Origin of the sequence: Alteromonas sp. ASW11-130, from assembly GCF_026183735.1 — a bacterium.
Classification (GTDB): Bacteria; Pseudomonadota; Gammaproteobacteria; order Enterobacterales; family Alteromonadaceae; genus Alteromonas.
The window spans coordinates 375,256-432,926 of the sequence record NZ_JAPFRE010000015.1 but is presented as its reverse complement, the minus strand read 5'-3'; the positions used below and the strand labels follow the sequence as shown (position 1 = coordinate 432,926).

General features: G+C 43.9%; 45 protein-coding genes and 1 tRNA gene (2 of these 46 only partly in view). 26 read left to right on the top strand and 20 right to left on the bottom strand.

Annotated elements, in window-relative coordinates:
• On the top strand, nucleotides 1-1,823 hold the 3' portion of the coding sequence (gene rep, locus OPS28_RS04985; RefSeq protein ID WP_265608340.1) for a DNA helicase Rep. The gene continues 193 nt to the left of window position 1, outside the view; only the last 1,823 of its 2,016 coding nucleotides appear in the window; its start codon lies off the left edge, out of view; the stop codon is at nucleotides 1,821-1,823.
• Nucleotides 1,824-1,827: 4 nt separating this feature from the next.
• Here rep and OPS28_RS04980 read toward each other — a convergent pair whose 3' ends face one another.
• Nucleotides 1,828-4,425 carry an EAL domain-containing protein gene (locus OPS28_RS04980; protein ID WP_265608339.1) on the bottom strand — a complete coding sequence of 866 codons (2,598 nt, stop codon included), beginning with the start codon at nucleotides 4,423-4,425 and terminating at the stop codon, nucleotides 1,828-1,830.
• 104 nt (nucleotides 4,426-4,529) lie between these two features.
• A complete protein-coding gene (locus OPS28_RS04975) occupies nucleotides 4,530-4,937 on the bottom strand; it encodes a c-type cytochrome (protein ID WP_265608338.1) in 408 nt (135 codons plus the stop codon).
• Nucleotides 4,938-5,327: 390 nt separating this feature from the next.
• Between OPS28_RS04975 and OPS28_RS04970 the strand changes: the two genes are divergently transcribed.
• Nucleotides 5,328-5,404 (top strand) — tRNA-Arg (locus tag OPS28_RS04970).
• A 244-nt stretch (nucleotides 5,405-5,648) separates the two neighbouring features.
• Here the strand turns inward: OPS28_RS04970 and OPS28_RS04965 are convergent.
• The 5 genes from OPS28_RS04965 to OPS28_RS04945 all read right to left on the bottom strand — a co-directional run bounded on the left by OPS28_RS04965 (nucleotide 5,649) and on the right by OPS28_RS04945 (nucleotide 11,913).
• The gene (locus tag OPS28_RS04965) at nucleotides 5,649-6,230 is read right to left on the bottom strand and encodes a hypothetical protein (RefSeq protein WP_265608337.1); all 582 of its coding nucleotides are present in this window, start codon (nucleotides 6,228-6,230) and stop codon (nucleotides 5,649-5,651) included.
• A 5-nt stretch (nucleotides 6,231-6,235) separates the two neighbouring features.
• Nucleotides 6,236-6,697 carry a hypothetical protein gene (locus OPS28_RS04960; RefSeq protein ID WP_265608336.1) on the bottom strand — a complete coding sequence of 154 codons (462 nt, stop codon included), beginning with the start codon at nucleotides 6,695-6,697 and terminating at the stop codon, nucleotides 6,236-6,238.
• A gap of 132 nt (nucleotides 6,698-6,829) precedes the next feature.
• Nucleotides 6,830-7,642, bottom strand: a complete 813-nt coding sequence (locus OPS28_RS17060; RefSeq protein ID WP_265608335.1) for an alpha/beta fold hydrolase — start codon at nucleotides 7,640-7,642, stop codon at nucleotides 6,830-6,832.
• Between the two features lie 18 nt (nucleotides 7,643-7,660).
• Entirely contained in the window at nucleotides 7,661-10,321 is a 2,661-nt protein-coding gene (locus tag OPS28_RS04950) for a caspase family protein (protein ID WP_265608334.1), read from the bottom strand.
• Between the two features lie 92 nt (nucleotides 10,322-10,413).
• Complete coding sequence (locus tag OPS28_RS04945; RefSeq protein ID WP_265608333.1) at nucleotides 10,414-11,913, bottom strand: serine/threonine-protein kinase; 1,500 nt, start codon at nucleotides 11,911-11,913, stop codon at nucleotides 10,414-10,416.
• A 190-nt stretch (nucleotides 11,914-12,103) separates the two neighbouring features.
• Between OPS28_RS04945 and OPS28_RS04940 the strand changes: the two genes are divergently transcribed.
• On the top strand, nucleotides 12,104-13,516 hold the full coding sequence (locus OPS28_RS04940) for an autotransporter outer membrane beta-barrel domain-containing protein (RefSeq protein WP_265608332.1): 1,413 nt from the start codon (nucleotides 12,104-12,106) through the stop codon (nucleotides 13,514-13,516).
• 595 nt (nucleotides 13,517-14,111) lie between these two features.
• Here the strand turns inward: OPS28_RS04940 and OPS28_RS04935 are convergent.
• The 3 genes from OPS28_RS04935 to OPS28_RS04925 form a co-directional block, all read right to left on the bottom strand.
• Nucleotides 14,112-15,392 (bottom strand): AMP-binding protein, encoded by a 1,281-nt coding sequence (locus tag OPS28_RS04935; RefSeq protein ID WP_265608331.1) that lies wholly within the window; start codon nucleotides 15,390-15,392, stop codon nucleotides 14,112-14,114.
• Nucleotides 15,393-15,901: 509 nt separating this feature from the next.
• Nucleotides 15,902-16,081, bottom strand: a complete 180-nt coding sequence (locus tag OPS28_RS04930) for a hypothetical protein (protein WP_265608330.1) — start codon at nucleotides 16,079-16,081, stop codon at nucleotides 15,902-15,904.
• A 130-nt stretch (nucleotides 16,082-16,211) separates the two neighbouring features.
• On the bottom strand, nucleotides 16,212-18,407 hold the full coding sequence (locus OPS28_RS04925) for a winged helix-turn-helix domain-containing protein (RefSeq protein ID WP_265608329.1): 2,196 nt from the start codon (nucleotides 18,405-18,407) through the stop codon (nucleotides 16,212-16,214).
• 750 nt (nucleotides 18,408-19,157) lie between these two features.
• Here OPS28_RS04925 and OPS28_RS04920 point away from each other — a divergent pair.
• The gene (locus tag OPS28_RS04920; protein WP_265608328.1) at nucleotides 19,158-20,150 is read left to right on the top strand and encodes a THxN family PEP-CTERM protein; all 993 of its coding nucleotides are present in this window, start codon (nucleotides 19,158-19,160) and stop codon (nucleotides 20,148-20,150) included.
• Between the two features lie 420 nt (nucleotides 20,151-20,570).
• Nucleotides 20,571-21,548: a THxN family PEP-CTERM protein gene (locus OPS28_RS04915; protein WP_265608327.1), complete on the top strand. Its 978-nt coding sequence runs from the start codon at nucleotides 20,571-20,573 to the stop codon at nucleotides 21,546-21,548.
• A 577-nt stretch (nucleotides 21,549-22,125) separates the two neighbouring features.
• Here OPS28_RS04915 and OPS28_RS04910 read toward each other — a convergent pair.
• A complete protein-coding gene (locus tag OPS28_RS04910) occupies nucleotides 22,126-22,266 on the bottom strand; it encodes a hypothetical protein (protein WP_265608326.1) in 141 nt (46 codons plus the stop codon).
• A 292-nt stretch (nucleotides 22,267-22,558) separates the two neighbouring features.
• On the opposite strand from OPS28_RS04910, the gene OPS28_RS04905 reads away from it, so the two are divergent.
• Nucleotides 22,559-23,029: a host attachment protein gene (locus tag OPS28_RS04905; protein ID WP_265608325.1), complete on the top strand. Its 471-nt coding sequence runs from the start codon at nucleotides 22,559-22,561 to the stop codon at nucleotides 23,027-23,029.
• 397 nt (nucleotides 23,030-23,426) lie between these two features.
• On the opposite strand, the gene hisG is transcribed toward OPS28_RS04905, so the two are convergent.
• Genes hisG through OPS28_RS04880 form a run of 5 tightly spaced genes read right to left on the bottom strand, consistent with a single transcriptional unit; the run spans nucleotide 23,427 to nucleotide 27,464 of the window.
• Nucleotides 23,427-24,143, bottom strand: a complete 717-nt coding sequence (gene hisG, locus OPS28_RS04900) for an ATP phosphoribosyltransferase (RefSeq protein WP_265608324.1) — start codon at nucleotides 24,141-24,143, stop codon at nucleotides 23,427-23,429.
• Nucleotide 24,144: 1 nt separating this feature from the next.
• Complete coding sequence (locus tag OPS28_RS04895) at nucleotides 24,145-24,729, bottom strand: hypothetical protein (RefSeq protein WP_265608323.1); 585 nt, start codon at nucleotides 24,727-24,729, stop codon at nucleotides 24,145-24,147.
• A gap of 26 nt (nucleotides 24,730-24,755) precedes the next feature.
• The gene (locus tag OPS28_RS04890) at nucleotides 24,756-25,076 is read right to left on the bottom strand and encodes a hypothetical protein (protein ID WP_265608322.1); all 321 of its coding nucleotides are present in this window, start codon (nucleotides 25,074-25,076) and stop codon (nucleotides 24,756-24,758) included.
• Between the two features lie 7 nt (nucleotides 25,077-25,083).
• On the bottom strand, nucleotides 25,084-26,118 hold the full coding sequence (locus OPS28_RS04885; RefSeq protein WP_265608321.1) for a phosphoribosylaminoimidazolesuccinocarboxamide synthase: 1,035 nt from the start codon (nucleotides 26,116-26,118) through the stop codon (nucleotides 25,084-25,086).
• A complete protein-coding gene (locus OPS28_RS04880) occupies nucleotides 26,115-27,464 on the bottom strand; it encodes a hypothetical protein (protein ID WP_265608320.1) in 1,350 nt (449 codons plus the stop codon). The genes OPS28_RS04885 and OPS28_RS04880 overlap by 4 nt, the downstream gene beginning before the upstream one ends.
• A 224-nt stretch (nucleotides 27,465-27,688) precedes the next feature.
• On the opposite strand from OPS28_RS04880, the gene OPS28_RS04875 reads away from it, so the two are divergent.
• Nucleotides 27,689-28,027, top strand: a complete 339-nt coding sequence (locus OPS28_RS04875; RefSeq protein WP_265608319.1) for a hypothetical protein — start codon at nucleotides 27,689-27,691, stop codon at nucleotides 28,025-28,027.
• 117 nt (nucleotides 28,028-28,144) lie between these two features.
• Here the strand turns inward: OPS28_RS04875 and OPS28_RS04870 are convergent, their stop codons facing one another.
• Nucleotides 28,145-28,954, bottom strand: a complete 810-nt coding sequence (locus tag OPS28_RS04870; RefSeq protein WP_265608318.1) for a ferredoxin--NADP reductase — start codon at nucleotides 28,952-28,954, stop codon at nucleotides 28,145-28,147.
• 534 nt (nucleotides 28,955-29,488) lie between these two features.
• On the opposite strand from OPS28_RS04870, the gene OPS28_RS04865 reads away from it, so the two are divergent.
• From OPS28_RS04865 to OPS28_RS04775, 19 genes are all read left to right on the top strand, one after another.
• The gene (locus OPS28_RS04865) at nucleotides 29,489-31,627 is read left to right on the top strand and encodes a TonB-dependent siderophore receptor (protein ID WP_265608317.1); all 2,139 of its coding nucleotides are present in this window, start codon (nucleotides 29,489-29,491) and stop codon (nucleotides 31,625-31,627) included.
• A gap of 247 nt (nucleotides 31,628-31,874) precedes the next feature.
• Nucleotides 31,875-32,258: a CopL family metal-binding regulatory protein gene (locus OPS28_RS04860; protein ID WP_265608316.1), complete on the top strand. Its 384-nt coding sequence runs from the start codon at nucleotides 31,875-31,877 to the stop codon at nucleotides 32,256-32,258.
• A gap of 101 nt (nucleotides 32,259-32,359) precedes the next feature.
• Nucleotides 32,360-33,694: a TolC family protein gene (locus tag OPS28_RS04855; RefSeq protein ID WP_265608315.1), complete on the top strand. Its 1,335-nt coding sequence runs from the start codon at nucleotides 32,360-32,362 to the stop codon at nucleotides 33,692-33,694.
• Nucleotides 33,687-35,438, top strand: a complete 1,752-nt coding sequence (locus OPS28_RS04850) for an efflux RND transporter periplasmic adaptor subunit (protein WP_265608314.1) — start codon at nucleotides 33,687-33,689, stop codon at nucleotides 35,436-35,438. The genes OPS28_RS04855 and OPS28_RS04850 overlap by 8 nt, the downstream gene beginning before the upstream one ends.
• Complete coding sequence (locus tag OPS28_RS04845) at nucleotides 35,435-38,563, top strand: efflux RND transporter permease subunit (RefSeq protein WP_265608313.1); 3,129 nt, start codon at nucleotides 35,435-35,437, stop codon at nucleotides 38,561-38,563. The genes OPS28_RS04850 and OPS28_RS04845 overlap by 4 nt, the downstream gene beginning before the upstream one ends.
• Complete coding sequence (locus OPS28_RS04840) at nucleotides 38,535-38,993, top strand: hypothetical protein (protein WP_265608312.1); 459 nt, start codon at nucleotides 38,535-38,537, stop codon at nucleotides 38,991-38,993. Before OPS28_RS04845 ends, OPS28_RS04840 begins: the two co-directional genes overlap by 29 nt.
• A 299-nt stretch (nucleotides 38,994-39,292) precedes the next feature.
• Nucleotides 39,293-40,045, top strand: coding sequence for an MBL fold metallo-hydrolase (locus OPS28_RS04835; RefSeq protein WP_265608311.1), 753 nt, complete (start codon nucleotides 39,293-39,295; stop codon nucleotides 40,043-40,045).
• Between the two features lie 458 nt (nucleotides 40,046-40,503).
• Complete coding sequence (locus tag OPS28_RS04830; RefSeq protein WP_265608310.1) at nucleotides 40,504-40,857, top strand: hypothetical protein; 354 nt, start codon at nucleotides 40,504-40,506, stop codon at nucleotides 40,855-40,857.
• Nucleotides 40,858-40,886: 29 nt separating this feature from the next.
• A complete protein-coding gene (locus tag OPS28_RS04825) occupies nucleotides 40,887-48,011 on the top strand; it encodes an FG-GAP-like repeat-containing protein (protein ID WP_265608309.1) in 7,125 nt (2,374 codons plus the stop codon).
• Between the two features lie 82 nt (nucleotides 48,012-48,093).
• The gene (locus tag OPS28_RS04820) at nucleotides 48,094-48,345 is read left to right on the top strand and encodes a hypothetical protein (protein ID WP_265608308.1); all 252 of its coding nucleotides are present in this window, start codon (nucleotides 48,094-48,096) and stop codon (nucleotides 48,343-48,345) included.
• Nucleotides 48,346-48,580: 235 nt separating this feature from the next.
• Nucleotides 48,581-49,366 (top strand): ankyrin repeat domain-containing protein, encoded by a 786-nt coding sequence (locus OPS28_RS04815; protein ID WP_265608307.1) that lies wholly within the window; start codon nucleotides 48,581-48,583, stop codon nucleotides 49,364-49,366.
• A 327-nt stretch (nucleotides 49,367-49,693) separates the two neighbouring features.
• Entirely contained in the window at nucleotides 49,694-50,029 is a 336-nt protein-coding gene (locus tag OPS28_RS04810; RefSeq protein ID WP_265608306.1) for a hypothetical protein, read from the top strand.
• A gap of 52 nt (nucleotides 50,030-50,081) precedes the next feature.
• Nucleotides 50,082-50,411: a hypothetical protein gene (locus OPS28_RS04805; protein WP_265608305.1), complete on the top strand. Its 330-nt coding sequence runs from the start codon at nucleotides 50,082-50,084 to the stop codon at nucleotides 50,409-50,411.
• A gap of 11 nt (nucleotides 50,412-50,422) precedes the next feature.
• The gene (locus OPS28_RS04800) at nucleotides 50,423-50,755 is read left to right on the top strand and encodes a hypothetical protein (RefSeq protein WP_265608304.1); all 333 of its coding nucleotides are present in this window, start codon (nucleotides 50,423-50,425) and stop codon (nucleotides 50,753-50,755) included.
• Between the two features lie 358 nt (nucleotides 50,756-51,113).
• Nucleotides 51,114-51,311, top strand: coding sequence for a bacteriocin (locus tag OPS28_RS04795; RefSeq protein ID WP_265608303.1), 198 nt, complete (start codon nucleotides 51,114-51,116; stop codon nucleotides 51,309-51,311).
• A 30-nt stretch (nucleotides 51,312-51,341) separates the two neighbouring features.
• A complete protein-coding gene (locus tag OPS28_RS04790; RefSeq protein WP_265608302.1) occupies nucleotides 51,342-52,133 on the top strand; it encodes a hypothetical protein in 792 nt (263 codons plus the stop codon).
• Between the two features lie 798 nt (nucleotides 52,134-52,931).
• The gene (locus tag OPS28_RS04785) at nucleotides 52,932-53,189 is read left to right on the top strand and encodes a hypothetical protein (protein ID WP_265608301.1); all 258 of its coding nucleotides are present in this window, start codon (nucleotides 52,932-52,934) and stop codon (nucleotides 53,187-53,189) included.
• A gap of 173 nt (nucleotides 53,190-53,362) precedes the next feature.
• On the top strand, nucleotides 53,363-53,785 hold the full coding sequence (locus tag OPS28_RS04780; protein WP_265608300.1) for a hypothetical protein: 423 nt from the start codon (nucleotides 53,363-53,365) through the stop codon (nucleotides 53,783-53,785).
• 134 nt (nucleotides 53,786-53,919) lie between these two features.
• The gene (locus OPS28_RS04775; RefSeq protein ID WP_265608299.1) at nucleotides 53,920-55,134 is read left to right on the top strand and encodes a cation:proton antiporter domain-containing protein; all 1,215 of its coding nucleotides are present in this window, start codon (nucleotides 53,920-53,922) and stop codon (nucleotides 55,132-55,134) included.
• Nucleotides 55,135-55,595: 461 nt separating this feature from the next.
• On the opposite strand, the gene thiH is transcribed toward OPS28_RS04775, so the two are convergent.
• The 3 genes in view from thiH to thiS are tightly spaced (each overlapping or abutting the next) and all read right to left on the bottom strand, a layout consistent with a single transcriptional unit that may run on beyond the window.
• The gene (gene thiH / locus OPS28_RS04770) at nucleotides 55,596-56,711 is read right to left on the bottom strand and encodes a 2-iminoacetate synthase ThiH (protein WP_265608298.1); all 1,116 of its coding nucleotides are present in this window, start codon (nucleotides 56,709-56,711) and stop codon (nucleotides 55,596-55,598) included.
• Nucleotides 56,702-57,478, bottom strand: coding sequence for a thiazole synthase (locus tag OPS28_RS04765; protein WP_265608297.1), 777 nt, complete (start codon nucleotides 57,476-57,478; stop codon nucleotides 56,702-56,704). Before OPS28_RS04765 ends, thiH begins: the two co-directional genes overlap by 10 nt.
• On the bottom strand, nucleotides 57,479-57,671 hold the 3' portion of the coding sequence (gene thiS, locus OPS28_RS04760; RefSeq protein WP_265608296.1) for a sulfur carrier protein ThiS. The gene runs 8 nt beyond the window's last position; 193 of the gene's 201 nt are visible here — the last part of the coding sequence; its start codon lies beyond the right edge, outside the window; it ends in the stop codon at nucleotides 57,479-57,481.

Sequence of the window (57,671 nt, the reverse complement as noted above, 5' to 3'; positions counted from 1 at the left end):
AACGGGTCGCGGGAACCTTAGGCAAACCAGAAGCGCGTGGGCTAAAGGTGTCTACTTTTCACACTATGGGGCTTAATATCATCAAAGCACACGTAAAAGAGCTGGGCTTAAAGCCAGGCTTTTCGTTATTTGATGATAAAGATTCAATCGCCCTATTAAATGATTTAACCGCTGATACGATAGATGGCGACAAAGACCAACTCAGTTTATTGCAAAGTTGTATTTCTAACTGGAAAAACGATTTGCTTTTACCTGAGGCTCTGAATGCAACGGCGGCCAGCAGCGGTGAGAAACTTTTTGCGCATGCATATCAACAATACCAGAATCATTTAAAAGCGTACAACGCATTGGATTTTGATGATTTAATTTTATTGCCCACGTTACTGTTACGCCAAAACCTAAGTGTGCGAGAAAAGTGGCAGCAAAAAATTCGTTATTTGCTGGTGGACGAATATCAGGACACCAATACCAGTCAGTACGAACTGGTAAAACTATTAGTGGGGGAACGAGCCCGCTTTACAGTGGTTGGGGATGATGACCAGTCTATCTATTCATGGCGCGGCGCTAAGCCACAAAATTTGAATTTGTTGCAGCAAGATTTTCCCCGTTTAAATGTAATAAAGCTCCAGCAAAACTACCGTTCTTCGGGGCGCATACTCCATTCTGCCAATATCCTTATTCAAAACAATCCTCATTTGTTTGATAAAACCTTATTCTCTGAGCTCGATTACGGCGCGCCTTTACGGGTCATTACAGCGAAGAATGAAGAGCATGAAGCCGAGCGTGTGGTGGCAGAGTTACTGGCCCATAAGTTCATGCAGCGTACTCGGTTTAAAGACTATGCAATCTTATATAGAGGAAACCACCAAAGCCGGTTGTTTGAAAAGTTATTAATGAGTAACCGTATTCCCTACAAAATCAGTGGGGGAATGTCTTTTTTTGGACGCGCGGAAGTGAAGGATATTATGGCGTACCTGCGTCTGCTGGTTAATCAAGATGATGACAATGCATTATTGCGTATTATCAATACACCTAATCGCGGTATCGGCCGTGCGACCTTGGAAAAATTAGGTAATTTTGCGAATAGCCTTGGGGTATCTATATTCGCTGCTGCCACCCACAGTGGTCTAAGCGGGGTGCTGACTGGCAAAGCCTATCAATCAGTGGCGGGGTTTGCGCGGTGGCTGGTGGAACTGTCCGATAACGCAGCGCGCGGCGATACGAAAGAAGCCTTACGGGTAATGATAAAGTCCATGGGGTATGAAGAATGGCTATACGAACACAGCGCCAGTCCTAAAGCTGCGGAAATGGGCATGGCCAATATCAGTACACTCTTCGGCTGGATAACGGGCATGTTAGATGGGAACGATCTTGAGCAGCCAATGACCTTGCCAGAAGTCGTTAACCGGTTAATTTTGCGCGATATGATGGAGCGTGGTGAAGACGAAGGTGACGCCGATCAAGTGCAGCTGATGACCTTACATGCGTCTAAAGGACTGGAATTTCCCATTGTCTTTTTGGTGGGTATGGAAGAGGGCTTGTTACCCCACCAAAGCAGTATTGATGAGGATAATGTCGAAGAAGAGCGCCGGCTGGCTTATGTGGGTATTACCCGGGCGCAACGGGAATTAATTTTTTCTCTTGCCAAGGAACGCCGACAATTCGGCGAAGTTATTTTCCCGGAGCCTAGCCGATTCCTGTACGAGTTGCCACCAGATGATTTGGAATGGGAAAATCAGAAGAAAAAAGTCAGCGCTCAGGAACGCCAGCAAAAAGGGGCAACCAGTATCGCCAATTTACGCGATATGCTGGCTAAAAAATAAATGCTTAGCCGGCCAGTTTCTTAATTGGCAAAGGCTTTGCCTCACTTAACACTCTGCCCTGTCCGTAATGACACTCAATATCGGCCAATGCTCTAAGTTGTGATGAAGAGTCCACACCTTCTGCAATCACTTTAAATTTCAGGTGTTCCGATATGAGCATAACAGATTGAATCAATTTCAGATTGCGTTGAGAGCGTGGTAACGACTTAACGAAACGATGATCAATTTTGATGTAATCGAAAGGATAAGCAAATAAGTAGCTCAATGATGCCAAGCCACTTCCAAAATTATCTAATACCAGAGTGATTCCTGCCCGCTTAAGTTTCTTAATTGAGGGCAAAATAAATTGTGAGCGACGGTTTAAATCGTTTTCATTAAATTCAAACACCAGTTCGCTAGGCGACACGCCAGTATTTTCTACCATGTTAATAATTTTATTTACAAGCGTAGACTGGAGTAAGTGATTGATGGACACATTTACTGCAATACGCTTGGGGCTGTCAGTATCGCCACGCCAGGCATTTAGCAACTCACAGGCTTTAGTTAACTGAAACATATCCAAATCCATAGTTAGCCCACTTTGTTCAGCAACCTGACGGAACTGATCGCGACTCACTGAGCCATGCTCTGGATGTTTCCAACGCACATACATCTCGTGATAAATAGGCTGGTCGTCACGGGTGTCAATAACCGGCTGCATAAAGCATTCAAGCGCGCCATCTCGTAACGCTTTGCGAAATTCGTTTTCCAGCTCTAACTCTTCAAGTAAACGCTCGCGCATACTCTTATCAAACATCACAAAGCGGCCACGGCCAAGGGATTTGGCTTGATACATAGCCGCATCGGCATCCCGTAACACTTCGTCAGCACTACGGTAATATTGCTCAAGGTGAGCAATGCCGATGCTGGCGCCGGAATACATTTCTTTGCCTTCTAAGGTGAAAGGCTCTGATACCGCTTCTATTATTCTGGACGCCACTTCTTCGACGTCGGAAATTTCATCAAAATTATCCAGCAGAATGACAAATTCATCGCCGCCTAATCGAGCAAGCAGGTCGTGCCCGCGAATGCATAACGAGATACGCCGCGCCACTTCAACAAGGAACTCATCGCCAGCGTGATGCCCAAGCGTATCGTTAATTACTTTAAAGCGGTCCAAATCAATAAACAACACAGCAAATAGATTTTCGGAATAACGCTGTTTGTTGGCAATGGCCAGCTCGAGGCGACTGGTGAACATGGCGCGGTTAGGCAGGTCGGTAAGGGCGTCATGGTGGGCATCGTGAATAAGCTTAAGCTCAATTTCCTTTCGCTCTTCAATTTGCTGCTTCAACACCTGATTTGCCTGGTCCAGTTCAACGGTGCGCGCCTGAACCCTGTCTTCCAGTAATTGGTTGTAACGCTGAATCGCTTCGGTACTGCGCTTACGCTCCATGGCCACCGCAATATGATGCGATACAAAACGTAATAGTTCTAAATCTTTGGCGGTGTATTTAGCATGTTTACCATAAGTTTGGACGGCAATCACACCGGAGATTTCCCCCTCCACAACCAAGGGCGAACCCAACCATGAGTTTGCACTTTGCAGCATGGATTGCGCCACCGATACGTCAATTTCACCTGATTCGGCCAGCTCTAACACCCGTGGCGGGTTAATAAGCTCAGCTTGCCCTGTACGTAAGACGAATTCAGTTAACCCTTTACCTAACGGCCGACGGTCTGCGCTTTCGCTAACAATGTCACTAAAATACGGGAAATCCAGGAAGCTGTTAGTTTCATCTAAAATGGCGATAAAACAGTTTGGCGCACTGATCAGACGAGCAAGTATTTCATGTAGGCTGGCATAAAAAACATCCATATCACCCTCAAGGGTGGCAGCTAACTCAGATATTTCAAAAAGTGCCTGCTGAAGCGACTCTACTTTTTGGCGCTCCAGTATCTCTTCTTGTAGATCATCATTAATTTTGCGTAACTGGCGGGTACGCTCGCGAATAGTACGCTCGGTTAATTCACGGCTTTTAACGCGATCAACGGTGGTAACAATATGTTGCGAAACGAATAACAGTACTTCCAAGTCTTCGTCATTGTAAGTGACTGACTTGTCATAAGTCTGTACCACCATAGCACCGATGACCTGCGTACCCCGCTTGAGCGGTACGCCTAGAAATTGGTGGGGCAGGGCGCCTACAAGCCGAACGTTGGTATCTCGTTCAAATTCATCTGTATTCTTATCGTCGAGAAATACATGTCTACCGCTACGAAGAATGTAGCCGGTGATACCATCCATTAACTGGTCGGCCGGTACCTGATGAATAGTTTGTTCGTCATATTCGTCGACAAAGTAAGCAAAGTTGATGATATTGGCGTCACGTTCGTAAAAAGCAACGAAAAAGTTATCGGCATTCATAAAGTCGCCGATAATTTCATGGATAGCAGGATATAGACGGCTTAAATTGCTAACCGAGCTAGCAAGTTCAGATATGTCAAACAGCGCCTTTTGGACTCGCTCAGCGCGTTTATATTTGTCGGTAAGTTGCTGGAGCTGAGGAATAAGTTCCCTCAATTCCTCTTCAGACAACTCATGCTTTGACTCAGATGACATCCAGCTAGCCAATAAAATGAAGAGTGAGAGATTTAGGGTTTAAACTAACCGATTTCAGATAAAAACGCCACTGTTGTAAGTGACGTTAATATTTTGAAATCTGGCTAAATTCCTTCAATCATGAATTCAATTGCCGCTTTGATTTCATCATCGCTACAGGTTGCGCACGTTCCGCGCGGCGGCATAGCATTTATGCCATTTAACGCGTTCTCCCAGATACCATCTAAACCGCGCTCAGCCAATCGAGGCTCCCAGTCGGCGGCAACATGCAACTTAGGGGCGCCCAATACGCCAGCCCCGTGACACGCCATACATGATTGGTTGTATACATCTTCGCCAGATTTAGCTCCACCGCCACCCGCGGCAGCAGTCTGGGCTTCAGCACCTGCAATATACACAGAGCCCTCTGGCTTAATACGCTCTTTAATTGCTTCTTCGCTCATGTCCTGAGCCTGAACGGTGAATACAGCAACGACTGCTGTTAAAATACCTAACCACGTTTTCAATTTCACATCTGTCTCCAGGCAATTGAATTTATTTCTTATCAACTCCCAAGTTTATAACGGTTAATCATTCACCTACAACTGTTTAGAAGCAAATACTTATAAAAAGAAGGGATTAATTTTATTTCATCACTAAATAAAGGTAGTGAATAAAATAAGTTGAACCCAGTGATAAGCATCAGTATCATTACGTCCGCTTTGACCTTAACAAGTAATAAACGTTGGTCAGAAACACGTTTTACGCAATACGCACCCGTAGCTCAGCTGGGTGAGTACCGGTCGCCTTTAGGCGATGAGGAGTGACTTAACGTCACGCCTCAAGGCACGCAACGCCGCAACAGGACGTTGCGGCAGGACTGACCCACCATGGACGGGTCAGAAACACGTTTTACGCAATACGCACCCGTAGCTCAGCTGGATAGAGCGTTGCCCTCCGGAGGCAAAGGTCATAGGTTCGAATCCTATCGGGTGCGCCAGATACAAAAATGCCGACTTCGCGTCGGCTTTTTTGTATCTGTTGTATTCCGTGGCTGAGAAATTCGTTCGGCAACATTGCCAGTTGCAATTTCAGATGTTCGCGCACGGGTTAAATTTGCCGACCATGCTCTCGCTCAATAATTTATTCGTGTTTGGCGCTAAACTTAATAGCCATCCCCACCTCAAGACCATGAAAAATCACAATACCAAGCAAAACTAACATTCACAGCATAGCAAGTTTTGTTACAGTACTTTTACCTTACTTTGCGCTTCACATACTGCATCAAAGCTTGTGTGTAAATTGGGTGGGTAGGTTGCTGTGGACTTGTTGTTGTACAGCGATTTGTAAGCCAAGTAAACTTCGAGTCTGTCGAGTTTTTCTGTCAGTTTCGTAAATTGCAGGTGGTAGTCACTTGATGCCACTGCCAGAAAAGGGGTACTACTATTAACTTGATAGATGTCGTTTTTTCTCAGTGGGCGGAACGATAACCAATTTTCGTCGATGCCCAAAAGCGCGATAGCTGTTTTCATGCCGCCGTATTTATAATGAGGGACAGACTTTCCGTCAACTTTAACATCGTAACATTCCACTATGGCTAACCCATTTCCGAGGTTATTTAGAATTAAGCCAGAGAAATCTTTTGAGGGGTGGTAATCTAATTCAATCGCCAAGAGAGGCTTTAGGCTTAATTGATTGTGATTTTTTGAAGCGGTGTAAGCTAAGTATGAGATAACAACGGCGAACAAGGAAAACAGAAAGGAAAACACCAAAGCAGAAATTTCCCATCCCGATACTTTTTTTTCAAATTTACAGTTGTCTGGCACCTGGATTACTCGATTTCGGTATTGATGCTGCTACATAAAAGCACAATTAGCTCATCACAACTTTCAGAACCTTCCTTACATTTTTCTGCACACCATTCAGGATTAGGGTCGGTATCATCACCGCCTAAGTCCATTTTAAGTTTTTTATAACGTGAGCTTGCCTCGCTTAAGTCTACCGATCTTGCTACAGGACCGGCCTCAACAGTCTTAGCAATATCTTCGTTCTCAAATGAGCTGACTGGCTCTTGCTCAAGGCTAAAGTAGTCCGTCTCAATTTCTTCATCTGAGAAAAGCATTTCAGGCTCTTCTTCTTCCGCAGATTGGTTAATACTTTCACTCAATTCAGAAGAGGAGGAATCTTTGTCTTTTGGTTTCTCGTTGGTTTGACCATACGCCAGAGAGCACAGGAGTAATGATTGCAGTAGTAATAACTGGCGTAAAAGAGAGGACTGTATTGAAATTTTCATACATCTTCCGTGAATTATAGCCTTATAAGTTTAAACCTAGTCTATAAGCGTTCGAATGATCAAGTTATCTTGCGACTTATCGGCTACCTGCCGAGTGATTGTCTAGCTGGCGAGATAACGCGCTAAAGTCTGCTAAAGTACCTCTTCCAACGTCCGCTGCCAACAGCACACGTGGTCACCGCCTTCAACCCAAATAACGCGTGTATTCGGTTGCCGTTCTGCATACGCGATACTATGTTCAGGTAACACCACCTTATCGTTGGCTCCCACTATAAATATCTGTGCAATATGCTTAGGTAAAGCGGGCTGCTTCACCGGATTCATCGACGCAGCTAACCTGGGTACATTATGATAATCACACCAGGCATCAATGTCTTGATTTCCCGCAATACTAATAATCTTACTTATATTAAGCTTGTTCTGGGGCTGATCCCACTGCGCTAGCAAACTCGCCAGCGTCGCGCCGCCGCTATAACCAATCAGCACTACTGATGTGTTATGTGGAAAGCTTTTCAGGGTCTCTGCTAGCGCCAGATGCATACTTTCAACAATCTGTGGAGAATACCGTCCGTTTGTCCAATGTACGGGCTCACACTTTGGCATCTGGTGAAAGCCGTGGTAGCAGGGTCTGCCAATAAGCACAGAGGCTGACTTATCGTGATTCATTAAGGTCAGTGCCACTGAGTCTCTGGGGGTCGGATCCACGGCGGGTATTTTCCCCTGTATCCAAGGGGTGCCGTCTCCCGCAAAGTAAATGTGCACCTCATTTTTGTATGTTTTGTGGTTGCTGAATACTATGTGATTAAATAACCTGGTCTTAAGGTAACTTTGGATAAAGTGTAATTGTTCCGCGGTATGGTTAAATGTCTGATGTGGGGCAGCGCATGAACACAGCATGATTGCAGTTACCGCAGTAAGTATGGCTAGCGGAACTATCGATCGCACTTTCGTATGCCACTTCACTTAAAGAGATTGACGGTTAATAAAGAAATAATCAACGGAGTAATGGTTGGCATTTTTAATCGGTGCATACTGAGGTGACTGATCGACGTCCATCACCAGTGCGCCTTCTTTTACATCCATGAAAATTTGGTTGTACAAAGTATAAGCGTCGATAATACCCTGATTATCTTCCAACGCTTGCAGAAAATATTTGGCAAACAATGAGTGTTCGCCGCCGCCGCTGTCTAAAACAGGCTGCAAGCCGCCCGAGGTCAATACAGTGCGGGATTTACCCCTTGCCATGGCTTTTAACCAGCGCTGGTATTTTTCGTCATTGATATCACCGCGAATACCGGACGATAGAATTGAACTACGCGTTAATACACCCGAGTAGCAGCTATCGGCTACAATAATGATCTTTCTGGCTTCAATGAGGGCGACTAAGTCGGTTACCTGTTGTGTTGGGATCCAATTAACTTGACTGTTAGGCCGTGCATCTACAGGAAGCCAATGCCCACGAGAATCGCTTATCTCTCCGTGTCCGGCGTAATAAATGAGTAAGTTGGTTTCATTATTTAAGGACTTTTTCAGTTCGTACAGCGCGGTGAGAATGGCCTGACGATCAGCGTTGATTAGCACCGTGGTATCGTAGCCGTATTGTTGGGTTAATATTCTGTCCAGGCGATGTGCATCGCTTACGGTAGTGTTCAGGCTGGGTAAATATTGATAACTGTCATTGCCAATAATGAGTGCATGGAATTTGCCAAACGACGCATACAACTGGCTTTGTTCAGGAGATAGCGAAATAGCGCGCATTTTGGGTTTAGCACTCTCAGGAGCGTTTTTAGCGATCAAATTAACGCTTTTATACTCTCGCGAAAGCTGGTCGATTTGGGTCTCTAACCGAATTATATCGTGTTGCTTCTGACTTAATGCCATGGTTTTCGCAGCAAGTTCTTGAATTAAGCCCGATGTTTCTTGCGCGTCATTGCGTAATTTTTGCTTTAGATTTTGATTTACCTGAGCCAATTCGGCGTGCTGCGCAGAAAACCGTGTTATCGCGTCGTCTTTCTCGGTTAATTGCGCGGTTAATTCGGCCACCTTGTTCTCTAGCGCCTGGGTCGAATCAGCATTCATTGCGGTAACTTGTTCAAGTTTATTTTGTATTTGCGCTTTGTCGGCTTCTAATTGATTAACCGTAGCGAGCGTCTGTTCTTGCAATAATTGGTTATCGGCTAATTCTAATTGTAAAGCAACCAGTTGTTGCTGCTGTTGAGTAGATTTGGCGGCTTCTTGTTGCAGTTCTAGGCTTAAATTTTCTCGCTCTATTTCAAGGGCCTTTGCATGTTGTTCAGTATTTTGCAGCTTAAGCTTATTTTGCGCCAATTCCTGGTTTAATCCTTCGATTTTTATCTGGTATATGTCGGCGACCCCGGCATCTTTGGAGGCTACGGCGGCTAAGTTTTGTTCTAACTGGGCGATGGTGGCTTGATAAGCTTGGTGCTGATTCTGATATTTTTCGTTTTCGTGCTGAACTTTATTTACAGCCAAACTCTTTTCTAACAGTTGGGATTGAAGTTGTTTTATTTGGTCGCCTGAAGTGGCAGTAATTTGGGAAGCGTTCTTTTGCAACGCTGCTTTTTCAGCGGCGAAAGTTGATTTAAGCGTGTCCATTTGCATTGTTAACGCCGCCAACTCCTGTTCTTTTTGCTGCAATTGCTGTTGAAGCGCGTGGGAATTCTGGCTTTGCCCATTCAGCAGCCTATTTAAGCTTTCGCGCTCGCCGCGTAGCTGGGCATTGCTCAATTTATTTTCTGCACCAAGCTCGTCAATTTTTGCCAATAGCGCCTGGTTGCTCCTTTGTAGCTGGGCTATGCGTTCATTAACAGTCGTTATATTCTCTGGAGAGCGTGTGGACGTATTTGTTGTGTGAGCAAGGCGTTTTTCTTCCTGCAGTTGCCGCATTTCATTTAGCGTCGCGTTGTGTTTGGTGTAAAGCGCGTTTAATTTTTCCTCCAATGTCGCATTGTGGTTTTGATTATCTTTTAACTGTTGTTGGTACTTATTGACTTGCGTTAATACGCGTTCATTTATCACCGACTCATATTCAAGTTGGTCGTCACTAAGCCCCGCTGCCTGCCGGTATAAATTTAGCGCCTTCTTTTTGTCTTGAGCCACCCCTTTTCCAGTTTCGTAAAGAAACCCAAGATTAACTTGTGCCTCTTTGAAGCTCTGTTCAGCGGCGCGTTTGTACCATAACGCGGCTAGCTCATAATCGGGTGTTTTGTTCACTCCTGCTTCATACAACTGACCCACATAGTTCTGCGCTTTCGCGTCGCCTTCAAGGGCCGGGGGTAACCAAACTTCTAACGAAGATTCTAGCGTAGCTCTGTCTTTAAGCGTGTATTCACCACCGCGAATGCTGCACTCATTCGCAGTAAGTCGGGCTGGCCTTCTGGGGGTGACATATTTCATGGTACCTAGCATTTTTACCATGCCGGGTAGTTGGCAATCGACCACTTCTAACTGATCAACATCAACGGCTCTTAAAGTAGATTCATTGAGCTCCGCGCGCATATCCTGGGTGGATCTACAGGCTGCGAGTGAGAATAACAGGGCACTAAAAAGCCAAAACAGTCTTAGCCGTTGGCAGGTAACATTGATATAGCGATATGGTGTCATGATTTTTTATTTAATAGGTGCGTGGCGGGCACTTATAAAATTATAGTCCAGCCACACCGGGTGTCTATTAAATAGACAGATTTAACCAGGTGCTACAGTGTCTCCAGATTTTTCTGTAGGTCTAACAGGGCCTTATGTTCAGGGACGGTTTTCAATCCTTGGGCAATTGCAACGCCGGCGCGCTCATAGTCATGCGCTTCGATGTATTCTTTAGCGTTTGTTAGAAAATGTTCGGCGACTTTATTTAGCCCCTCTAGCGCTTGTTCATTGGTAGGGTCAAGGGTCAGTACGTGCATGTAAGCTTCGCGCGCATTTGCGCCGGCGGGCCTGACATAAAACTCCATTTCAAAATGTGCTTGGGCAATATCCAGTATAACGGCGATTTCTTCCGCCACTTCAGGCGCCAACGCTTTAACAGGCGGTCTCTCTGCGGAACTATGGCCTGATTCTACCTCAGGGGTAGCAGCGCGCTCGGGCACTAATGTAAAGTAGGCCACCCCAGCAGCGAGGCCCATCACAGAAATAGCCACTATTGCCTTTGTGGGTATTTTTTTATGTTGAGAGTCGGGCAGTAACGCTAAGGCGGAGTTGGGACGGGATTTACGTTCAAAACTTAAGCCTTTTTTTAGCTGTTCCCAGAAGGCAGGCGATACACCTTTTATTGGCCGAGGCTGTAAGCCTAGCATTTTGGCCTTGGTTGCATCTTGATCGCCAAACGGTTTCCTACCTGTCAGCATTTTATACATCAACACCGACATCGAATAGATATCGTCCTTTGGCTCGGGCGATAACCCTGTGATCAATTCACAACTGGCATAACCTGGCGTAAACGCCCCCCAATCGCCGGGGTTAAACACTGTTACATCCTGGTGCCCCTCGGCATGCCCCCGGGCGATACCAAAGTCGATAACCTTAATTTCGCCTTCGTTACTGATTAACACGTTACTAGGTTTAAGATCGCAATGGACAATACCCATTTGATGAGAGAAATCTACCGCAGCAGCCACTGCTTTCCATATAGGCTCACATGCTTCTACGGTGGCAGGAGAATGTTTTTCAATCCACGTTTCGAGGGAAATACCTTCCAAGTACTCCATTGTCATATAGACTTGATCACCGTCTTTATCGATATCGTAAACGCGAATAACGTTGGGATGCGCGAGGCTTCGAGCCTTACTCGTTTCCCGTTGCAACCACATTAATGCATCTTGATTATTGAGCTCCACCATATCGAGTAACTTAATTGCCACCCATGGGTTTTTTTCGTGGGCCTGCTCTTGAATGATATCACGCGCTTTGTATACGCTGCCCATGCCTCCATCGCCTAAATGCTGGGTAATAACAAAGCGCCCTTTGATAATTTTACCAATTGCTTTTTCAGATGAATGAGTTATCTCGTCTGGTTCGATAGAGGCTGGATCACGGGTGCCTGACGTTTTATTAGGGTAACGTTTAGGGGGGGGGCTTGTTGCTTCAGAAGTGGGTTTGTTACGAGTAACAACGGTTTCGTCAGTGGCGCGGCTGGAATCACCTGAGGCGGGCGGGCGCACTCTGGTTTGGTCTTGCTCTACCTTGTCTGAACGTTTAGTCATTAACCTAATCTACAATAAATTTACATTAGAAACTCTACATAAGTATAAAAAATAGTCTATAACATTATTTTCAATGTTCGCACACCAATGCGTTTTTAAGTCACGGGATGATTGTAAATAGTTTGTCTCTCTTGTTGTGTTCGTGCCTGATTCACTGGTTCTTACGATAACAAACATGGTAGCTATATTTATGGAAACGTCTGTCAAACTAGGCATTGTCATTGCCTCCTCACTGTTTACAACTGTCGCCACTTCACAGGAAAACTTACCCCTAGGTAGTATAGGACAAACAGATTTACAGCAGCGCATGGGAAACGCTGTGCAAACCGTATGCATGGGATTTTTAGGCAGTAGTCGCGCACCGACTAGTCCTCAGCAACTGGATTTATTTAGCCGCTGCGGCGAAATGGTACATACCGCTAACAGAATCTTGGGAAGTGTCAACGCGCCTACCAGTAAAGATCTGGGGGTCAACAAAGCCACGCTTGCCAGCTATCTACAACAGGTTGCGGGCGAAGAAGCAGCTGCACAAAGCAATGTCGTCACAGAAGCTATGATGGGACAAAGCGTCGTGGTGGCGGATCGATTGTCTAGCTTTATGAATACAATGAGCGGTATTGCGCGTGTTAACCATAATTACACAGGTGGATCACAAGACTTTAATGCATTAGGAATTGGAGCTAGCAGTGACGCGTTAATTCAAAATCAAAGATGGGGCGTGTTTGGTAGTTTAAAAAGTGGCATGGGTGATAAAGACACCACAGACCGGGAAGATGGTTTCGAATTAGATGATTACCAGGTGTTAGTGGGTGTTGATTACATATTTAATGACCACTTTGTAGGGGGCATCGCCTATGGTTATCGCGATGTAGATGCCGATTATGACGTTTCTCAACGCGTGCCTGGTGCACAAATGGACGTATCCACGGATACATTTACCCTATATAGCCTTTATCAACGGGATGAATTTTATTTTTCTACGGTGCTGGATATTGGCTCAAGTGAATTTGATTCATCACGCAATGTACAAATTATTTCTAGTGTTACTGATAATAGCGGCGCCCCCGACCGAATTTTAAGGTCGAGCACCGAGTCAACCCAATACGCGCTTTCACTTGAAGCGGGTTACCAGTTGGTTAACGATAACCGCATTATTTCTCCCTATTTTAAAGTGCGTTATTTAGATATGGAGATTGACGAGTTTGCTGAACAAGACTCGTCTGAAACTAGCACCGGCGGAGGAGGCCTCGCATTAGCTTACCAGGAGCAAAATGTCGAATCTTTGAAGACGGCGCTCGGCGGTCAGATCAGTTGGACACTTAATCGCGATTTTGGGGTGCTCACACCCTATCTTATGGCTGAGTGGCTTTATGAGCATGAGGATGAAAGTCGCGCAATTACAGCACAGTATGTTTACGACCCTCAGAATAACCTGATTGAATTTATAACCGACGAGCCGGATTCCAATTACTTCAATTTGGGGGCGGGCGTATCGGTTGTATTTCCAAACGGCATTCAGGCATTTGTTGATGCCAATACAACGGTGGGATTAGAAGACTTTACTTATACTAATTTTACAGCAGGGGTGCGTATGGCGTTTTAGCCTTCATTTCATAGCTCTCTTCACATAATTGGAGGTAGATATAATTGACGCTAATGGACGTGTATCACCTTGCACAAGTAATACACGCCATCTCGCGTGCCTACAATAAACATTGTCACTATTTTGTTTCGAAGGGTAAAACGTTTGGCCTTGGTTATTGTTCTAGAGAGTGGCCTCGTACAAATTTTTAATAGAGGTTTACAGCAATGTGGTAAGCAAAGCACGCGGGCTGAATTTTGATGCATTTTACTTGATTTATTTCGGTTTCGGCGACCTTAAGTTAATAAAAATAACTACAGGCATAAGCAATACCATGAAAAATTCAATTGAAGTAAAGTCAACGGAAGGGCTACGAAGCAGTCTGGCGAGACAAATAAACCATATAGGAATTGCAAGAAGCGAGGTCCAAAATAATAAATTGCTTACTTTTAATCCCATAGCGCTCTCAACTAATAAACTCATTAACGGCTAAAAAAACATTGATAAAAAATAAGGGGTATCGTTGGGGTGAATTTACCACCCGTTCACTTTAGTTAAACGGGTGGTACTATTGGTTGCTATGCTTTGCAGGTACGCTATTCCGTGTGACTAAAAGCTACCCTCGATACGCGTAAACCGCCTGGCTCATTTCTTTAAGTGACACCTGAAAACCGCGCATTTTCAACGGATCATCGCAGCACTTAACTAAGCTCAAATTACCAGAAGCATGCTGCGTCACCATGTCTCCTGTTCGGTAAATCAAACCTTCAGCGATGCTTGGGTCCACAAAAAAATCTTCGCTGGTGGCATTAAGGTACCCCAGCGCTACGCCCGGGCCCGAAACATACAGTTCACCTGGGCACCCTTGTAATACGGGCTGACGATTAGAATCAAGTATGTGTAATTGGGTTTCTCCCACAGGCTTACCAAGAGGATATGGTGTAGTAATGTCACTTTCTTTAGTCATCGAATAACAACAGGTAAAGGTGGTATTTTCCATGGGTCCATAGCCTGTCATTAGGGTTAGGTGAGGAAATGTGTTCAACACTTTTCTGACCAAATCAGGCTTTATTTCGCCTCCAGCAACCAGCACACGAATAGTTTGCAGTATATTGACGTTATTCTTCGCCACCAGATGAAATAGCGGCGCCGTTAACCAACATACACTGACTTTATTCTCTGTGATTACTTTTTCTAAGAGGTTGCGATTGACTCCACGTCCGGGATAGAGCACCAGCGTACCGCCGTTTAACCATGCGCCCCAGATCTCAAACGTGGACGCATCATGAGCGAGCGGGGCAAATTGAAGTAACGTATCGTCAGCGCTCAATTCGACATGCTTCTTTTGTTTGGCAAGATGTATTACTGCACGATGAGGAACCATTACGGCTTTGGGTTGCCCTGTACGAACCTTAGTGAACATAACATACGCCCGGCGTTCTGGCGAAGTGGGGATAGCGGGATTAACTTCACATTGACCTGTAAAAAGCTCACTATCGGAATTGCAGATATATTCTCTTTCGCTGCACCCTTTGTCGACGATATTTACTGGCCATTGCTTATCTACAATGGTGTATTTTATATCGGCATGATTTAATCGGTCGAGAGATTGTGATTTGGATAGCGTTGCATCCAAAGGTAAGTAAGCTGCACCTGCTTTAAGCACTGCTAGTATTGAAACGGCTTGCTCTACCGACCGCATCATAGCCATTGCTACAATATCGCCTGGGCTAACGCCTCTTTCAATCATGATATGAGCTAAAAAATTGGCTCGGCTATTTAACTCAGAATACGTTATTGCGGTGTTACCAAATACGCACGCTACTTTGTCAGGCGTTGTTTCAGCAAAATGTTCGAACCATTGGTGGATACCAATCAGCTTACTCTTATTCTGCACTTCAATTCTCCTTCGAAACGTAATGCAAGGTGGCGGCTTCAGACGAAAAGGGAGTTATGTTCGCTGATTGCCGCTTAACTTCTGCGTCTATATTGAAGCACTCGAAAAATAAGTTCTTTGACAAATCCTCGTAAATTCCTTGATAAGAAAAACGATATTTTATCAATGAGTTACGCTGTTATTTTGATTGCTTAGCGCACTTCTGAGTGAGGTGAAAAAGGCTTTATGGCGAAGGCTTGATGGCACGATACGGCTGAACATCTTGCTATTACTAAGTAATGATAGTGTAAGTTAGCTTTTGCTAATTTGGTATTGAGAATAGACAGGACCTTACTCACACTCTCCCTTCATTAGCGAGCGAAGCGTTAAGAAAAAAAACCTAATTAAAAGGGGTTAATTAGGCCTCCAATGGGAGTACATCAGAAAATGTGAGGGGAATAGATGCGACCTAAACGAAGTACCTCGCGGCACTTCGTTGTAAGTGAGTGTTTACTTGATGCGGGTGATAATTAATATGTGGCTGTACAAAGAGGAAACTCTCTACAGATATGACCTGTAACTACAATTGGTCCATCTTTTGGTTTTTTTTCTGCCGTGGTTCCTGATTCAGTTGCAGAAATGTTTAATGAGATAGTTGAAGACAAGGCAAAAAGAACTAACGTTGTTAACTTACGTACGCTATTTTTCATAACTATTTTCCTGCTAATGTTTAATACTAAATGTTTGTAATGGTTTAACTTGAGCTTGGTTAGAGTCAAGTAAATAACTAGATGGCTCAAGCATGCATTAAAACAATAGTCTTGTAACGTGAAAATAGCTTTAAAGTTCCTCGATTTTTCTGAGTTCAATGATTTCGGTGTTTCCAGAGCTTAATACTTCGAAATAACAGATGTTTGCTGATTCTGAACATGATAAATTTTTGGATCTATTCTTCAAATCGATCTTCCAAATTTCACGTTCGTTTCTAAAAGAATAAAGATGTATAGATCGATCGCCTAGAAAAACAAGCAAGTCTTGAGAAACATGCCAATCTTGCAATGCTCGTATGCCTTCAAGATTAGATACTAGTTCTTCAGTATTTGTTTCTAAATCGTATTTCCACAAACCTGTTTCGCGTAATTTTGTAAAATATAATTGGTTATCAACAGATCTAACTGAAAATCCTCTAAATAGAAACTCATGTACTTCGGACACTATATCGTAACGATATATCGACCATAGCTCGTCTTTTTCCAATGCGTATAATAAGAAATTTTCATCAGACGATAACGTGACATTCTTGATATTGTGATTGTCACCTGACAGATACGTCATGTCTTTATCGTCTATATTAAATTTGAAAAGACGATGATTGGACAGTCCAAATATCGAGTTATGCTTTGTTGCCAACAAAATATTTTCTAGAAGGGCGGATTCTACAAAATTAGATATCTGAGTGAGCCCGCTTTCGCCCTGCAACCATATTTGATTTTGTCCTGTGCGATTCGAAACAAAATAAACGCCGTTGTCACTGGCGACTGGTGCTTGATCTTTATAGGGTGTGTCAATAAAAGATACAGGCTTTATTGCAGGATCTTCGGATATAGTAAAACGCCATACTGTGGAATCAAGTATATCTCCCCTACTAGCGTATATTCGCGAATTGCGAACGACAGGGTAATTTAGCGATCGTCGATCGCTGATTGGTTTTGCTTCTTTATTCTCAGATAGGTTATATGCCACTAAACGCTTTTCGAAATCTACATATAAAAGCGTATTTTCGTTTTTCCAGCCGACTCCCAATATCAGATAAGGCAGCGACTGTACGTGGCTTATTTCTTCAGACTGCAAATCGAGCACCATAATATTGGTGCTTTGCCACAAGTGATTGCGAACAACGGCTAATTTTTCTCCATCAGGTGAAAGCGAAAAGGAATAGTCACCCCGACCGGAAGAAGCGGGAGAGCTAATCTGTCTTTCAAATCCTGTTTCCAGATTTAATTTAATGATTTTTAGGGGATCTGCCAACGAATGGGAACGACTGAAAAAAATCGTTTTCCCATCAGCTGAAAAAGCGGTGGTTGTCCATATTCTTGAAAGCCCACAGCTACTAATATATTTATCAGTATGGTTAATGAATCCTGATGTATTTATTTCAATTGTTCTAACCTGGCACTCTTCTTCCGTGCTTTTGATATACACAAGTTTACTGGAATCTGGCGAAAAGCTTGCCGAGTAAGTACTGATACCTGGAGCTGTATTCAGTTTGTAGGATTTGTTGGATACTAGGTTTTTTAAAATAATGGTTTTAGGTTCTGCTAACGATAATTGATGCGTGTATACCATCCATTCATTTGACAGACTCACGTCAAACTCTAATTCGAGACCCGGCTCATAGGTGTAAATATGTAAACCGTCGTAAAACGCCTCGGGTGTACTTTCTGACTGCTTTGTCTGGATGGCGAAATAAATACTAAGAAGAACAGCTGTAAGAATTACAAGAAGCGTGGCAGCCCACCACCATTTTTTCCTCGCGCTAGAGCGAAAGCTATCCGTTTGAAGATTATCACCTGCTTGCCTACCTATTGATGTAGGACTCTCGCTAACTATGTCCTTTGTTACACGGTCTGTTATCGAAGATGCCTTATCAGGTGTATTTACATCAGGTACATTGTGCTTATGGCTGTTTTTCAGGGAGATAATTTCCTGAGGAGAAAGTTCTATAATTTCGGCCTGGCCTACGAAACAATACCCTTTCTTAGGCACCGTTTTGATATAAGTAGGGCCTTGTTTACGACAATTTATTAACTTTCTTAATTCTGCGATGACGGAAGAGATTGTACTGGAATCCCGATGCTCAGTTTTCCATACTTTAAGTAATAGCTCGTCGTAACTTATAGTTTCTCCCGCGTTCATGATTAACGCTTCAAGGCAGCGTGCCAAGCGAGTCTGGAGTACAACTACGTTGCCATCGAAATATATAAGCTCCTGATTCTTGATACAGAAGTACCAATCAGTGCTTCGCACTACCTGCATGTAACTTCCTCAATACCGTACAAACAAATGTGGAGGGGAAACGTGTCTGATACCAATGATTAAAATGTCATTACTCGAACAGTATTTATACCACGTGCTATTTATAACATAAACGCAGGTGAAGTACCTACGTACAAAACGCCGATTCTACGATTTGCAGCGGTATTTTACGATATTCATAAGTAGGAAAAGTAAGGGGATTTTTACTTTAAAAGATCGAGTTCAGTTTAAAACAGTATGTAAAATATTACCCAGACCGGGTAATTATCACAAATATTGCTAACACATTGATAACATGCGTTAATTTCTGGTGGCGTAGAGGTTGTCCGTATGTTTTCTACCGTAAAGCGAGCTAAGTAAGTCACTCAGCCGGTGACGCTTCTATAAATAATGCGGGCTTTTCCCCTTGCTTTACGCTGTTCCACCGAGTTTAAACGCTAAGTGTGATATTTTTACTCATTATTTTGAAATTTTTATATATAAGGTATATCTGGTTATATCAATTATCAAAAAATATACGTCAGTGTTAGCAGCATTGTTATAAGCAAACCAGAGGAATTTACCGATAGCTTTGATAACCTTGCTCGCGCCTGACAACGCTGCTGCTTATAAATCAACACCCGATCCCCCAGCAAATAAATAGATCGCCAAATATATAACACTTTTTTTTATTGTGGCACGCCTAATGCTTTCCATTACATAGAACGAGAACACTTTGTCTTTTCGGAACACAAAAGGAATTCTTAAACTATGAAAAAATTAAATATGATTGCTGTTGCTACAGCATTAACTGCAAGTACTTCTGCATTTGCTGATCCAATGGTTATTCAAGAGTGGTCCTTCACGAACGAAGCTGGCTTCTCTGCATATACCGCAACCGATATGCCTCCAGGTGCGACGAATACCCCAACTTTATCGGGTGATAGCGCAGATGGCGGTGCATCCATTTTATCGGGTGGTTCGCTTCCCGACAACATTTGTTGGGGTGATCCAGCAAATGGTGGTAATAACCAAAGCTGTTTAACTATTAATTCTCCTGTAACAGACAACACGACCGAAAGCTGGAATGAAGACGGCGTGATGGTGGATCTGAACGGTGGTGCTCCACAAGGAAACGCCATGACAGTGGGGATTGACGAAGACTATACAGGTGCCTTTAAACAAGGTACTGCACTTCGTCACAAGAATTTCCCGATTACCGGCCAATTCTTAGACACAATTACCATTACAGATGGTTTGCGCTTAGAAGCTGTTACGCCGGAAGGTACTGTTGTTGATGCTCCTGAGTTAGCCTTTATGGTCGACTTTTGGGAAACGCCTAACCAAGGTTTAGATGCAGACGGCTCTTGTCCGTTCGGTCCTGCAGCGTTTACCGCTGACTCTATAAACTCGAATGGATGTTCAGATTTGTTCGAAATTGTTGGTTTTGATAACAACATGGGCGGCGATCTAAACATTATTGCTCAAGGTCCTGACTACATCGATTTCTCTGTGAAGTTCAAAGTAACAGGTGTAGATGCGTCAATGTATCATAGAGACTACGAGCTAATCACGCGCCTAAGCGGTCTTGACGTTGCGTTCGATGATGGCCGTGGTTTCGCAACACGCGAAAATGGCGTAAACATTCTGAATGCGCAATTTGCTATCCGCGCTGTTGACGCACCAGAACCTTCAACCTTAGCTGTATTTGCTGCTAGCCTATTAGGTCTTGCTGGCTTCTCACGCAGAAAGGTAAGAAAATAATTCGAGTTAGATGACTCAACCACAAGCCGCCCCCTGGGCGGCTTTTTATTTGTTCGACAGAAAATCATGCGCTTTTGCCAGCCCGAACAGGACGTTAATTTCTAGCTTCCTCTTTGCTTTGCCTCAACGTAATGTCAGCGCTGAAGCTATAAAAAAGGCGGTACTCATAAGGCCTACTCCCACATTCCCATGAAATAATCCTCACCACTGATCATTATCAGATATCTTGCCAATAGCACTGCCCGTTAAAATTGAATAGATGTCAGCATTTTTTACAACTAAGTACGACCCGATCGATCAAGTTAGGATAAAATTTATATTAAACAGTGACTTAGATAGTTGGCACGGAGAGTGCTTACATCTAAGTCAGGGGAGTTACTCTCAATTCACAACATTTCAGGTTAGTAGGTAGTAAGTCGTATGAAATCAATCAAGTTAATCGCTGCAGCCGTTGCAGTTTCAGCAAGTACATCATCTTTTGCCGATCCAATGCTTATTCAAGAGTGGTCATTCATTAATGAAGCAGGTTTTCTTTCATTTGAAGCCACCGAGATGCCAGCTGGCGCTACTAATACACCAACATTCTCTGGGAATAGCGCAGACGGTAACCCATCAATTCTTTCAACTGGTGGCTTACCCGATACACTATGTTGGGGTGATGCGATAAATTGGAACCAAAGCTGTTTGGGTATCAATTCACAAGTTACTAACAATACCACACAATCGTGGGATGCTAACGGTAACCTTGTCGATATCAATGGTGGTGAAGCGCAGGGTAACGTTCAAACTGTAGAAATTGACGCAGACTATTCTGACGCATTCAAGCAAGCTACAGCATTACGCCATGACAACTTCCCTATTACAGGGCAGTTTCTAGATAAAGTAATTATTAAAGATGGTATTCGTCTTACCGCAGAATTGCCGATCGGTGTTCAGGTAGATGCGCCAGAGCTAAACTTCTTGATAGATTTCTGGGAAACACCTAATAATGGTTTAGATGCAGACGGTTCTTGTCCTTTCGGGCCAGCTGCACGTACCCCAGGGTCGGTGAATGCATCAGGTTGTTCTGACTTATTCGAACTCGTTGGTATCGAGGGTAGTGAAGGCGGACTGAACGTTATAGGTGGTGGCGCAGACTATATTGATTTTTCTGTAAAATTCAAAGTATCGGGTGTTGATGCTAGCCTGTACCACAGAGACTACGAACTAATTACTCGCTTAAGCGGCTTAGACGTAGCGTTTGACGGCATGGGCTTCGCAACTCGCGAAAACGGTGTCAATATTCTTAACGCTCAATTTGCAGTTCGCGCAATAGATGCGCCAGAACCATCAACATTGGCCATCTTCGCTGCAAGCTTATTAAGTCTTGCTGGCTTCTCTCGCAGAAAAGCGAAGTAAGCTCAGTCAGCTATGAAAAAGCCGCCTTGTCAGGCGGCTTTTTACGTTTCGTCATCCCTACTAATTCCCTTGGTAATAGTGTCGGGCTCCAGGGCCAAGTAGAGCAGGCATCTTTTTTTTAAGAAGTCCACTGATAAAGGTATGCCTGCGCCTTAGGGTCAATGGCACGATGCTTCGATTTATTGAGCGTTACTTCTCTGGGCGTGTCGTATCCATCCTGCAACTTCGTTGTGTTTCGCTCCCCGCAACCTCCGCCAGACTAGCTTAGTAAAAACTGAAAGCGTTTAGCAAAGCAGGTTTATTATGTAACGCACTCGTATATACTTTTTTCCAAAGATTGGTTGTTCTATTCGCCTGTGTATCTTTACCCTTTGTAATGACGCCTAAAGAGGAGGGCTGTCAGGCTGGCCTAACTATCTTTCATACAACTATAGAAAAGTCGCGGATTAGTTCACGAAAGATAGGCGCACATAGATTGGTGTGAACGACATAAAGATATTGCTGAGAGCTGATATAAAGGAGTCAGGCGAGGTGGGGATAATCGCCCGCCCCGCGCATGATTGTTACGTTAGTATACTTATAGAGTAGAGATAACTGCGATATCCTGCCAACTCAACTCAGATAGATGCACAAAAGTGGGAGGTTCGCCAAACGCAGACGTGTTAGTGCTGGTGGCAAAGGAGAAAGCTGCCGCTCGGCAGAAAGTCAAAAATTTCATAGTGTGTCCTGATTTTGGTTGCGGTATAGGCGACAAGTGACAAGTGACAAGTGACAAGGGCCACTACTGAAAATCGACACCTCTATTCGCAAGATAAATAAAAAATACTGTAAGCACGGGTAAGCGGAAATAAAGGTAGGTCATATTTTTTGTTAAATAAATTGAATGTGTATGCAAATTTTCTGTAAAAACCTTCTGGGGCATATGAAGTTTGGTTAACACTAAATTGCGTACTGGCTGAAATGAAACCGTAGGCTACACTTATAAAAAATGTAAACGAAAAGGAGTCTATATGATCGGTAAATCGTATCTAGTGGTTGCAAATCGAAGTGAAGCAAAGATATTTCAAGTTCGTAATAATGCCACCGAACTGGAGCCAGTGACTGTATTAAATAATCGTGACGGGCGGAAATCGGACAGTGATATAGTAACCGACAGGCCGGGCTCTATTTCATCCCCGAGTGCGTTAGTACCTGGCGTAGATACAATGAGTCGAAAAGATGCGGCGGAACATGAAGCTGACGAATTTTCAGCTTCGGTTGTTGAATGGCTGGATAAAAAGCGGTGTTCGGAAAAAATATATCATATCGATTTCATCGCTGAGCCAGCCTTTTTAGGCAAAATGCGTAAAAAGATGAATAGCCAGCTGGAAAAAATTGTGGGTACTACGGTTACTAAAGATGTAGTTAATTCCGATGAATCAACGTGGCTAAATTATATAAAAGAAGCCGAAAACCCAATGGCCACCTCTCGCCCCCATTAACAATTTCCATTTGCATAGACGTTCGCTCGTTTACGAGCTTACGTCTATTAAAGTAATCCCCCTACTTTATACGCTACAACCTTCTGCAATTTAACAAGATGGGGCGGCTCGTAAATCCCATTTATGTACACCATTGGAGTTCACAGCACGCTCTGCCTTGACCAATGCGCCGAAAAAGCGAATAGATTCGAAGGCGTCATATAGACGCGACGACTAATTTTCATTTTTCAGTCACATAAGTTACCTGCATCGATATTATTCTGTCGGTTACTATCATTGCAGTAACGCCAGCCTAGGATAAAAGACGTAACGTTTTTACTATTTAGCCATAGTCTGCTGCGACATGGGACTAAAGCATGAAATGTTAGTAGCACCAACTATTGAGGACGCACTTCTTTTACGCTGAGCCAGGGAGGTGATGAGCGTGGTCGGGTGAGGTGACCGCCTGCCCAGATATGCCATTCAGCCGCTTGAGTATAGCAGAGAGAGTGTGAGCATTACGGTCACTAAGCTTCCCTAAATGCTTAATCATCAATACCTGCGAGCGCATCACCTGGGCAACTTCCACTAAATGGTTGGAGGTGAGGGTGGCGCCTGTCGAAACTAAATCACAAATTGCATCGGCCATACCAATTGAAGGCGCCACCTCGACCGACCCAGTTAATGGGACGATGTCAGCGTGAACATCGTGCAAGTGTAAATACTGTTTGAGTAGCATTGGGTAACTGGTCGCTATCCGACACCCTTGTAAACACGACAAATCGGTAAAGGCAAAGTTAGTGGGTACGGCGATCGATAAGCGACATTGGCCGAATCCCAAATAGCCAAGTGTGGTATAGCCAGCTTTTTGGTTACGTTCTAAACGTTGCAGGCGTTTTTCACAGAGCATATTCTCGCCAGTGACACCAATATCAACATTGCCCTCCATTACTAATGAAGGTATATCACTATTTCGCACCCTAACTACATCGATGGGGTGATTGCTCGAAGTAACCACTAACGTTCGTTCAGAGAATAAAAGATTGATACCCGCTTTCCACAAGAGATGTTGGCATACGTCGCTTAGCCTGCCTGATTTTTGAATGGCAATGCGCAGGTGGGGGTCCGGTTCCACATTATTGTCCTTCATTAAGTATTGTAGGTAAGGCTGACCAGTCATGCTGAGTAAACTGTTCCACCAATTTGTCTAAGCAGGGTTGGAACGCGTGTTGATCAGTGCGTAGAACAGGAAGGTTAAAGCGTTCAGCTAATTCAAAATAGATGGCTAGATAATGCCGGTGCCAACATAGCTTTTCTGCTTGTTCATCCTGGTATTGTGGGCTGTTACTGTGTAGTCGCGTATGCAGTCGCTTCAGCGTTGTATTCAAGTCTATCCAACATAATGTGGTCGGGCACCACAATGTCCACTGTTTAAAAAACGCAGGTTTATCTGCGACAAATGACGCCACTGTGACCCAGCCCCGATCAAGTATCACGGGGGTTGAATCTTTTATGTGGGGACGAATAGCCTTTAAAATCGCGTCGCGGCCAATGGTTACTAATTCATCCACCCGTTTATCATTACCCGCAGAAAGTAAGCGGGCGCCAGTTTCTCCCCCGAAGGGTCGAGCGTAGACGCCACCCACCTGTTTAGCAAGTGCCTGGGCAAGTGAAGTTTTTCCAGCCCCATCATGCCCATCTAATGCGAATACTTTCATCATAAATACTGCTTTAACGTGCGTTATGACTAATACGGATGTAGTACAACATTTCCTCGCTCATCATTTAGCTCAACCCAGAAGTGCTGAGCTTCGCCTGATTGGAGTACTTCTTTAGCGTCGCCTAATAGCTCTAGCTGTCCCTTAGGTGAGACACGAAAACCTCCAGAAGCGTTGGTTTGGGCTAACTCTACTGCGCGGTCTTTCACCGCTACTGATACCTGTGAGCCCTTTCCCTTCTCCATCCTAAGGGACTTTCGAGCAGCTACGGGTAAAGTGATCATACCGGCGGGGGAAATTTTCAGCCGTTTGTTTTTTACTGAGGTTGGTTTGCTTCTTGTTTCCATCATATTCTCCTTATTGAATAGGAATGGGCTGACGGGGATCCTCGATACACTGAGAACCAAACACTAAATCGTAAAGTTGTTGATAACGGATAACTACTTCTTCAGCGCTACCACCTGAGCGCCATACGTCTTTATCTAATGCTTGCGCATTTGCTGATGAGCCATCTCGTACTCGCATGCAGTCTGGGCTTATTTCGCCAAATAGCACCGAGCCACTGCGGTCAATAAAAAAGCAAATATCAACAAGGCGTAAGCCTGCTTTTTCGAATCGTTCCTCGAGCCATAAAAAAGCGTCCCTGGCGACGGCTTTTGCTTTATTGACGTCTTCAATCCACATTGCTGCGTAATCGTCTGGAAGAGGCTCATCTGCTAGTCGATTACCTTTTTCATCTTTTAACGGATGCCGCCAATCAAAACAGACGAGAGGGTTATCAAAGCGCCTCCAGCGTTGCAGTGGTGGCTTACCAAAAGCGGTGTTGTGCTTTTCCATGTACTTGTAGCGATGTAACGGAGAGCCAATGTGATAACGTTTTACTCTGACTTCCAAATTGCAGGTCTGTACTACTTGTTCTGCCAGCAGCGGGCCCTTATCGTCGTGAAGTAAGCCTAAAAATGCTGTACTGATGTGCCTGGCACCGGGAGATAAGGCCATATGGCGAAATACCTGAGCTGAAAATTTAGCTCTGATAGTATCGGTTTCAGGAATAGTACCGTATCGATTGAACGTGTAGGAATAAACAGTGGGAAGTAACCTGGCTAAGGCGATTTTGGGGGTGAGCAACCTTATCTCTTTGCTGTCTCCCAGAACCAGTAATGGGAGTGATTTGAAATCGATGCGTAGCTGAGCTAGGAGCTGACTAAACATATTCGAATCACTTTTTGTTGGATCAACAATGAGTGATTCGTCGCTGGGACCGAGCAGTTCTATTATACCGGAGGGTTTATCCTGTTTTATAAAATCCACGTCTAGCCCAAATTCTGCGCAGGTGCCCAGTAAATAGTCTACTTCAGGTCTCAGTGAAATAGGTTGTTTGGCGATGGTCATGGTTCTGTCCTAAAGGTTGGTGATTCCCTGTTTTTTCGCGCGGTTGCAACGGACATAAGCTGATTAAGTGCACTGAGCACCTTGCCTGTAGCCAGTGAGGACGACGCTAGTGCACCCTGTATGTCACCTTTGCGAGCCTCATCCTGCGCTCGATACATGTCGAAGTCTGTCTGGGAAACGAGCCAATGATTGATTTGGTCTTTGGATAGCCTTTGATTTGTTGCCCCAAGGGTACCTTTAGCCACATTGGCGGGAATTTTTACGAAATATTGATGAAGATTAGTGCGATCTTCCAGCGGTAGACGGGTGGCGCTAAACTGGCGGGCTAGCATACCCAGTTGCTGGCGTTGGCGAATGGCACCAAAACTAAAGTTACGGGCTAACAATTGCGCCTGAGGTTTATGTACAACAGGTGCTTCTCCCCAAATACAGATGCCATAATCAAGCAAATTGTCCCCTGAGAGCTGCTGCATGGTGATGAATTCCTCTATGGAATAAACGCCCATGTTGAGTTCTTTGCCGTTCCAGCGTGGAGAGGTACCTGCCATCTTTTTGAGCACTTCGTCTGAATGTTTCACGATAAGCAAAACATCGATATCCGCATAGTTAGTACTAGACACACTTGAGCCGTAAACAATAACGGCGTGAAGTTGGTGGCCCAACGATTGACGAAGCGCTTTGACAAAACCAAAGCGTTCTGCAATTTCGCTAGGCAATGGCATTGTGCGCATCGTTTTTAGTTGGCCTGTTTGCGGGGCGAGGGTGGCTAATATCACTTTAAACCAGTGGCGCAACGCGAATAGTTTAGATTGGTCGCTCTGTTGGCTACGGACTAGTTCGTTGATTTCGGTATGCAGGTTGAGCGAAGTAAGTGCCGGGATCATGCCTTCATTGGCCAGTCGGCCCGCGTCCCAAAGTTTGTCGAGCTTACTTTCAATCGTGCCTCGGGAGTAGCGATTCTGAATAATGGCTGCACACAAGGTAACTCCCGCCAGAAATTGCGTTGACTCTAACCATAAGCGTGACAGCGAAGTAAAATCATTTGGAAGGTCTGGATCGTGCCAATACAGGGGAGGATACATCGCGTTACCCTTACAAACGGCATGATAAAAACGAGGGTGCAGCAGGGAAGACCAACGCACCATGTGGGGCGTAATAACTTTCGGGTTTTTCAGCCCCTGTGTAGCTGCCCATTTAAGAAGCTGTACGAGTTCCGAAGACGTTACTTCCCGTTCGACCAATAGGTAGGAAATTTCATAAGGCGTTTCGCGCCAGGTGGGAGGACGCACAACTACGCGTTCTTCCATTTCGATATTTATTGGTAACTGCCTGCCCAATGATTTCATTGAGGCTCCTTGGCATCACACATATTTATGGTATAAAAATTATAGTTAAGCAGCATTGATTTTCCACTCACCGCGACATGTTTAATGTTGTGGCAGCTGTGTACCTTGCCTCCTCAACTGACCCGACAAGTATTGAGTAAAGAAGAGTATCGTATTAAATGATAATAATTATCGTTTGCGTTATTGCGTGGGTTGCTCTAAGGTAGTTTTCAGGAGGACACACCATGCAGCTATCATATCTGTGCGCAAAACACGCGGACTGGATTTATAATAACCCCCAGCACGCTACCCATTTTCTTCAACGGGATGAATTACAAGGTGTAATGTTGTTTTATGAAGGGCATTACACGGAGGCAATTCCTTATCTAGGGTGTGCCTTCGACATCGCCGCTATCCTGTTAGAGTTGGAGGAAGATGACAGTTTTCAGTTGCGTGAAAAAATTGAATCGCTCAACTGTTTATTAACCCAAGCCTATGAAATAGTGGGACGCGTCGACTATCAGCAGGCCATTGCGGAACGTACTGGAAGATTATTACAGGCATTAAGATGGCGGGTCAGCTGAGTGACTATAAGACCGCGTTAGTGTCAGATAAGTATTCAGCTCCGCGTTAACGCGCTTATGGTTTGGTATGAAACCAGAAGAAAGATGTATGGCCTTCCTTCTGGTCTAATTATCCGACTATTTTTCTAAAAATGCTTGTTCAATGACAAAGTGCCCTTGCATTCTTGAGGTCGCTTTCGTAAACCCTTTTGATTTAAGCATCTCACTTAAGTCCCTTAACATTTCATCGTTTCCGCACAGCATAAATCTGGCTGTTGCAGGGTTTAAAGCTGGTTGGCACGTAGCATTAATTAGTTCACCAGACTCTAAAAGTGTGGTAATTCGACCGGTGTGAAGGCGGGGAGTGTTACGTTCAGGATGACTAGAGAACAGGTATTCCTCGCGGGTCACGGAGGGATGATAAATCAGCTTTGCCGATACTTCCTCACCAAAGTAAGGGTTATTTGGGAGGTGTTTGAGCAGCTCTTCCTGATACGCTAACTCTGAAACCCAACGCGTACAGTGAACCAGAATAATTTTGTCATATTGTTCGTAAATCAGTGGATCCCGAACAATACTCATAAACGGAGCAAGGCCAGTGCCTGTAGCAAGCAGATACAAATGCTTGCCCGGCAGTAAGTGACCTGGAACCAGCGTTCCGGCAGGTCTGACAGAATGCATTACACTGCTGCCGGGCGTTATATGCTGCAATCGAGACGTTAATGCGCCATCAGGCACTTTTATACTAAAGAATTCAAGTTCATCTGCATAATTGGCGCTGGCAATACTATAGGCGCGAAGTAATGGGCGACCCGCCACCTCCAACCCAACCATCACGAACTGACCACTTTCAAAACGGAAAGAAGGTTCGCGTTTGGTTTTAAAGCTAAATAAGGTGTCATTCCAGTGATGCACTTCGGTAACCGTAGCACTGGCCAAGTTTCTCATTGCATAACTCCACATAGTTTAAAATCAGCGTTAATACAGAGCATCTTTAAACGCACTCTCTCAAAATGCGCATTTCATAAAATGCACCCTTGTCGAAAAGATAAAAATACTACGACTATACAATATCACATAATGCTAATGATAATAATTATCAATTCATGTTTGCGTATCATGAAAACTCGAAGTGAGTAATTTTTTAAAATTTACTCCCCGAGTGAGGAAGCAGAAAAAAGCACTGACTATCACCAAAAGGTTGTTCCGCCAACAAGTAAGACTGCTTACTACTCGGTTATGGCTATCGGTTTTTCCCTCCAAGCTCGCATGAAGGACTTATAAATTTCAATGAAGAAATGATTAACTTTGTAACTTTGTAGCTTTGTGACTTTTTAGATTTTTAACTTTGGGAATAAGTATCGCCTGTTCCAGTATTACTATTTGCATAAAATCTTTAATGCAAATAGTAATGATTATCATTTGATATACTCTTTGAGTTATTTATAATGTGCGCCCATAACTAGAACACTAGAGAATATTATGACTTTGCAGGAAATTTTTGCGCTTTCGCCCATTATGTTGGCGTTTGGAGTGCACGCTCAATTATCAAAAACGACACAAAATAGTACTAGTAACGTGAAGGAAGAGGATGTCGAAGTAATTCGTATCGTTGAAAGCCGTATTCAGCGCTTAAGCTCCGGCGCTACGGGACTTGGTTTAGATAGTTATGAGACCCCCCAGTCTGTATCTATAGTCGAAGATGACACAATCGCTAATTATCAATTAGACGACATAAACAGTTTGTTCGAACATGTCACAGGTATAAATATCGATCGCACTGAAACGGACCGGACCTATTTTAACTCACGCGGTTTCGATATCACTAGCATGCATGTAGACGGATCGGGTGTGCCGTTTGGCGATATTTTTGTAGGTGATATGGATACCGCCATTTATGAAAGAGTCGAATTTATCAGAGGGTCAAACGGTTTGATCACGGGTCTGGGTAACCCGTCAGGTACGGTCAATTATGTACGCAAGCGGCCAGAGAATGACTTTGCAGCCAGGGTAGATCTAACTTATGGCCGTTGGGCAAAAATGCGCGCTGTCGCTGATGTATCCACGCCACTTACCGAATCTGGCACGTGGGCGGCGCGTGCTGTAGTGGTTCATCAGGATAAAGAAAGCTGGTTAAACCTTTACGGAAATAATCGAAACGTAGTGTATGGCGTAGTGGACGGTCAAATTAGCGACACGGTCACGGTCACGGTAGGCTATTCGTTTCACGACAACAATGCTGAAGGCAATACCTGGGGCGCGGTACCGCAAATTTATTCTGATGGGACCCAGGCGGATTTTCCTGCATCGACTACCACTGCAATGAACTGGACGTACTGGGACACGCTAAATCGCAATGCGTTCGCTGAAGTTAGCTGGTTTATTAATGATGACCTCAATTTCACCAGTAAATTAAACCATATCAATTATGAAGAACAGTCCGAACTATTTTACACCTATTGGAATACGGGGCTCGATCGGCAAACGGGTTTAGGCTTACTAGGCTACCCAGGTAAGTTTTCAGCAAAAGATGATACGCTAATTTGGGATAACACCCTTCAGGGAAATTTCAATACCTGGGGCAGAGAGCATACTTTTATTGTAGGGGTAAGCCTGGCTGATGCGCAGACCAGCGATCTTGATTCCGCGGCAATGAGTGGCTTTGACGTGATGCCCGCTTTTGCTGGTTGGACAGGTAACGAAGTGAGTCGACCAGAATGGGCGGCGCCCACTGAAGCTGGGTTTGCAGATATTAAATTAAACCGTTATTACACTGCAATGCAACTGTCCGTATCCGATAGGCTTGACCTGGTATTGGGTGGCAGTTTTATTGATTATGACAACGAAGGGGAAGCTTGGGGCGCGTCTACCTCAACCACTGAGGACGGTACCAGCCCGTACCTTGGTTTTACCTGGGAAGCGATCGACAATGTTAATTTTTACGCAAGCTACAGTGATATCTATCAGCCCCAGTACTACTTAAACGAAGATATTGAGCCATTAGGTTCAGCCTATGGTCGTAGCTATGAAGCGGGAGTGAAGTCACGTTTTGAAAATAACTTTTTAATAAGCCTTGCATTGTTTAGAACGGAACAGGAAAACCTATACGAATTTCTAGGTTATGATGACGGTGATGGCGTAGATGACGAAGACTATTCTGATGACTTCACTTACGCACTGTATCAAGGGATAACCGTTGCTTCAAACGGCTTCGAAGTTGAAGTATCGGGACCACTCAATGATGAATGGTCACTAATAGGCGGGCTTACTGTGCTAAATATGCGTGGTGAAAATGGTAGTGAGGCGCGGACTCATATCCCTCGCAGGACATTTAAACTGCTTGCCGACTACGCACCGCAATGGAATGAAAAGTTAAATGCAGGCGTTTCTGTTCGCTGGCAGAGCGAGGTGTATTCTGAAACAACAGGTTTCGGTAGAATTACCCAAGATAGCTATGGGTTAGTGGGCGGATACGCGAGTTACACCTTCAATCAACAGTTATCGCTACATGTAAATGTTGATAATATTTTAGATGAAACGTATCTGGGCTCGGTGCGGTCAGAGCAAACCTTCGCTGGTTCGCCTACAGATTACAGCGTAACGCTTCGCTGGGACTTCTAATCCTATTATAGTTAGTCCGTTAACACACCCGCCGACGCTCGCTGGGTGTGTTGCAATTCTATTGGCCAATTTGTTCGTTTAAACAGCGCTGTCAACTTCCAAGCTTAACCTCCCCAATGTATCCGATAATGCACCCATCTCGAACAGATTTGTGCGGGTAAACCTTCTCAAAGTTGAATGAGTACAGCGGAGGTTGCATAGGTATCTAATCCGGTTATACTAATTGAGTCTATTTTTCAGGGCAGTCATGAATACAACTCGTCGTTTGTTTACATTGCTGGTGTTAATAACGTTGGGGTTACAAACCATGGTGGCTTCTGCCTTCCCGACGCTGCCTGTCCATGCCATGCAGAGTGACATGTCGACCACGCAGATGCAACATGACAAAATGCCTGATTCTACCGATCATCATTCCTGCGAAAACCATCATCACTTAAAAGCTCACCCATCTTCGGATGACTGTTGTCAGGACGAGTGCGATTGTATGCCCCAGGCATGTGCAAGCGTGTCAGTTTACATCGTTCATTCGCTTTCCATTACAGAAGAACAATCCATTGCCGAACGTTTTATTAACGTAAGCGGTATGGTGCGTAAATCTTCCTCATCCCTGTTTCGACCGCCCATAGCCTAAATTAAAAATCGAAGCGAAACGTCCGGACTGTCTGTTCAGGCTGAATTTAATTGAAGGCAATGTGTTAGCAGTCGCATTTACATATTGCGTGGAGCAATATTATGAGCATTTTCAAAAACGCCCTTACTACCTGGTATAGCATGGGGGTAATATTTATATGTGGTACTTTCTCAACCTCCGCTATTAGTAGCGAAAATACGCTGTCAAATGTCATCGCCCTAGCCATTGCACAGGACCCCTGGTTGCAAGGGAAGCGCTATGAGGAGCAGGCGCTAAAAGAAGAGAGTATTGCCGCTGATACGTTGCCAAACCCCAACGTGTCTATCAACATGATGAACCTACCAGTGGATACGTTTTCCTTTGATCAGGAAGCCATGACACAGTTAATGGTAGGCGTATCACAACCGTTTCCACGGGGGGATACCCTATCGCTAAAACGTGAACAGTTAGATTTAAAAGCCTCACAACTGCCAGTACTGCGGCAAGAACGGATAGCGGCAATCAAAACGATGGTGACGCAACGATGGCTGGAATGGTATCAAGCTCAGCAAACGTTAAATTTAATTGAAGCTGACTCAGCCCTGTTCGAGCAAATGGCGGACATAGTAAGTGCTAACTACTCCTCAGCGTTTGGCAATACCGGCCAGCAAGATGTAGTTCGTGCCCATCTCGAACTGATTCAGCTAGAAGATAGACTGACAGTACAGCGTCAACAGCGGGATGTGGCGTTGGCAGCACTAAATGAGTGGGTCGCTGGAATAGCCCTGTCCCAGTCTCTACCTGAATCATTACCCGAGGTAACGTTGCACAACCCTGATCTGTTAGATCGTAAAAACAAACATTCGCTGCTCGTAGAAGCATTGAATGACCACCCCTCCATCAGGGCCATTGATGTGGAGCAACAGGTGGCAGGAAAGAATATTGAACTGGCCCGACAGCAATATAAACCGCAGTGGGGCATCAATGCCAGCTACGCCTATCGAGATGATAGTAGCGCAATGGAAAGAGCTGATTTCCTCTCAATTGGGGTGACTTTCGACGTACCGCTCTTTCAAGGAGAACGTCAGGATCGACAAGTCTCTGCATCTATTGCAAGAAGTGAAGCAGTAAAAACAAACAAACGTTTAAAGCTGCGCACCATGCTTGCGCAAGTTCAACAGGGCATAGCCCAACTCCGTAATCTTCAGAAAAGACAAGCGCTATATAACGACCAACTACTTAATCAAACAGCTGAACAAGCAGAATTAACACTTACGGCCTACACCAATGATAATGGTGATTTTTCAGAAGTAGTTATGGCGCGCATCGCTCAATTAAATACGCGAATAGCAGCCCTTAATATCGATATTGAAATTTTAAAAGTCAAAAACCAGCTGAATTTTTTCTTTCCAAATAAAATAGAACATCACGTCATGCAGGAGAGCCAATATGAGTAATTCACTACGCACTGCCTTAGCCGTCATAGTTGGGTTGCTTTTAGGCGCCTTACTTACCTATCTATTTGTCACTCCCGAAAGCCAGCATAGCAGCAGCGAGAGTTCGGCGGAGAAAAAACCGCTTTATTGGGTCGCCCCGATGGACGCCAACTATCGTCGCGACAAACCAGGTAAATCTCCGATGGGCATGGACTTGGTGCCCGTTTATGAAGAATCCGATTCATCAGGTGAGCATGGTCCAGGTGCTGTTAAAATTTCGCCGGCGGTGATTAATAATCTGGGAGTACGTACACAACCAGTTACGATGGGGTCACTGAACAATGCCATTCATACGGTGGGTTATGTACAGTACGATCAAGACTCACTATTACACATTCATCCAAGAGTAGAAGGCTGGGTAGAAACACTTTTCGTGAAAGCAGCGGGCAATCCGGTTGAGAAAGACCAGCCGCTTTATACCTTGTATTCTCCGCAACTCGTGAATGCGCAAGAGGAGTTTATTATTGCGCTAAAACGCGGCGATGCACGCTTAATTAGTGCCGCCAGTGAACGACTTCGAGCGTTGCAACTTCCCAACTCTGTTATCAGTGAATTGCGACGAACTCGTGAGGTAAAACACACTATCACCTTTACCGCGCCTCAGTCTGGCGTTGTGGACGACCTTCGGATCGCGGAAGGTTTTTTCATCCAACCTGGCACCACGCTGATGAGTATCGGCCAACTGGAACAGGTATGGGTGGAAGCAGAAATCTTTGAACGAGATGCGCAACTGGTAGAAGTCGGCCTTCCGGTTACGATGACACTCGATTTCATACCTGGGCGAGCCTGGCAGGGTGAAGTGGATTATATTTACCCTTCCCTAAATGTAAAAAATCGCACATTGCGAGTGCGTTTAAAATTCGATAACCCTGATCGCACGTTACAGCCGAATATGTTCGCGCAAGTGACTATCCACGCTGAAACCGATGAACAAACCATGCTGGTACCTAAGTCTTCAGTGATTCGCACGGGTAAACAGTCTCGCGTTGTAGTGGCGTTAGGAGAAGGGATGTTCAAGTCCGTAGCGGTGGAAACGGGCCGCGTCGATAGCTCCCATGTGGAAATTCTTTCAGGATTGATGCAGGACGACGAAGTGGTTACGTCGGCCCAGTTTTTGATTGATTCCGAGTCCAGTATATCGTCTGACTTTGCCCGTATGTCACCTGATGACAAGCCCTCATCGGTATGGGCTGAAGGAAAGGTAAACCGTGTTATGAAAGGCCACAGAATGGCTAACATTACCCATAAACCCGTTAAAGAATGGGATTGGCCTGAAATGACGATGGATTTTACTGTTGCTGAATCGGTTGATATGAATAAGCTGGCGAATGCTGATTCACTGCATTTTGAAATGACAAAAACAGCTCAGGGCGACTATCTGATAACAGATATTCATGTAATGACGCAAAAAGACAGTAGTGCTAATCAAGCTACTGTCACCGGTAAAATCAATAGTATTGATCGGGATAGTCGTGTTCTCAATATCAGCCGCGGCCCAATAGAAAAGTGGAATCGCGGCCCTGCTACCATGGATTTCGTAGCCGCAGAAGATCTTGATTTGACAGGGCTTCAAGAAGGTCAGGAGATTGAGTTTACGTTTGAGGTCGGCGATGAATTTATCATTATCGATATCAAATCACTTCCGCAAATACAGATGGAACATAGCCAGCATAATATGCAGCAAAGTAATGAGGATATATTATGATTGGTGCCATCATTCACTGGTCAATTGCAAATCGTTTTTTTGTCTTACTGGCAACGTTATTTTTGGTATTGGGCGGTATTTACTCGCTTAAAAATACGCCGGTTGATGCCATCCCTGATTTATCGGACGTTCAGGTCATTATTAAAACTAATTACCCTGGTCAGGCGCCGCAAGTGGTGCAAGATCAGGTGACCTACCCACTAACTACGGCGATGTTGTCAGTGCCAGGTGCTAAAACAGTGCGTGGATTTTCATTTTTTGGTGATAGCTTCGTGTATGTCATCTTCGATGAAGACACCGATTTATATTGGGCGCGAAGTCGTGTACTGGAGTACTTAAGCCAGGTTGCACCTTCTTTGCCTGAAAATGCCCGCCCGCAACTTGGTCCAGATGCAACGGGCGTGGGCTGGGTGTATCTGTATGCCTTGGTAGATAAAACAGGTCAGCACGACATTAGTCAGTTACGCAGTATTCAAGACTGGTTTTTAAAATATGAACTGCAAACGGTAGCCGGAGTTTCCGAAGTGGCCCCGGTAGGGGGAATGGTGCGTCAATACCAGGTGCAAGTGTCACCTAACAAATTGCGCGCTTACAACATTCCGTTAAGTCTCGTCCAAACCGCGCTTAAACTGGGGAATCAGGAAACCGGTGCATCCGTTATAGAAATGGCAGAAGCCGAGTATATGGTTACTGCATCAGGTTATATCAAAAGCATTGCTGATATCGAGTCCATACCATTAGGAATTAATAACCAAGGAACCCCACTCAGTATTGGGGATATCGCGGATGTGTCTGTTGGTCCACAAATGCGCCGAGGCGTAGCCGAACTTAATGGCGAGGGCGAAACAGTAGGCGGCATTGTTGTTATGCGCTTCGGAGAAAATGCACAAGACACAATCGATGGTGTAAAAGCAAAATTAAAACAACTGGAAAAAGGGCTACCCCCTGGGGTAGAAATTGTCACTGTCTATGACCGTTCAGGGCTAATAGGTGACGCCGTTGATAATTTATGGTCAAAACTGGCGGAAGAATTTTTAGTGGTAATGGTGGTGTGTGTGGTGTTTTTATTCCACGTACGCTCTTCATTAGTCGCAGTGATCAGCTTACCGATTGGTATTTTAGCGGCATTTATTGTCATGCACATGCAGGGGATAAACGCCAACATCATGTCGCTGGGCGGGATTGCCATTGCTATCGGGGCAATGATCGACGGTGCCATTGTCATGATAGAAAATATGCATAAGCATATGGAAAAAACGCCGCTCACGCCAGAAAATCGCTGGCAGGTGGTGGCAAAAGCCACTAGCGAAGTAGGGCCTGCATTATTTTTCTCTTTGCTTATTATTACGGTCTCTTTCCTACCGGTATTTACGTTGGAAGCGCAGGAAGGACGCATGTTCTCGCCGCTGGCATTTACTAAAACTTACGCCATGGCGGCGGCCGCAGCGCTATCAATAACCCTTGTGCCCGTGTTAATGGGTTATTTTGTTCGAGGGAAAGTGCTGCCCGAACACAAGAACCCGGTTAACCGTATGCTCATTGCGCTATATATGCCCGCATTGCGCACTGTATTGCGATTTCCGAAGATGACCGTCTTATTGGCGATACTGGTTACTGCATTAAGCGCATGGCCAATAAGTAAAATTGGCAGTGAGTTTATTCCAGATTTGGATGAAGGTGACCTGATGTATATGCCCACAACCTATCCGGGCATTTCGATTGGTAAAGCGCGCGAGCTCCTTCAGCAAACAGATAAATTGATAAAAACGTTGCCCGAGGTGGAAACGGTATTTGGTAAAGTGGGTAGAGCAGAAACGGCGACTGATCCTGCCCCCCTCACCATGATTGAAACATTCATTCAGCTTAAGCCGCGTTCCGAATGGAGAGAAGGGGTTACGACCGAAAGCTTAAAGCAGGAGCTTGATGCTTTGGTGAATTTCCCGGGCTTAACTAACGCTTGGGTTATGCCCATTAAAACCCGCATTGATATGCTGGCGACAGGAATCAAAACGCCAGTGGGAATCAAAGTGGCGGGCCCAGAATTAAGCGTTATCCAGTCTATTGGTCAGCAGCTGGAAAAGGTAATGAAAGAGGTGCCAGGAACCGCGTCGGTTTATTCTGAACGAGTGGCGGGGGGCCGCTATTTACGTGTTGATATAGATCGTCTCAAAGCAGCGAGGTTTGGTTTAAATATTGCCGATGTGCAACAAGTCGTCGCTACTGCTGTGGGCGGCATGAATGTAACCCAAACCGTTGAAGGACTGGAACGTTATCCGGTGAATTTACGTTACCCTCAGGATTATCGAGACTCTCCCGAAACATTAGCGCGGCTGCCGATTGTGATGCCAAGCGAAGCGCGTATTGCGTTAGGTGACGTAGCGAGAGTTTATATTGAAGATGGTCCGCCGGGCATAAAAAGCGAAAACGCGCGTATTAACGGTTGGGTGTTCGTAGATATTGAAAACGTAGATGTGGGTAGCTACGTAGAAAGGGCGCAGACAGCAGTCTCACAGCATATCGATTTGCCACCGGGCTATTCAATTAACTGGTCGGGTCAATATGAGTACATGCAACGCGCCAAGGCAAAGCTACAATATGTGGTGCCGCTGACGCTAGCCATTATCATTGTTTTACTTTACCTGAACTTCCGTAGTTTTAGTGAAGTGGCCATTGTTATTGGCACCTTGCCGTTGGCGTTGGTGGGGAGTGTTTGGTTAATGTATTTCGAACAGTTCAACTTCTCTGTCGCGGTAGGGGTGGGCTTTATCGCGTTAGCCGGAGTGGCTGTTGAAATTGGTGTGTTGATGCTGGTTTATCTTAATCAGAGCTGTGCAGAACTGACTTCTCGTAGCGCTACCCCATCATTAGATGCGCTAAAAAAAGCCATTGAAGAAGGTGCAGGGTTGCGAGTGCGACCAGTGATGATGACCTCACTTTCGATCATTATAGGCTTATTACCAGTGATGTATGGCGGCGGTGCCGGCTCAGAGGTTATGAGCCGCATTGCAGCACCAATGGTGGGCGGAACCTTAAGTGCGCTGGTACTAACGTTACTTGTATTACCCGCTGTATACCTGCTGTGGAAAAAAACTACGCATGGACTCGACCGAAGGTTTGACCATTGATTTTACTCACCCAGGTACAAAAGTATTGTTAGGAGCGGGCTCTGGTATGGCCCCGCTTCGCGCGATCATCCATTCGTTGTTAGCTGATGGGACTTCCGCTCCAGTCTACTTTTTCTATGGTGCGCGCACAGAAGAAGATCTATTGTATTTTGATGAGTTCACTGGCTTGCAGAAACAGCAAGAAAACTTTCGCTACTATCCTGTATTGTCGCAGCCCTCAGAAAGCTGGTTAGGCCAGGCTGGCTATGCGCAAGATGCCATGTTTAAAATGCGATCAAAAATTGATGCCTTTGGTCAAGCACAACTCTATTTGTGCGGACCCCAAAACATGATGCAACAAACGATTCATCGTCTTCGCACTGCTGGTGTAAATACGAACCATATTTTCTGGGATACGTTTGGGCAGCCAATAGCAACAGAACGTGATTAACCATGCAACGTTGAGAAGGGACCAGTGTAATTATAGGTGCTTTGGGCCGAGCACCCATTAACGTGAATGGGGATGCTATGGCTATTGACTTCTCCCCTCTCCCTCTCACTGTTCACTTTTTATTTTGCTTACAAAATAGGTTTATTTAATCCAAGTGAAGGAAATAGCTGGTTTTGGAAGGTCAGGGTAGAACGCTGACCTTAGTTTATGACGAATAAAGGGGAGCAAGTATTATCCTTACTGGTCATACCTGCTGGAGCATGCTATTTTTGGTTTCACGGCATCGCATGAACAAACAAATGAAACTTCACATACTTAACGGCTACATTCAATTTATTTACCTGATAGAAGATCATCACGGCTTAATGTTGTTAGATGGGTGTAGCCGGGCAGATGTTAAGCAAGTATGTAAGTTTATCAAATATGAACTAGAGCGCCCATTGACCGACTTAAAGCTTATTGTTGTCACACACATGCATCCTGATCATGCAGGTGGTGCGCATAAGTTACGGGCTATCACGCATGCGAAAATCGCTGCGCATCCCGGCACCCGAACCTGGTATACCGGAATCGCAGGACGCACCGCTCATGCAATAGATGTTGCCCTTACTTGGTGGGTCGCGGGGAGATTAGGTAAACCGAAAAGAAAAGTGTGGTACCCGCCGCTTTTACAGCCTGATATTTTGTTACAGGAAGGTGATACCTTACCTGAGTTTTCCGATTTTAAGGTGCACTATACGCCAGGTCATACGAATCACGATATTTCCGTTTTACATGTACCGACCCAGCAACTATATGTAGCTGATTTGGTGGTGAAGGTCAAAGGTGAGCTAGTCCCCCCCTACCCCCTCTGTCACCCAAACCAATACAAACAGTCATTAGAAAAAGTCGCATCAATGAACGTGGAAACCCTCTATTGCGCGCACGTTAAGCCTATAAAAAATCCTTCTCACATACTAAGTGGAATGTTAGAAAAAGCGCCCAGTTTTCCCAAAAATCATTGGTATTCATTTAAACGCCGAGTGATAGGTAAGTTGCGCTCAAGAGCTTAACTTAAGCTAAATAACGAAAATTAATCATCAAGTAATGTCCTGGTAGTGAGCGCTTCACACATGCATGCTCGCCCGGATATCGTTCATTGTGTATTTTAATTTACGTCGCTCCCATACGCCGCATCGCCCTGGCTCCACGCGCACCAGTTAAATGCTACGAAAACAAGCTTATCGTATATGAATGTGTATTGTTCGGGATAGCGCGCAGGCTGCCAATATTCTAGCTAGATATATAGTTGATTTTCGCTTGTATTAACTTATCCAAAAAACAACGTACCAATAGTCATGATCGAAAAATGATTAAAAAAAGTTCATTTTTTAGTTGAATTTTAATCAATCCGAAGTACTATTAATTGCAGGTGAAGCGTATCACCTACTACCCCTTATTCATGGATGAACAAGTATTTGCCTCTTTTCATCTGTGTTTATGAATAATTATAAAACAAATGGATTTTCCGATGAAAAATACGGTCATCAAATCAGTTTCTATTCTTCTTCTGACTGCATCAGGCGCGGCGTTTGCAAGCTGTGATGGTTTTACTTGTGAAGGCGTAACTAATACAGTGGTATCTACCATGAAAGCGTCTCCAGAGGGAACCTTCTTAACCTTTCCTGCAGGAACTGATGCGGCTCTGGATTGTGCTTTAAAGGATGGTAATAGTGGCATCCTTAACCAAAGCCACCCTCAATATAAAAGTATGCATTCCCTAATGTTAACTGCTGTGGCTTCAAACTTAGCCATCAAGATTAACTTCGATAGCCAAGCTCCAACCTGCACCATTAATACATTAGAACTAAACGTCGCTGAATAGAAAGTCCTTTACGTTACAAGGATAATAAAATGAAAACGTATATTTTCTGCATGCTCGCAGCTTGCGGACTTGGTATTACTTTGCCCGCAACAGCCACACAAATCGATCCCCTTCAACAGGCAGTATGGGTCGACCTAGAAGGCAACTATTATTATCAGGAACCTGTATCCATGGTCCCTGCTACAGAAGATGGAGCTGCGTCTGTCAGAGTATACGAAAAATTTCCTTATCGAAAAATTGTTAAAAGAGGCGATCAATACTTAATAGAAAACGTCACCATAGACAAATTTAGAAAGCTTAATTCAGAGCTTACTGAGCATGGGAAGCGACTAAGTGGTGATTTTGATGGTGATGGCAGGCCAGATCTCATTATTCAAACTTCAACAGGTGACGAAATAATGGTGTCAAATGGTTTAGCTAAACCATTTGATTTTACACGCGATATGTCAAACCTTGATAATGTTAAAGTTATCGATATGAACAGCGACTTCAAGGATGATTTGTTTAATGAAAGTACACAGACAGTTCAGTATGCAACCACTGAAGGCTTTACCCACGAAATCGGTACATCTGAATATGTTGGTGGACTAACCGGGGAAGGCAACGTATCTCCAAGTGGTGACTTCACTTATAATATTCCTATTACCCTCGCTGAATCGACAGGTGGACTGAAACCAAACATTTCACTTAATTATTCGAGCAATCCGAATAATGGGCATCTTGGTGTTGGTTGGGCAATAGGCGGTTTAAGTGCTATTTCTCGCTGTGAAAAGAATATTGAAACAGATGGTACGGTCAGTAAGGTCGACTTTTCTACTAATGACAGGTTTTGTCTGGACGGCCAGCGATTATTGGTTAAAAACGGGCAAACTTATGGCGCTAACAATGCTGAATACAGGACCGCACAAGACAGCTTCCAGAAAATAATCTCTTATCGATCGTCAACCTCTAAAGGGCCTGATCGGTTCGTAGTGTATGACAAAAAAGGGAATGTATTTCACTATGGTAAATTGGGTTCAAGCGAAAACGGTTTAATCAAAACGTCAAATAATAAACACTTCGCATGGGCGCTAAGAAAGGTAGAAGATGCATCCGACAACTACTATACCTTTTCGTATGACAAGGTCAGCGGTTCTTTAGAATATTACCCAACTCAGGTTAGTTATTCTGCCCACTCAACCCACTCCTATAAAAATAAAATTAAGTTTATCTATGAAGGTCGTCATGATGTATCAGAATCTTATATTGCAGGCGAGAAAAGTAGCGTAACTAAGCGTCTTAAAACCATTGAGTCTTATTACGGCAGCTCACTATTGCGAAAGTACAAGTTGAGCTATAAAAAAGATTTGGCTAGCTATGGTAATTCGGCATCGAGTTTGCTTGAAGCAATAGAAGCGTGTGATATTAACGATAAATGCTTAGCGCCAACCGTATTTTCATGGAACGCTAAAAGCTTAAATCAATCTTCATCATATCAAGACAAAGACTTTTCTCGCGAGAGCCGCTACAAAGGGCACCAATTATTAGATTTCAATGGTGATGGCTTACTCGACATTGCTTATGTCCGAAATGACCGGGGTAGCTCCACCGATCACCTATATCTGATAAGAAATAATGGTCAAACCTTAGATCACATTAAAACCTACAATGATATTGCCAGTAAATCCTTCCGTCGAACCTGGAAAGTCGTCGATTATGACAAAGATGGTGACGATGACATTATTTACTTACCCTCCACCTCTAATTACTGGAAAATAATCAAGCACACATCAGGGAATAACTTTAGTATTTCTACCCTAAGCACCTTACCCAAACCGAACAGTGATGCTAAATCACGCTTTGTTGATATGAATGCGGACGGCATGCCCGATCTTATGCATATCGTGGGTAATAAACTGACTATTCAAAAAGGAACAAAGACGGGGGTTTCGAGTACGCAAACCGGCGTAGAACTGTCATTAAAGAAGTACTATGCGAATTCTACTATATCGCTGTTAGATTACGACGAAGATGATAACACCTTTACCGCCACCGATTTCAATGGGGACGGTAAAGCTGACTTAATCGTGAAAGTTAATGAGCGCGTGGTGACCTATACTGAGCCAGGGTGTAATCCATTCCCAGACACGTGCCCGGAACCTTACAGAAAAGATCCGGTACCATCAATTCAAAAAGGACAGGTGTTAACGTCAACGAATGTTGTGACAAACTCTTTGAAAACGAAATATCGACAAAGTAACACTCCTATTCAGCTTGCCGCTAGAAAGGACCCCCCGATTAAAGCGACAAACAAAGGTCAGCTAACGCAGGCGAGCACTACAGTAAATAAAGGTGGATATTTGCCCTCCACAGAAGGGCTTAGTAGTCAGAAAGCGGCACAACTTCTAAACACATATCAAGAGCATGCGACCATCCAGTCTACCACTACCTCAAACTATTCAAGTTGGCGTATTGTTTTATCAGGTGATGGTTCAAGTGGAAAAATTAAGTTAAGCGAATATGTCAAACTGTGGTCGACCAGTCACGCTGAAAAAGTTATGCCGATTAATTTAAATGGCGATGGTTTAACGGATTTAGTGTATCGACGCAAGTCTGACAACATGTGGTTTGGTGTCATTAATAATGGAAATGGGTTTAATGCACCCATCCAGATCCGCAAAGACGAAGCTGACAATCTAGCGACCATGGATGTGGATGCCAATGGCACCACAGAAATCATATTCAAAGTTTCTTCGAATATGTATTTTATTTCCTATAAAAATGGCCAATTTACGCAGCATTATTATGGATATGATACTACAGATTATAACGACCTGAGTTTTGTTGATATGGATGGAGACGGCGTACAGGATAAATTTATTTTTAAGGGCCGCTCCCGCACAGATTTTCGCGATGATACAGGTGCAAATAGAATTGAAAAAGTTACAGATGGATTTGGTAATACGACGTCGGTCTTTTATCAAACCTTAAATTCTCCGCAGGTATATACCAAAGAGTCAAACGGAAATACCAAAAACTGGGGTAATGGCAGCCTGGTGACTGATTTAAAAGGTGCGGTGCGGGTCGTTAGCCGTCTGCATCAAAATGGTGATACATTGTCGTATCATTATACGGGGGGGAAAGCCCAAATAGGGCGTGGATTACTAGGATACAGAAAAGTAGCGATTAGCAGCGTGGCTTCTTCGTTACGTACCACTACAGAATATCGACAAGATGGTATTTACCGTGGGTCTCCTACAAAAGTAACCATAGAAGCCATCGTGAAGAACGAAGCGACGCAGCCCGACCCTTATCCAGAGCCTACTCCGTGCGAAACAAACCCCCGCTTATGTTCGGGCGACTTACGCTCGTTAAGTTTTGCGTCAACAGATAAGCAGTACGCGTCAATAGCCTCAACCTCATCGACTAATACCTATATTAGAAAAGCTGAAACGATATACGAATATGGGGTCATCACTAACAATAGCTTTACTATCGGCAGCAGAACCAAAGCGCAGTATGTTTACCCGAAAAAAACTACGCAATCAACCTACAATGTCGATAGCGTTGCGAATGAAAAGCTAGTGACGAAAATTTCAGAACTATCGGTGGATAGTTACGGTAATCCACTCACGGAAATGAAATACCATACGGATAAGTATGTGGTAACAAGAGAAACCAAAACGTCTCAATATTCTTATTCAAAGTATGGTGGCAGAGTTACCCAGGAAACATTGAAAAAAGAAAGAACGGATAAACGTGGCTCGTACACCTATCCGCAGCCAACACACACCCTAATTACCAAGTTTGGATACGACAGTCTTGGCAGACTATCATCAAGTACCGCGGATAACGGCGTTTTAACTTCTCTAGAGTTAAATAAATTTGGTTTAACCACCCAAAAGACTCTTTCCAAATCTGGGCTCTCCAATAGAGTCGTGTTTACCGGATACGATCTGTATGGACGTCATATTATTGAAAAGCGTAATGAGCTAGGTCATAAAACTAGGATCTATTACACGTCTAAAGGTCTTAAAAATTACGAAGTTTCAGCCAACGGCCAGCGTATTTATTATGAATACAATAGTATGGGACGCCAAACCGGTGAGGTGCGGACACCACAAAATAATACAAGTAAAACGGGCTCGTATGCACAGACCAGCAGTAAAGTACAGTACTGGTGTAAGGGCGTTTCGCACTGTCCATCATCAGCAGTTTACTATGAAGAAATAACCCAAGAAGGCAGCCCAACTGCGCGAACCTACACAGACAAACGGGGCAACGAAGTTCGCAGCGCGGGCCAAAGCTTGAAAGTAGGTACCTGGATTTATAAGGATACCGAATACGATTCTGCCGGACGTAAAATATCTGAATCCGTTCCTTACTTGAGTAGTGAGACATCACCACTGGTTTCTACTATTAAATACGATTCCCTCAATCGCGTAATTGAGATTACGCAAGCTGATGGTGGAATATGGGAAACTGAGTACGATGGCTTCAAAACGTCATCTACTAATCCAACTGGTCATGTAAACCATGAATTTAAAAACGGGTTGGGAAATGTAGTTGAAGTGCTCGATGCTAACGGTAAACGTGCGTGGTATCTGTACGATACGTCGAATCAACTGGACACGGTAACCGACCCAAATAGTAATCAAATTCGGGTCTACTACGATAAATATGGCAATAAAACCAAGATAATCGACCCTGATGCGGGGACGACAACATACGGCTACAACGCTTATCATGAGCTGACTTCGCAAAAAGATGCGAATAGCAATACCATTTCATTTCAATATGACAAACTCGGCAGGAAGATAAAAGAAACACGCAAAACCTCTACTGGCCACAAAGAACACGAGTTTGTTTATACCTATGACTCAGGTGCGTTTGCTTTAGGAATGGTGAGCAAAGTAGTAGACAATGTGTCTGGCTATCAGGAGCAGTTCTTTTACGACACCTTCAGCAGAGTAAAAGAAAAGCGCACTAGCTTTGATTCATTCAGCTATACCGAGAAGTCAGTATATGACGCTGCTGGTCGTCTTGCAGAAGAGATAGACGCGTCTGGACACGGCGTTAAACATATCTATAACGCGCATAACTGGGCCTATCAAATTCGCGATAAAGCCAGTAACGCCCTGTATTGGCAAGCACTAGAAGCAGATGGATTTGGGAAAATCAGTAAAGATAAGCTTGGGGGCGTCATTACCCGAACTATCGGACGTAATGCAGCCACAGGTTTAACTGAAACAATTAAATCAACCGCCGCAACCACCTTGCAAAACCTGCAATATGAGTGGGACAACAAAGGCAACCTTACCTATCGTCGCGACCTGTCAAAAGGTCTGCGCGAAGACTTTGTTTACGATGCACTTAATCGTGTGACCAAATCAACTGTTTCCGGCAAAACCTATGTAGTTACTGATATTAATTACAACGCCATTGGGAATATAACCAGTAAAAGTGGTGTGGGTACTTATACTTACCATACCAGTAAGCCTCACGCAGTAAAATCGGTCACTGGTACCATGGCAAATAGCTACACCTACGATGCCGCCGGTAATATTATTAATGACAATCAGCGTACGTTCGTTAACAACAGTTTTAATAAACCTGTCAGTATAGCAAAAGAAGGCTACGTGGTGGATTTTGCCTACGGCGTAGACGGTAAACGCTATAAGCGAAGTGAAATAGGCATGGGCAAAGGCACTTACGTGCCTATTCGAACCAGCGATATTACCACCTTTATACCACTTAGAACCGAAACTCATTATATCGGTAACGTCGAGTTTGTGCGTATCGCAGGGTCGAGCGACTGGCAAGCTAAACGCTATATTGGCGATAGCATTCTTATAACTCATGTCAAATCCAGTAAAACGGTTAATTACTTACTAACCGATCACTTAAATTCAACTCATGTTATTGCCAAGTCAAATGGTAGCAAAGCACAGGAGATGAGTTTTGATGTTTTCGGCGCCAGACGCGATGCCAATACCTGGGCCCGTGATCATAAGAAAATTATTAACTACACTAGCTCGCTCACGCTGCGCGGATACACAGGACATGAACAGCTAGATGAGCTTGGACTAGTGCATATGGGCGGCAGAATCTACGACCCAGTACTTGGCCGCTTCTTACAAGCTGACCCTGCAATACAGCAACCTTCCAACATTCAAAGTTTTAACCGCTATAGCTATGCCATGAATAATCCGTTGAATAAAACCGATCCGTCGGGATATATCTGGGTGACATTAGCGACCATGGCATTAAAGGCTATTGCTGCGCAGCTGGCGAATACAATGATTGCAGCCGCTATTAACTTTGCTCTTACCGCGTATCAATTCTATGGCTACTATCAATTAGCAAAAGGCGTGCTCACCGCTATAGAAGGCGGAGGAACCGCCATGGCTAACTTCGCGGGGGGCTTTGCCAAGAGTTATGTTAAGGGGATGTTGGAAAGTGCTGTGATACTTGGAGCTGGGATGGCTATTGATGCATCTCAAAAGCAGGGGAGCACTGAAGCTGATATACCGAACGCTAAAGGAAACGCCAATAGTTCACGGTGGACTGATCAAGAAGGTAACCCTACTGGCCCACCAGAAAGTTTTAATGGGACTGAGACTGCGAGTTTAGAAGGACCTTTGGTCGAAGCATTGGAAAGCAATCAAAATTCTACCACAAGGATACAGTTAGGTTATACAAAGGCGTCAGGGCATGGAGTCCATGGAAAGTATCACGCTTTTGTGATCGCAACGGATCCTGCTACTGGCGAGCAATACATTACCAGAGGTGGACCAAGTATGAGTGTACTGGGAGTAGCTTCTTCAGGGCCGGCTGGTTCAGCCGCCGCAGCTCTTGAAGTTGGCGGCGGACAGACTATAGCAGGATCTGGGTTTGGTAATGTAAAAGCTCAAAGTGGTGTTTGGAGTGAGTCGTTAGCATTTGATAGACCCTCCGACACAGTGCATATTCAAGAAGTGGGAAATATTTTAATGTCCTACAAACAAGTTGTTGCCAGTATGAACTCTTTTGCTGATATGGTAAATAAAGGCTCAATTGGATATTGGCCAACAGGTCCAAACAGTAATAGCTATGCTTTTTCCTTTGTTGAGGAATTAGGCTTTACTCGACCATCACCAGACTTGGGGGCCCCAGGTTGGGACAAACAGATGTAATATGACAAATCATATAATATATAAATTATGTGCAATATTTTTAATACTTTGCAGTTTTCAAGGTTGTAAGGGGGAGGCCGATTTGAAAAAACGTATCACTTCAGAAGTGGAAAGCAATTTACAAGTTGGCGACTCAACTACCGATATTGTCGAATTTTTGGAAAAACAAAAATGGATTTACGATTTTGATCGGCACTTAAATCGCTTTCAGGCACGTCTACCAGATAAAAACGCTGGTACAACATCTATTCACAAATATCAAATCTACCTTTATGTAGATGATGAAGGTAGATTTTCGCGATTCGATGTTGTTGATGTATTTAATAGTGTCTAACCCCCTAACATCGTACGCCTACTAATGCAGTATAAGTACAAATAAAATATGCAATAAAAATAATCTAAAAATAACAATTAGAAATTAAAGCGCATTATGTAAAGGGGCACAGTTTTATTTTAATTCAAGATTATACGTCCATAGCGATGCCGCTGGGAATATATGGGAGATCAACCCAACTATCGAAGGAGTATCGATAACCTCTTTAACCTTAATGAGAGGGGGCAAGAAAAAAATGCACTGGAATGGAAAAGCCCATATAAATCAAGGTTCGATATTATATAAATGGTTTTTAGTAGTTCTCATTATATTGACTATTTCCGGTTGTCACCTGAAAACGGTAGAACGCAGTAATTTGAAGCCAAAGGATTTTTTTTCTGATAAAGAAATTTTAGAGTTTGCAAAATATGTATCGAAAGAAAATGTTGAAAAAATTGATACATTGGCTTCACGTGGGATAGACGTAAATGCTGTCAGAAAAGACGGCATGACGTTATTATTCTACGCACTTTCTAAAAAAAATAAGAAAGCATTTAGCAAACTATTAAAACGGGGCGCTTCACCGAATATGCAGATAAAAAATGGTGATTCTGTAATGAACGTCGCGGCAGTACTTGATGACAATTTCTATCTAAAAGAAGCATTGAAGCATGGCGGAAATCCTAATGTTATTAATAGCAAGAGTCAGTTGAAAGTCACGCCCATTTTCGACGCTATATATAATGATAAGTTAAGTAACGTTAAAGTGCTCGTTGAAGCAGGGGCTGACTTAGAATATGAAAATTACAAAAAGCACACGCCGCTACTTTTATCTGCTTCGATTAATAATTGGGAGATCACTTATTATCTATTGTTGCAAGGGGCAAACTATAAACAAATGAGTGTTTGGAATACGGGTTTAGTGTTTCTTCTAGAAAATAACAATATTGGACGAGATGCAGAAATGTTTCCTTGGCGAGAGAAAGTGGTTGAATTTATCAGAGAAAAAGGTGTTGAAGTCAATCCTAGATCGCCCCTATGAAATGTTACTTGAACCACTCGTCTGATAAAGCCTTATAGGGCAGACAAACTGGTATGTCACCTCTCGTGATCTTGGAAAAAATTGCTCATTTGGGAACGTAAAAGTGAAATTGGAATAGACCGCGCACCCTATAGAAAATTTAAGCTGTTGGTAAAGTAAGTTGCGCAATTCATACTTCAGTTGCAAATTGGAGTTAGATATTTATTGTTGCATTAAATAAAGTGTGAATGCGTTTTAAAACTAAGTTCCAATTTTTATTTTTTGCAATGTAGCCTTATCGCAATAGTACACAAAAATGCACTAGTTACTTATGAAAGGTATCACCGAATGATGAAAAAACTAATTCTAACAAGCTTTCTGCTCTTAATGTCTTTGGCAGCACAAGCGGTGCAAGATATTGGAAAAATAAATCGCGTATATGTATTTAAAACCAGCTATGGATTCAATATGGGCACGGGATTTCCCACAGCATCAGCGGAATACGGATGCGAAGCGGCTTGGGGGTTTGCGAGAATCGAATCTGAAAGTGCGGGAAATACAAATAGTAAAGAAATGTACTCAGCAATATTGACCGCGTTTGCTGCCAATAAGACGGTAAAGGTTAATGTGGACGGCTGCGTAGGAAAACATTTTCGAGTAAGCGGTATTTATGTGGAAGATTAACCATACATAACGAGCAACACTTTATTCATTAAAAAAGAAGGAGAGGGTTACAATGAAGTATGTTTTAATTTTAATGCTGTGTTGTTTGGCAAATACAGTTCATGCTCAAGCCAAGTGGCACACATCGGAAATCGCTAAAATCTACCCTCATGCTGACGGTAGTTTCGTTTTAACATTCAAAACTAATTCACCAGACTGTACAAATTCTGTCCCTAACAAATATCATTATGTTCGGGCCGGGAATAATGGCGTCAATGCTGAGGGTGTCAAGGGAATGCTTTCGGTAGCCCTTACCGCCGCAACATTAGGTAAACCTGTATCGGTCAATTTCGATGCGGCAAGTTCCGCTTGTTACATTAATAGACTGCATATAGGTTTTTAAGGGGAAATTTTATGTTTAATAAGACAGTCATCACATCAATATTAGTATTAATCGCTGGCAATTCTATCGCGGGTGAATGGTCTTCCACCACTAATATTGATTGGCTTTACCCCACCACCACTGGACTGATATTTGCGACGAAAGATTATTCCAATACAGATTATAGCTCTTGTGATAATGGCCGCAGATATTTCATTAGTACTTCGCACGCAAACTACGAAACGTTATCAAGTTCAATGATGGCCGCCTTTATGGCTAATCGTAAAGTAAAGGTTAATATTGACGTTCCCCCACAGCCTTCTTGTTCGCCCACTATTAATCGGGCGATTATTTATAGTAATTAGTTTAGGAAGTTGAAGATAAGAGTTCAAAAATAAGAAAACTGCGTCATTTGCTAAAAACTATAGTGGCACTAGCTTTGCGAAACCCTGCGCGAGCCAGACACTAGATAGTCAGAATTGCTTCATCAATCAGATTAGAAGGGAGCTTCGACCTTTCTCAGTTTGCAAAAGGCTCTGGGAAATAATGCCTCTCTTCACTTCCATGAAAAATGTGATGTTTTCTAGATGCTCGCTTTTTTATTCCAACCTTTTACGATATTTAAAAACGTCATTAAGTACAGATTATTAATTTCTGCTATTTGGCTATAGTCACCCTGTAAGCAAAGCCTTACTCAATTAACTTACAAACAGGAAATAGTAAATGGAAATTTTAGAGTTAACCAATGACGAACTAGATCAAGTTAGTGGCGGCGCGTTCGGCGATTGGTCGATTAGCTGTTGTGAAGGAAACTTTTTCGGTGTGAATTTTTCTTTCGAATTGTTTTCATATTCAGGAACTTATAGTGGGGCTGGAACGCAATATAAGTTCAACCGTGCTTCTGCCTACAATCGCCTTTAAGTTTATGGGGCTCGCAGCTCCGCTTAAATCATGAATATTTATTATCTGTTTTTAGCCATATGCTTGGTACTAAGTTTATTGGTAGCTCATTTTTGTGCTTTGAAGAAATGTGCAGGAAATGACTGGTGGCGTGTAGCCGTTTCATTAATCGCTTTCTTTCTTATTATGCTGATGGTGAGCGCAATCCCTATCTTTAAACTTCCTCTCATCGTACAAAATCAGTGGTACAGCGCTTTGTTTTTCCGTTCCGTCATCGAAGAAATGGCTAAAATTGTATTTTGTTACGTGGTGTTTGAGACGCTAGAGAAGAAAAGAATTAAACGCGCTCTGTTAGCTTTTTGCGCGTTAGTGGCATTATATGAATCTTCTGAAACAGGTTTTCATATTACTAGCGCAATAGTGGAAGGATACTTATTTCTAACAGCGCAACCTAAACCGGATATTCCGCTTATGATAAATCAACTTCAGACTAAGCTTGGTTTTGCAGAGCTGTTTTTATTCGTAACCTTTCAGGTAATCCGTATCTACCTACATTTCTATTTAACCTATGTAGGGGTTCGTTTTCTAATGACGACATACCGCAGATGGCTTTGCGTAATGCCAATTCTCGCACATGGGCTGTTAAATCAGGCGATATTGTTTATTTCTATTCACATCGAAAACATGTTGGCTCAATTGATACTTCAGAGTCTAGGGGCATTACTAGTGATAGCGATTATGATTTGCTTGATAAAAAGGAATGCACCAGAGCCACAAAGTAGGTTAAATGCCACTCTTCGTATCAACTACAGCGATCGACTACACTCTCCCGAAAGGTATTAACTCTTTCCAGGCTTCGACGACCAAATGATAGTTAAGCATTAAACAGAGGTAAATTTCATCCAAACGTCCCCCGGGGTGATATCGAATTCTATTTTTCGAAAACCATATTCCCCCACATGGGCCACTGAAATTTCACCCCCGATACGATTGATTAAGTGTAGGCAGCGCGAATGTTTTTTTCTCCAATCGCGGGAAGAAATTCAGGCGTATTCGCTGGGGTTTCTATCTTTTTATCATATTGCCGCCACCACATACCTTAATCTGATATTCGGTTATTTTGGTGGCATCTTTAGCATCGATTGGTCGAACAATACGAAGCAGTCTTCAGCGAACCGCAGGTTAAGGTCGCCAGATGTGTTATTTGACTGTAAAAGAAGTGCATAGTGGCAAATTCCACCGATTAGCCTTACTGCGCGCCATCTCTTCTTTTAGCCTGCCACAAAGGGTACTGGCGGCTTCACGCGGGGTACATGGCCAAGCGTCAGTATATTTAGCTTTAGAACAAAAAAAGGGCATCGACTCATACGAGATTTTCGCCTACAGCCAGTGTATTTTTTATGTATACAATGAGATGGGGCAGCCAAGCTGGTGAAGTACGCACGCCACAAGAGAATGCGAGTAAAACAGGTTCGTACACTCAGACCAGCAGTAAAGTCCAAAGTACAGTACTGGTGTAAGGGCATATCGTACGGTACATTATCAGCAGTTTACTATGAAGAAATAACCTAAGAAGGCCGTCCAACTGCGCGAACCTACACAGACAAACGGGGCAACTAAGTTCGCAGCGCGGGTCAACGCTTGAAAGCGGGTACCTGGATATATAAAGATGCCGAATACGATTCTGCCGGACGTAAAATATCAGAATCCGTACCTTACTTAAGCAGTGAGACATCACCACTGGTTTCTACTATTAAATACGATTCCCTCAATCGCGTCATCGAAATTTCACAAGCTGATGGCGGTATAGGGAAAACTGAGTATGATGGCTTTAAAACGTCTTCTACTCATCCCACTCGTCATGTAAGCCACGAGTTTAAAAATGGATGGACAAGGTAGTTGAGGTGGCGGATGCCTAGGGTATTTACAGGTGGTGAATGCGGGTTATTATTCAGGGAAATCATTTAAAAAATTCGTCTCAGCCCCACTAGTGGCGGGTACAGGGATGGGGGGATAGCTCCAAGCGAGTGGGGTAAAAAATATAGATGGCAAAAGACTGGTGAAGGCTTATCGTGAATAAACTTACATTTTTTATACAAAGTACATTGCTAGTTTTAAGTGTGTCTGCTTGTGACTCTGCCAATCAAGAAGGGGTAGGTAGGCAAAATGAAAGCCTTTTTCAAAAAGATCTTTTTATAGACACCTCTATTAGCAATACGACTCTTTCAAAATTTAAGGGAAATTTTACGAAGCTAAAGCTCATTCAAAGCTTAAAGAGATTAAAAAACCGAGACAAAAATTTTAATAAGCTTCTGAAAGAATTTGAAGGAAATAGATTGAAAATCAATGCTATTTGGCAAGTTGAGGATAAAATTATGCTCTCCATCAGTTTGCGCAATGAATGGCATTTGGCAATTTCTAAGGCGTCAATCGAACACGACATTTTTCAATTACTAAACCTATCCATGATCAATCCAAGTTCAGGTATTGAGTAGTCAGGTTCAAGGTCACTTCCAGTAGACCAGGTCTTGATTGAGTGCTTTAAATACCTTCATTTGCGTATCACGTTTTTTATTTCTATGCTTTTTTTTCTAATAGAATGGGTTCTAAGCTCTGGTTGGAGAAAGGAATGGAGCAACTAAACATAGTTTTGACCGTGGTGGGTGGCACGGTATTACTTTTTGGTATGTTTAGCCGTGTCATCAATCGTTCCTTGGTTACTATCCCGATGCTCGCATTTTTTACGGGAATAATATTAGGCCCGTTAGGAATAGATGTACTCGATCCGGAAAGCTGGGGAGATACCAATAAAATACTGATGGAAAGTGCAAGGATAACCTTAGGGATTAGCTTGATGGCTATCGCTTTGCGCATTCCAAAAAACTATTTATTTACTCAGCGACGCTCACTTACCATCATACTTGGCATCGGTATGCCGTGTATGTTTCTCATCAGTAGTGCATTAGCTCACTGGATGTTTGGGGTACCTTTCATACTGGCTATGTTGATAGGTGCAACAATATCTCCTACAGATCCCGTGGTAGCTAGCTCGATTGTTACAGGCGGGTTGGCTAAAGCGCACTTGCCCGAACAGGTGCGAAACGGCCTTTCTGCAGAATCAGCCCTAAACGATGGACTAGCTTATCCTTTTGCAATATTCCCACTATTGTTCCTTGATTCGACTTTAAAGCAGCCACTCTTTACCGGAGTAATAAAGGTAGTGGGGTGGGAAGTGGGTGGGGGCGTATTGCTCGGTATTCTTTTAGGGTGGGGCACAGGGAAGGCTTTATTAATGGCGGAAAAAAAGAAGTCGCTCGATCACTCCGCCTTTCTTGCTACTACGCTCGCGTTAACCCTAGCCATCCTCGGGTTAGCTGAGTTATGCAATACAAATAGTGTGCTTGCGGTGTTTATCGGCGGGGTAGCGTTTAGTAAATTAGTGAAGGGGAGTGAGCGAGCTAAAGAAAATAAAATTCAAGAGACGGTAAACCTGTTTTTTACCCTTCCCATTTTTATCTTATTCGGTCTTATGCTGCCTGTAGAAAAATGGGTAGAACTTGGTGGTGTCTGTATAGCGTTTATTATCACTATATTCTTACTCAGACGGATCCCGGTTATTTTAACTATTTATAGACTTACATCACTGTGGAAGGGGTGGAAAACCGCCCTTCTTTGCGGCCACTTTGGCCCGATGGGAATATCGGCCTTGTTCTACTCAATGCTGGTAGTTGAAAGAGGTGGCTATGAAATTATTTGGACCGTGGGAAGTTTAGTCGTCGCAGCATCAATAATTATACACGGTATTAGTGTCACGCCCATTGTGCGTCATTGGCAGAAAACGTAAATAGCCATAACGAACGGTGCATTAAAACTAAAGATGATGGCAACGCTACTGGCGCGCGCGGCACCGATACAAAATAGCTGTGTCTCTAACCGCGCTGGTTATTCGCAAATGGGTTACTTCTAACGAATAGCTTTTTGTCGTATGGTGGAGGAAGAGCGTTTTTCTAAATTTTATTGGGAGGTAGGGCATCGCTTCGAGAGTCAATATACGCAAACGCAAACTTGGCGGCGAAGGTGCTGTACGTATCAATCCACATGATACTGCATCAAGTTAAGTCGACGGTACCTTATTAAAACCTCACAAGCTTACACGGAAAGATATACGTCCTCTTTTAGATAGAATTTATATTTTTTTCAGTAGCTTATCTGGTTGGCTACGTAGTCCAGCTAGAATTTATTCGCGGTTCATTCCACACGAACTCTTCAACGTTATAGTGGATAGCTAATAAAATTTTTTCGTGCTTAAGAAAAGCCCGGCAACCAGTCGGTGAAAACGGGGTCTAAACCGAGTTGGTGTATTACCCGCTTCATTTGCGCAACGGAACGGCCATCGTCAGTATCAAATTGCTTAAGGGTGTTGGCAGGCTGGCCGTAGCCTCCGGGTTGGGTCTGAGAGGCGGCCGAGATGTGAGTAATGCCCAATGGTATGACGTTATTGCGAAAATTCGCTGACTCGCGAGTAGACAGCGTCAGCTCAGCGTGCGGGTTTACGATGCGATGAGCGCAAATAAGCTGAACCAGTTGCCTGTCGGTGGGACCTTTCATCAAATTGTCATCGAGGTCACCCGTACAGGGTTGAATGCGCGGAAACGCAATAGATACACGGCTGCGCCAATATTGCTGTTGGATAGCGTGAGCATGAGCGGCAACAAATACACTATCGGTGCGCCAGTCTGATAAGCCTAAAAGCGCGCCTAACCCAATTTTATCCATTTTTGCTTCGCCAATTCTATCTGCCGTGTCTAAGCGAAAAGCAAAATCTGTCTTATTACCGCGCTGGTGGAACAAACTATAGCGTCTTGTATGATAGGTTTCCTGATATACCAATATGGCGTTCACACCTAGAGTACGTAGCTCTGTATAATCTTGCGTGGTTAGTGGCTGAACTTCCATGGTCAGGTAATCAAAATAAGATTTTAGGATGGGGATAACTTGTCGGAAATATTCCATACCCACTTTTTTCTCATGCTCCCCTGTCACGATGAGCAAGCTGTTGATACCCATCTGCTGAATTGCGCGGGCCTCTAATGCGACTTCTTCAAGGGTGAGCGTTTTACGTTTAATTCGGTTACTCATTGTAAATCCGCAATAGGTACATTCATTAGCACACACGTTAGACAGGTAAAGTGGAATAAAAAAAGACACCGTATTTCCGAATCTCTCGCGAGTAAGATGCACTGATTTGCGCGCCATGTCTTCCACATATAGCTCTGCTGCGGGTGACACTAAAGCCAGAAAATCATTCAGATCTGGCTTGCTTATAGTTAGTGCTTTCTCTACATCGGAAGCCCTTTTTGCGGCGATGGAAAGACTGATATCATCCCAGCTGAGAGATTTAAGTGAGTCTGCTACGTGCATGCCGGATCACTCAAAAATTGGGTGAGCGGGCTGGAAGCTAAGGCAGTTAAATGTGTTCTGGGTAATCCCGCTTCAAAGGCGTCTCTACCGGTTTTTATCGACTGCGCAAATACAGCCGCCATACGGATGGGGTCGTGTGCCGTGGCTATGGCAGTATTAACTAATATGGCATCCACGCCCATTTCCATTGCTGCCATCGCTTCACTGGGTTTGCCTATTCCCGCGTCGACAATTACCGGTATATTAGCTTGCTCAATAATAATGCGAAGAAACTCTTTTGTCAGTAAGCCGCGATTAGAGCCTATTGGCGCTGCAAGTGGCATAACAGCAGCGCAGCCCACTTCTTCTAGCCTTTTACACAATACCGGGTCGGCACCGCAGTAAGGCAGTACCACAAAACCTTCTTTCACCAATTGTTCTGCGGCAATCAGTGTTTCCATTGGGTCGGGTAACAGATAGCGCTGGTCGGGGTGAATTTCCAGTTTGACCCAATGAGTATCGAGTACAGCTCGTGCTAGATTGGCAGCATATATCGCCTGCTTCGCATTGGTAGCGCCAGATGTATTGGGCAATAATTCAATCGGTAGTTGTCGCAGACGAGCTAGCGTCTCATCCGGTTTACTCACATGTTCCACTCGCTTCATGGCGAGTGTCACTAGCTGACTACCACTTGCTTGAATTGCCTTAAACATACTATCGACACAGCGGAATTTTCCGGTGCCAGTGAATAGTCTACTGGTAAAGGTTTTGTTCGCGATAGTTAACATTTAGCCTCCTGCTACAACCTGAAAAACGTCTATTCGGTCTTGTTCTTTTAACTGGGTGGTCGACCATGCCTGCTTATGAATAACGGTTTGATTTAACGCCATCGCTATATTGTCTGGATTACACTGGAGTAACGTTGGAATGAAAGCTAAATCAATAGCATCGGCACAATTCATCACTTTGTCATTAACGATA

Bases quoted from the DNA above. Each gene is read 5' to 3' on its own strand.
- OPS28_RS04980 (WP_265608339.1), bottom strand. From the start codon at position 4,425: ATGTCATCTGAGTCAAAGCATGAGTTGTCTGAAGAGGAATTGAGGGAA.
- OPS28_RS04960 (WP_265608336.1), bottom strand. From the start codon at position 6,697: ATGAAAATTTCAATACAGTCCTCTCTTTTACGCCAGTTATTACTACTG.
- OPS28_RS04950 (WP_265608334.1), bottom strand. From the start codon at position 10,321: ATGACACCATATCGCTATATCAATGTTACCTGCCAACGGCTAAGACTG.
- OPS28_RS04945 (WP_265608333.1), bottom strand. From the start codon at position 11,913: ATGACTAAACGTTCAGACAAGGTAGAGCAAGACCAAACCAGAGTGCGC.
- OPS28_RS04940 (WP_265608332.1), top strand. From the start codon at position 12,104: ATGGAAACGTCTGTCAAACTAGGCATTGTCATTGCCTCCTCACTGTTT.
- OPS28_RS04930 (WP_265608330.1), bottom strand. From the start codon at position 16,081: ATGAAAAATAGCGTACGTAAGTTAACAACGTTAGTTCTTTTTGCCTTG.
- OPS28_RS04925 (WP_265608329.1), bottom strand. From the start codon at position 18,407: ATGCAGGTAGTGCGAAGCACTGATTGGTACTTCTGTATCAAGAATCAG.
- OPS28_RS04920 (WP_265608328.1), top strand. From the start codon at position 19,158: ATGAAAAAATTAAATATGATTGCTGTTGCTACAGCATTAACTGCAAGT.
- OPS28_RS04915 (WP_265608327.1), top strand. From the start codon at position 20,571: ATGAAATCAATCAAGTTAATCGCTGCAGCCGTTGCAGTTTCAGCAAGT.
- OPS28_RS04910 (WP_265608326.1), bottom strand. From the start codon at position 22,266: ATGAAATTTTTGACTTTCTGCCGAGCGGCAGCTTTCTCCTTTGCCACC.
- OPS28_RS04905 (WP_265608325.1), top strand. From the start codon at position 22,559: ATGATCGGTAAATCGTATCTAGTGGTTGCAAATCGAAGTGAAGCAAAG.
- OPS28_RS04895 (WP_265608323.1), bottom strand. From the start codon at position 24,729: ATGATGAAAGTATTCGCATTAGATGGGCATGATGGGGCTGGAAAAACT.
- OPS28_RS04890 (WP_265608322.1), bottom strand. From the start codon at position 25,076: ATGATGGAAACAAGAAGCAAACCAACCTCAGTAAAAAACAAACGGCTG.
- OPS28_RS04885 (WP_265608321.1), bottom strand. From the start codon at position 26,118: ATGACCATCGCCAAACAACCTATTTCACTGAGACCTGAAGTAGACTAT.
- OPS28_RS04880 (WP_265608320.1), bottom strand. From the start codon at position 27,464: ATGAAATCATTGGGCAGGCAGTTACCAATAAATATCGAAATGGAAGAA.
- OPS28_RS04875 (WP_265608319.1), top strand. From the start codon at position 27,689: ATGCAGCTATCATATCTGTGCGCAAAACACGCGGACTGGATTTATAAT.
- OPS28_RS04870 (WP_265608318.1), bottom strand. From the start codon at position 28,954: ATGAGAAACTTGGCCAGTGCTACGGTTACCGAAGTGCATCACTGGAAT.
- OPS28_RS04865 (WP_265608317.1), top strand. From the start codon at position 29,489: ATGACTTTGCAGGAAATTTTTGCGCTTTCGCCCATTATGTTGGCGTTT.
- OPS28_RS04860 (WP_265608316.1), top strand. From the start codon at position 31,875: ATGAATACAACTCGTCGTTTGTTTACATTGCTGGTGTTAATAACGTTG.
- OPS28_RS04855 (WP_265608315.1), top strand. From the start codon at position 32,360: ATGAGCATTTTCAAAAACGCCCTTACTACCTGGTATAGCATGGGGGTA.
- OPS28_RS04850 (WP_265608314.1), top strand. From the start codon at position 33,687: ATGAGTAATTCACTACGCACTGCCTTAGCCGTCATAGTTGGGTTGCTT.
- OPS28_RS04845 (WP_265608313.1), top strand. From the start codon at position 35,435: ATGATTGGTGCCATCATTCACTGGTCAATTGCAAATCGTTTTTTTGTC.
- OPS28_RS04840 (WP_265608312.1), top strand. From the start codon at position 38,535: ATGGACTCGACCGAAGGTTTGACCATTGATTTTACTCACCCAGGTACA.
- OPS28_RS04835 (WP_265608311.1), top strand. From the start codon at position 39,293: ATGAAACTTCACATACTTAACGGCTACATTCAATTTATTTACCTGATA.
- OPS28_RS04830 (WP_265608310.1), top strand. From the start codon at position 40,504: ATGAAAAATACGGTCATCAAATCAGTTTCTATTCTTCTTCTGACTGCA.
- OPS28_RS04825 (WP_265608309.1), top strand. From the start codon at position 40,887: ATGAAAACGTATATTTTCTGCATGCTCGCAGCTTGCGGACTTGGTATT.
- OPS28_RS04815 (WP_265608307.1), top strand. From the start codon at position 48,581: ATGCACTGGAATGGAAAAGCCCATATAAATCAAGGTTCGATATTATAT.
- OPS28_RS04810 (WP_265608306.1), top strand. From the start codon at position 49,694: ATGATGAAAAAACTAATTCTAACAAGCTTTCTGCTCTTAATGTCTTTG.
- OPS28_RS04805 (WP_265608305.1), top strand. From the start codon at position 50,082: ATGAAGTATGTTTTAATTTTAATGCTGTGTTGTTTGGCAAATACAGTT.
- OPS28_RS04800 (WP_265608304.1), top strand. From the start codon at position 50,423: ATGTTTAATAAGACAGTCATCACATCAATATTAGTATTAATCGCTGGC.
- OPS28_RS04795 (WP_265608303.1), top strand. From the start codon at position 51,114: ATGGAAATTTTAGAGTTAACCAATGACGAACTAGATCAAGTTAGTGGC.
- OPS28_RS04790 (WP_265608302.1), top strand. From the start codon at position 51,342: ATGAATATTTATTATCTGTTTTTAGCCATATGCTTGGTACTAAGTTTA.
- OPS28_RS04775 (WP_265608299.1), top strand. From the start codon at position 53,920: ATGGAGCAACTAAACATAGTTTTGACCGTGGTGGGTGGCACGGTATTA.
- thiH (WP_265608298.1), bottom strand. From the start codon at position 56,711: ATGCACGTAGCAGACTCACTTAAATCTCTCAGCTGGGATGATATCAGT.
- OPS28_RS04765 (WP_265608297.1), bottom strand. From the start codon at position 57,478: ATGTTAACTATCGCGAACAAAACCTTTACCAGTAGACTATTCACTGGC.